The organism is Streptomyces rubellus (assembly GCF_036323805.1).
Taxonomy (GTDB): domain Bacteria; phylum Actinomycetota; class Actinomycetes; order Streptomycetales; family Streptomycetaceae; genus Streptomyces.
The window spans coordinates 55,767-109,719 of record NZ_JAZDCX010000021.1 but is presented as its reverse complement, the minus strand read 5'-3'; the positions used below and the strand labels follow the sequence as shown (position 1 = coordinate 109,719).

52 protein-coding genes (1 of these 52 running past the window's edge) are annotated in these 53,953 nt (G+C 73.8%); 27 read left to right on the top strand and 25 right to left on the bottom strand.

Annotation, left to right across the window (positions count from 1 at the left end; genetic code table 11):
- Positions 1–114: 114 nt before the first annotated feature.
- Together V1L54_RS22705 and V1L54_RS22700 are read left to right on the top strand one after the other, a co-directional pair.
- Complete coding sequence (locus tag V1L54_RS22705; protein WP_330119935.1) at positions 115–1,341, top strand: acetyl-CoA C-acetyltransferase; 1,227 nt, start codon at positions 115–117, stop codon at positions 1,339–1,341.
- 65 nt (positions 1,342–1,406) lie between these two features.
- Positions 1,407–3,590: a 3-hydroxyacyl-CoA dehydrogenase NAD-binding domain-containing protein gene (locus V1L54_RS22700; protein ID WP_330119934.1), complete on the top strand. Its 2,184-nt coding sequence runs from the start codon at positions 1,407–1,409 to the stop codon at positions 3,588–3,590.
- Between the two features lie 236 nt (positions 3,591–3,826).
- On the opposite strand, the gene V1L54_RS22695 is transcribed toward V1L54_RS22700, so the two are convergent.
- The 6 genes from V1L54_RS22695 to V1L54_RS22670 all read right to left on the bottom strand — a co-directional run bounded on the left by V1L54_RS22695 (position 3,827) and on the right by V1L54_RS22670 (position 11,197).
- Positions 3,827–4,534 (bottom strand): MerR family transcriptional regulator, encoded by a 708-nt coding sequence (locus tag V1L54_RS22695; RefSeq protein ID WP_330119933.1) that lies wholly within the window; start codon positions 4,532–4,534, stop codon positions 3,827–3,829.
- 86 nt (positions 4,535–4,620) lie between these two features.
- Positions 4,621–6,954 (bottom strand): alpha-xylosidase, encoded by a 2,334-nt coding sequence (gene yicI / locus V1L54_RS22690; protein WP_330119932.1) that lies wholly within the window; start codon positions 6,952–6,954, stop codon positions 4,621–4,623.
- A gap of 58 nt (positions 6,955–7,012) precedes the next feature.
- Positions 7,013–7,876, bottom strand: a complete 864-nt coding sequence (locus V1L54_RS22685) for a carbohydrate ABC transporter permease (protein WP_330119931.1) — start codon at positions 7,874–7,876, stop codon at positions 7,013–7,015.
- Positions 7,877–7,879: 3 nt separating this feature from the next.
- Positions 7,880–8,869, bottom strand: coding sequence for a carbohydrate ABC transporter permease (locus V1L54_RS22680; RefSeq protein WP_330119930.1), 990 nt, complete (start codon positions 8,867–8,869; stop codon positions 7,880–7,882).
- A gap of 85 nt (positions 8,870–8,954) precedes the next feature.
- Positions 8,955–10,250, bottom strand: coding sequence for an ABC transporter substrate-binding protein (locus tag V1L54_RS22675; protein WP_330119929.1), 1,296 nt, complete (start codon positions 10,248–10,250; stop codon positions 8,955–8,957).
- 344 nt (positions 10,251–10,594) lie between these two features.
- Positions 10,595–11,197 carry a class I SAM-dependent methyltransferase gene (locus V1L54_RS22670; RefSeq protein ID WP_330119928.1) on the bottom strand — a complete coding sequence of 201 codons (603 nt, stop codon included), beginning with the start codon at positions 11,195–11,197 and terminating at the stop codon, positions 10,595–10,597.
- Positions 11,198–11,289: 92 nt separating this feature from the next.
- Here V1L54_RS22670 and V1L54_RS22665 point away from each other — a divergent pair, with 92 nt between their 5' ends.
- From V1L54_RS22665 to V1L54_RS22655, 3 genes are all read left to right on the top strand, one after another.
- Positions 11,290–11,940 (top strand): TetR/AcrR family transcriptional regulator, encoded by a 651-nt coding sequence (locus tag V1L54_RS22665; RefSeq protein WP_330119927.1) that lies wholly within the window; start codon positions 11,290–11,292, stop codon positions 11,938–11,940.
- Between the two features lie 101 nt (positions 11,941–12,041).
- Positions 12,042–12,890: an SAM-dependent methyltransferase gene (locus tag V1L54_RS22660; RefSeq protein ID WP_330119926.1), complete on the top strand. Its 849-nt coding sequence runs from the start codon at positions 12,042–12,044 to the stop codon at positions 12,888–12,890.
- A gap of 88 nt (positions 12,891–12,978) precedes the next feature.
- Positions 12,979–13,434, top strand: coding sequence for a hypothetical protein (locus V1L54_RS22655; RefSeq protein ID WP_330119925.1), 456 nt, complete (start codon positions 12,979–12,981; stop codon positions 13,432–13,434).
- Positions 13,435–13,467: 33 nt separating this feature from the next.
- On the opposite strand, the gene V1L54_RS22650 is transcribed toward V1L54_RS22655, so the two are convergent.
- Positions 13,468–15,099 (bottom strand): ABC-F family ATP-binding cassette domain-containing protein, encoded by a 1,632-nt coding sequence (locus tag V1L54_RS22650; protein WP_330119924.1) that lies wholly within the window; start codon positions 15,097–15,099, stop codon positions 13,468–13,470.
- Between the two features lie 375 nt (positions 15,100–15,474).
- Here V1L54_RS22650 and V1L54_RS22645 point away from each other — a divergent pair, with 375 nt between their 5' ends.
- Positions 15,475–16,125: a nucleoside/nucleotide kinase family protein gene (locus tag V1L54_RS22645; RefSeq protein WP_330119923.1), complete on the top strand. Its 651-nt coding sequence runs from the start codon at positions 15,475–15,477 to the stop codon at positions 16,123–16,125.
- A gap of 87 nt (positions 16,126–16,212) precedes the next feature.
- On the opposite strand, the gene V1L54_RS22640 is transcribed toward V1L54_RS22645, so the two are convergent.
- Positions 16,213–16,518, bottom strand: a complete 306-nt coding sequence (locus V1L54_RS22640; protein WP_330119922.1) for a poly-gamma-glutamate hydrolase family protein — start codon at positions 16,516–16,518, stop codon at positions 16,213–16,215.
- Positions 16,519–16,701: 183 nt separating this feature from the next.
- Between V1L54_RS22640 and V1L54_RS22635 the strand changes: the two genes are divergently transcribed.
- Positions 16,702–17,478 (top strand): YqjF family protein, encoded by a 777-nt coding sequence (locus tag V1L54_RS22635; protein WP_330119921.1) that lies wholly within the window; start codon positions 16,702–16,704, stop codon positions 17,476–17,478.
- A gap of 31 nt (positions 17,479–17,509) precedes the next feature.
- Here the strand turns inward: V1L54_RS22635 and V1L54_RS22630 are convergent, their stop codons facing one another.
- Positions 17,510–18,271, bottom strand: coding sequence for a DUF1206 domain-containing protein (locus V1L54_RS22630; RefSeq protein ID WP_330119920.1), 762 nt, complete (start codon positions 18,269–18,271; stop codon positions 17,510–17,512).
- A 180-nt stretch (positions 18,272–18,451) separates the two neighbouring features.
- Between V1L54_RS22630 and V1L54_RS22625 the strand changes: the two genes are divergently transcribed.
- The 3 genes from V1L54_RS22625 (at position 18,452) to V1L54_RS22615 (ending at position 21,303) form a co-directional block, all read left to right on the top strand.
- Positions 18,452–19,579 (top strand): ABC transporter ATP-binding protein, encoded by a 1,128-nt coding sequence (locus tag V1L54_RS22625; protein WP_330119919.1) that lies wholly within the window; start codon positions 18,452–18,454, stop codon positions 19,577–19,579.
- A complete protein-coding gene (locus V1L54_RS22620) occupies positions 19,576–20,418 on the top strand; it encodes an ABC transporter permease (protein WP_330119918.1) in 843 nt (280 codons plus the stop codon). The genes V1L54_RS22625 and V1L54_RS22620 overlap by 4 nt, the downstream gene beginning before the upstream one ends.
- 69 nt (positions 20,419–20,487) lie before the next feature.
- Complete coding sequence (locus V1L54_RS22615; protein WP_330119944.1) at positions 20,488–21,303, top strand: ABC transporter permease; 816 nt, start codon at positions 20,488–20,490, stop codon at positions 21,301–21,303.
- A gap of 55 nt (positions 21,304–21,358) precedes the next feature.
- On the opposite strand, the gene V1L54_RS22610 is transcribed toward V1L54_RS22615, so the two are convergent.
- Complete coding sequence (locus V1L54_RS22610) at positions 21,359–21,541, bottom strand: DUF397 domain-containing protein (RefSeq protein ID WP_330119917.1); 183 nt, start codon at positions 21,539–21,541, stop codon at positions 21,359–21,361.
- Entirely contained in the window at positions 21,538–22,401 is an 864-nt protein-coding gene (locus V1L54_RS22605; RefSeq protein WP_330119916.1) for a Scr1 family TA system antitoxin-like transcriptional regulator, read from the bottom strand. Before V1L54_RS22605 ends, V1L54_RS22610 begins: the two co-directional genes overlap by 4 nt.
- A gap of 258 nt (positions 22,402–22,659) precedes the next feature.
- Here V1L54_RS22605 and V1L54_RS22600 point away from each other — a divergent pair, with 258 nt between their 5' ends.
- Positions 22,660–23,025, top strand: a complete 366-nt coding sequence (locus tag V1L54_RS22600; protein WP_330119915.1) for a peptidase inhibitor family I36 protein — start codon at positions 22,660–22,662, stop codon at positions 23,023–23,025.
- Positions 23,026–23,169: 144 nt separating this feature from the next.
- On the top strand, positions 23,170–23,667 hold the full coding sequence (locus tag V1L54_RS22595; RefSeq protein WP_330119914.1) for an ATP-binding protein: 498 nt from the start codon (positions 23,170–23,172) through the stop codon (positions 23,665–23,667).
- 74 nt (positions 23,668–23,741) lie between these two features.
- Here V1L54_RS22595 and V1L54_RS22590 read toward each other — a convergent pair whose 3' ends face one another.
- Together V1L54_RS22590 and V1L54_RS22585 are read right to left on the bottom strand one after the other, a co-directional pair.
- A complete protein-coding gene (locus V1L54_RS22590; RefSeq protein WP_330119913.1) occupies positions 23,742–23,891 on the bottom strand; it encodes a hypothetical protein in 150 nt (49 codons plus the stop codon).
- A gap of 22 nt (positions 23,892–23,913) precedes the next feature.
- Complete coding sequence (locus V1L54_RS22585; protein WP_330119912.1) at positions 23,914–24,870, bottom strand: STM4015 family protein; 957 nt, start codon at positions 24,868–24,870, stop codon at positions 23,914–23,916.
- Positions 24,871–25,154: 284 nt separating this feature from the next.
- On the opposite strand from V1L54_RS22585, the gene V1L54_RS22580 reads away from it, so the two are divergent.
- Complete coding sequence (locus tag V1L54_RS22580; RefSeq protein ID WP_330119911.1) at positions 25,155–25,751, top strand: peptidase inhibitor family I36 protein; 597 nt, start codon at positions 25,155–25,157, stop codon at positions 25,749–25,751.
- Positions 25,752–25,852: 101 nt separating this feature from the next.
- Here V1L54_RS22580 and V1L54_RS22575 read toward each other — a convergent pair whose 3' ends face one another.
- The 6 genes from V1L54_RS22575 to V1L54_RS22550 all read right to left on the bottom strand — a co-directional run bounded on the left by V1L54_RS22575 (position 25,853) and on the right by V1L54_RS22550 (position 32,879).
- Positions 25,853–26,776, bottom strand: coding sequence for a glycoside hydrolase family 16 protein (locus V1L54_RS22575; protein WP_330119910.1), 924 nt, complete (start codon positions 26,774–26,776; stop codon positions 25,853–25,855).
- A 228-nt stretch (positions 26,777–27,004) separates the two neighbouring features.
- Positions 27,005–27,985 (bottom strand): acyl-ACP desaturase, encoded by a 981-nt coding sequence (locus tag V1L54_RS22570; protein ID WP_330119909.1) that lies wholly within the window; start codon positions 27,983–27,985, stop codon positions 27,005–27,007.
- 469 nt (positions 27,986–28,454) lie between these two features.
- The gene (locus V1L54_RS22565; RefSeq protein ID WP_330119943.1) at positions 28,455–30,884 is read right to left on the bottom strand and encodes a Tex family protein; all 2,430 of its coding nucleotides are present in this window, start codon (positions 30,882–30,884) and stop codon (positions 28,455–28,457) included.
- 99 nt (positions 30,885–30,983) lie between these two features.
- Entirely contained in the window at positions 30,984–31,109 is a 126-nt protein-coding gene (locus V1L54_RS22560) for an LPFR motif small protein (protein ID WP_269846161.1), read from the bottom strand.
- Positions 31,110–31,201: 92 nt separating this feature from the next.
- On the bottom strand, positions 31,202–32,071 hold the full coding sequence (locus V1L54_RS22555; RefSeq protein ID WP_330119908.1) for an SCO6745 family protein: 870 nt from the start codon (positions 32,069–32,071) through the stop codon (positions 31,202–31,204).
- A gap of 10 nt (positions 32,072–32,081) precedes the next feature.
- The gene (locus V1L54_RS22550) at positions 32,082–32,879 is read right to left on the bottom strand and encodes an enoyl-CoA hydratase/isomerase family protein (protein ID WP_330119907.1); all 798 of its coding nucleotides are present in this window, start codon (positions 32,877–32,879) and stop codon (positions 32,082–32,084) included.
- A 307-nt stretch (positions 32,880–33,186) separates the two neighbouring features.
- On the opposite strand from V1L54_RS22550, the gene V1L54_RS22545 reads away from it, so the two are divergent.
- The gene (locus tag V1L54_RS22545) at positions 33,187–33,732 is read left to right on the top strand and encodes an ATP-binding protein (protein WP_330119906.1); all 546 of its coding nucleotides are present in this window, start codon (positions 33,187–33,189) and stop codon (positions 33,730–33,732) included.
- Here V1L54_RS22545 and idi read toward each other — a convergent pair.
- From idi to galE, 3 genes are all read right to left on the bottom strand, one after another.
- A complete protein-coding gene (idi, locus tag V1L54_RS22540) occupies positions 33,718–34,278 on the bottom strand; it encodes an isopentenyl-diphosphate Delta-isomerase (protein WP_330119905.1) in 561 nt (186 codons plus the stop codon). The two genes, V1L54_RS22545 and idi, sit on opposite strands and share 15 nt — an antisense overlap.
- A 147-nt stretch (positions 34,279–34,425) precedes the next feature.
- Positions 34,426–35,346, bottom strand: a complete 921-nt coding sequence (locus tag V1L54_RS22535; protein WP_330119904.1) for a cation diffusion facilitator family transporter — start codon at positions 35,344–35,346, stop codon at positions 34,426–34,428.
- Between the two features lie 151 nt (positions 35,347–35,497).
- Positions 35,498–36,490 carry a UDP-glucose 4-epimerase GalE gene (gene galE, locus V1L54_RS22530; RefSeq protein WP_330119903.1) on the bottom strand — a complete coding sequence of 331 codons (993 nt, stop codon included), beginning with the start codon at positions 36,488–36,490 and terminating at the stop codon, positions 35,498–35,500.
- Positions 36,491–36,749: 259 nt separating this feature from the next.
- On the opposite strand from galE, the gene V1L54_RS22525 reads away from it, so the two are divergent.
- The 7 genes from V1L54_RS22525 (at position 36,750) to V1L54_RS22495 (ending at position 44,010) form a co-directional block, all read left to right on the top strand.
- Positions 36,750–38,618 (top strand): DUF5941 domain-containing protein, encoded by a 1,869-nt coding sequence (locus V1L54_RS22525; protein WP_330119902.1) that lies wholly within the window; start codon positions 36,750–36,752, stop codon positions 38,616–38,618.
- Positions 38,615–39,364, top strand: coding sequence for a phosphocholine cytidylyltransferase family protein (locus V1L54_RS22520; RefSeq protein ID WP_330119901.1), 750 nt, complete (start codon positions 38,615–38,617; stop codon positions 39,362–39,364). The genes V1L54_RS22525 and V1L54_RS22520 overlap by 4 nt, the downstream gene beginning before the upstream one ends.
- Complete coding sequence (locus tag V1L54_RS22515; protein ID WP_330119900.1) at positions 39,352–40,422, top strand: iron-containing alcohol dehydrogenase family protein; 1,071 nt, start codon at positions 39,352–39,354, stop codon at positions 40,420–40,422. Before V1L54_RS22520 ends, V1L54_RS22515 begins: the two co-directional genes overlap by 13 nt.
- Positions 40,391–41,182 (top strand): CDP-alcohol phosphatidyltransferase family protein, encoded by a 792-nt coding sequence (locus V1L54_RS22510; protein WP_330119899.1) that lies wholly within the window; start codon positions 40,391–40,393, stop codon positions 41,180–41,182. Before V1L54_RS22515 ends, V1L54_RS22510 begins: the two co-directional genes overlap by 32 nt.
- A 127-nt stretch (positions 41,183–41,309) precedes the next feature.
- A complete protein-coding gene (locus tag V1L54_RS22505; protein WP_330119942.1) occupies positions 41,310–42,155 on the top strand; it encodes a glycosyltransferase family 2 protein in 846 nt (281 codons plus the stop codon).
- Positions 42,156–42,251: 96 nt separating this feature from the next.
- Positions 42,252–43,193, top strand: a complete 942-nt coding sequence (locus tag V1L54_RS22500; protein WP_330119898.1) for an ABC transporter permease — start codon at positions 42,252–42,254, stop codon at positions 43,191–43,193.
- Complete coding sequence (locus V1L54_RS22495) at positions 43,180–44,010, top strand: ABC transporter ATP-binding protein (RefSeq protein ID WP_330119897.1); 831 nt, start codon at positions 43,180–43,182, stop codon at positions 44,008–44,010. Before V1L54_RS22500 ends, V1L54_RS22495 begins: the two co-directional genes overlap by 14 nt.
- 167 nt (positions 44,011–44,177) lie before the next feature.
- On the opposite strand, the gene V1L54_RS22490 is transcribed toward V1L54_RS22495, so the two are convergent.
- The gene (locus V1L54_RS22490; protein WP_330119896.1) at positions 44,178–46,433 is read right to left on the bottom strand and encodes an MMPL family transporter; all 2,256 of its coding nucleotides are present in this window, start codon (positions 46,431–46,433) and stop codon (positions 44,178–44,180) included.
- 100 nt (positions 46,434–46,533) lie between these two features.
- On the opposite strand from V1L54_RS22490, the gene V1L54_RS22485 reads away from it, so the two are divergent.
- From V1L54_RS22485 to V1L54_RS22465, 5 genes are all read left to right on the top strand, one after another.
- Positions 46,534–47,250 (top strand): TetR/AcrR family transcriptional regulator, encoded by a 717-nt coding sequence (locus tag V1L54_RS22485; protein WP_330119895.1) that lies wholly within the window; start codon positions 46,534–46,536, stop codon positions 47,248–47,250.
- Positions 47,251–47,599: 349 nt separating this feature from the next.
- A complete protein-coding gene (hpnC, locus tag V1L54_RS22480) occupies positions 47,600–48,550 on the top strand; it encodes a squalene synthase HpnC (protein WP_330119894.1) in 951 nt (316 codons plus the stop codon).
- Between the two features lie 8 nt (positions 48,551–48,558).
- A complete protein-coding gene (hpnD, locus tag V1L54_RS22475; RefSeq protein ID WP_330119893.1) occupies positions 48,559–49,518 on the top strand; it encodes a presqualene diphosphate synthase HpnD in 960 nt (319 codons plus the stop codon).
- Positions 49,515–51,047: a hydroxysqualene dehydroxylase HpnE gene (hpnE, locus tag V1L54_RS22470; RefSeq protein ID WP_330119892.1), complete on the top strand. Its 1,533-nt coding sequence runs from the start codon at positions 49,515–49,517 to the stop codon at positions 51,045–51,047. Before hpnD ends, hpnE begins: the two co-directional genes overlap by 4 nt.
- The gene (locus V1L54_RS22465; protein ID WP_330119891.1) at positions 51,019–52,161 is read left to right on the top strand and encodes a polyprenyl synthetase family protein; all 1,143 of its coding nucleotides are present in this window, start codon (positions 51,019–51,021) and stop codon (positions 52,159–52,161) included. Before hpnE ends, V1L54_RS22465 begins: the two co-directional genes overlap by 29 nt.
- A 50-nt stretch (positions 52,162–52,211) precedes the next feature.
- Here the strand turns inward: V1L54_RS22465 and V1L54_RS22460 are convergent, their stop codons facing one another.
- Positions 52,212–53,006 (bottom strand): tyrosine-protein phosphatase, encoded by a 795-nt coding sequence (locus V1L54_RS22460; protein WP_330119890.1) that lies wholly within the window; start codon positions 53,004–53,006, stop codon positions 52,212–52,214.
- Between the two features lie 234 nt (positions 53,007–53,240).
- On the opposite strand from V1L54_RS22460, the gene V1L54_RS22455 reads away from it, so the two are divergent.
- Positions 53,241–53,906 (top strand): alpha-ketoglutarate-dependent dioxygenase AlkB family protein, encoded by a 666-nt coding sequence (locus V1L54_RS22455; protein WP_330119889.1) that lies wholly within the window; start codon positions 53,241–53,243, stop codon positions 53,904–53,906.
- 29 nt (positions 53,907–53,935) lie between these two features.
- Here the strand turns inward: V1L54_RS22455 and V1L54_RS22450 are convergent, their stop codons facing one another.
- Positions 53,936–53,953 carry the end of an enoyl-CoA hydratase/isomerase family protein gene (locus V1L54_RS22450; protein ID WP_330119888.1) on the bottom strand. 792 nt of this gene lie beyond the right edge of the window, so only the last 18 of its 810 coding nucleotides appear in the window; its start codon lies beyond the right edge, outside the window; the stop codon is at positions 53,936–53,938.

Sequence of the window (53,953 nt, the reverse complement as noted above, 5' to 3'; positions counted from 1 at the left end):
CCCCCCCCCCCCCCCCCCCCCCCCCCCGCCCCCCCCCCGCCCGGCCCCCCCCCCCCCCCCCCGACCAGCCGCCCCGTCCCACCCTCCCGAAGGCTTCCGAAAGGCTCCGATACCGTGACCCGTGACGCGAGCAACGACGCGTACCTCTACGACGCCATCCGCACCCCGCGCGGACGCGGCAAGGCCGGCGGCGCCCTGTACGGGACCAAGCCGATCGACCTGGTCGTCGGCCTGATCCACGAGCTGCGCCGCCGCTTCCCCGGACTGGACCCGGCCGCGATCGACGACATCGTGCTGGGCGTCGTCACCCCGGTCGGCGACCAGGGCGCCGACATCGCCCGCACCGCCGCCACCGCCGCCGGACTGCCGGAGTCGGTGGCGGGCGTCCAGGAGAACCGCTTCTGCGCCTCCGGCCTGGAGGCCGTCAACCTGGCCGCCGCCAAGATCCGCTCCGGCTGGGAGGACCTCGTCCTGGCGGGCGGGGTGGAGTCGATGTCCCGGGTGCCGATGGGCTCCGACGGCGGTGCCTGGGCCATGGACCCGATGACCGCCTACGAGACCTCCTTCGTCCCGCAGGGCATCGGCGCCGACCTGATCGCCACCATCGAGGGCTTCTCCCGCCGCGACGTGGACGAGTACGCCGCGCTGTCCCAGGAGCGCGCCGCGCAGGCGTGGAAGGAGGGCCGCTTCGACCGATCGGTCGTCCCCGTCACCGACCGCGCCGGCCTGACCGTCCTCGACCGCGACGAGCACCCGCGCCCCGGCACCACCGCCGAATCCCTGGCCGCCCTCAAGCCGTCCTTCGCCGCGATCGGCGAGGCGGGCGGCTTCGACGCGGTGGCGCTGCAGAAGTACCACTGGGTGGAGAAGATCGACCACGTCCACCACGCGGGCAACTCCTCCGGCATCGTGGACGGCGCCGCGCTGGTGGCGATCGGCAGCCGCGAGGTGGGGGAGCGGTACGGGCTCACCCCGCGGGCCCGGATCGTCTCCGCCGCCGTCTCCGGCTCCGAGCCGACCATCATGCTCACCGGACCGGCCCCCGCCTCCCGCAAGGCACTCGCCAGGGCGGGCCTGACGATCGACGACATCGACCTGGTGGAGATCAACGAGGCGTTCGCGGCCGTCGTGCTGCGCTTCGTCAAGGACATGGGCCTGCCGCTGGACAAGGTCAACGTCAACGGCGGCGCCATCGCCCTGGGGCACCCGCTGGGCGCCACCGGCGCGATGATCCTGGGCACCCTCGTCGACGAACTCGAGCGCCAGGACAAGCGCTACGGCCTGGCCACCCTGTGCGTCGGCGGCGGCATGGGCATCGCCACCGTCGTCGAGCGGCTGTGAGCCACGGCGGCCCCACCCCCCGGACACAGCGACCCGCGACACGCAACGGAGACCGAGTAACCGCCATGGCAGCCCCCGCCCCGTCCACCATCCGCTGGGAGCAGGACGACACCGGTGTCGTCACCCTCACCCTGGACGACCCGGACCAGTCCGCCAACACCATGAACGCCGCGTTCGCCGCCTCGCTGGCGGCCGTCGCCGACCGGCTGGAGAAGGAGAGGGACACCGTCCGCGGTGTGATCGTCACCTCCGCCAAGAAGACCTTCTTCGCCGGCGGCGACCTGCACGACCTGCTCGCCGTCCGCCCCGAGCAGGCGCAGGAGCTGTTCGAGCGCGGCATGGCCGTCAAGCGGAACCTGCGCCGCGTCGAGACCCTGGGCGTCCCCGTCGTCGCCGCGCTCAACGGCGCCGCGCTCGGCGGCGGCCTGGAGATCGCCCTGGCCTGCCACCACCGCGTCGCGCTCGACGCCCCCGGCTCCCGCATCGGTCTGCCCGAGGCCACCCTCGGCCTGCTGCCCGGCGGCGGGGGAGTGGTGCGCACCGTGCGGCTGCTGGGCATCGCCGACGCCCTGCTGAACGTACTGCTCTCCGGGCAGCGGTACGCCCCCCGCGCCGCGCTGGACAAGGGACTGGTCCACGAGGTCGTGGACACCCCCGAGGAGATGCACGCGGCGGCGCGGGCGTTCGTCGACGCCCATCCGGAGTCCGTCCAGCCCTGGGACGTGAAGGGGTACGAGATCCCCGGCGGCACCCCCGCGCACCCGAGGTTCGCCGCGGACCTCCCGGCGTTCCCCGCCAGCCTGGCCAAGCAGCTCGGCGGCGCCCCCTACCCGGCCCAGCGCGACATCCTGGCCGCCGCCGTCGAGGGCGCCCAGGTCGACTTCGACACCGCCCAGGTGATCGAGTCCCGCTACTTCACCTCGCTGGCCACCGGCCAGACGGCCAAGAACATGATCCAGGCGTTCTTCTTCGATCTCCAGGCGGTCAACTCCGGACGCAGCCGTCCCGAGGGGATCGAACCGCGGAAGGTGTCGAAGGTTGCGGTGCTCGGCGCGGGCATGATGGGCGCGGGCATCGCGTACGCCTGCGCCGAGGCCGGGATCGAGGTCGTCCTGAAGGACGTGACGGCGGAGGCCGCCGAGAAGGGCAAGGCGCACTCCGCCGCCCTGCTGGAGGCGGCGCTCGCCAAGGGCCGCACCACGCCCGAGAAGCGCGACGCGCTGCTGGCCCGCATCACCCCCACCGCCGGGACGGCCGCGCTCGCCGGCTGCGACGCGGTGATCGAGGCGGTCTTCGAGGACACCGCCCTCAAGCACAAGGTCCTCGCCGAGACCGAGAACGCCGTGGCGCCCGACGCCCTGCTGTGCTCCAACACCTCCACCATCCCCATCACCACCCTGGCCGAGGGCGTGCGCAGGCAGCGGGACTTCATCGGACTGCACTTCTTCTCGCCGGTCGAGAAGATGCCGCTGGTGGAGATCGTCCGGGGCGGGAAGACCGGCGACGAGGCGGTGGCCCGCGCCTTCGACCTGGTGCGGCAGCTCGGCAAGACCCCGATCGTGGTGCGCGACTCCCGGGGCTTCTTCACCTCCCGGGTGATCGGCAGGTTCATCAACGAGGGCATGGCGCTGGTCGCCGAGGGTGTCGAGCCCGCCTCGGTGGAACAGGCCGCCGCCCAGGCCGGCTACCCGGCGAAGGTGCTGGCCCTGGTGGACGAACTGACCCTCACCCTGCCGCGCCGGATCCGCGAGGAGACCCGGCGCGCGGTCGAGGCCGCGGGCGGCACCTGGGAGCCGCACCCGGCCGACACCGTCCTCGACCGGATGATCGACGAGTTCGGCCGCACCGGCCGCGGCGGCGGCGCGGGCTTCTACGACTACGGCCCGGACGGGAAGCGCGCGGGCCTGTGGCCCGGGCTGCGGGAGCACTTCACCCGGCCCGGCACCGACATCCCCTTCGAGGACATGAAGGAGCGGATGCTCTTCGCCGAGGCACTGGACTCCGTCCGCTGTCTGGAGGAGGGCGTGCTGACCTCGGTCGCCGACGCCAACATCGGCTCGGTCCTGGGCATCGGCTTCCCCGGCTGGACCGGCGGCGTCCTGCAGTACGTCAACGGCTATCCGGGGGGCCTGCCCGGCTTCGTCGCCCGGGCCCGCGAGCTCGCCGAGCGCTACGGCGACCGGTTCGCGCCGCCGGAGCCGCTGCTGGAGAAGGCGGCCAGGGGCGAGACCTTCACCGATTCCAGGTGACCCGGTGAACGGCCGGGCCGTCACGGGTGCCGGGCGGCCGCGCCCGGCACCCCGGGCGAGCCGGCCCGGTGAACGGCCCGCCCGCCCCGGGCGGCGAGGCGGGGACGCCCGACACGCCTGACACGTCCGGTGCGCCGGACGGCCGGAGGGCGGACGTCCCCGCCGTCCGGCCTCCGGCCTCCGGCGCCGGGAGCCGCGGGCCCCGTCCCCGGGCGGCCCGGGCCGTCCTCCCGGCCTCACCCCTCGTCGGGGAAGGCGGCCCGCAGCTCCTCGCGCATCGACCGCTGGAAGGCGGTCACCAGCGGCTGCATGTGGGCCGACAGCTCCCGCACGGTCTCCACCCGTTCCGGGTCCTCCTCCTGCCGCCGGTAGGGATCCCACACCTCCTCCTTGAACAGCCTGCTCAGCTCGCGGGCCGCGGCCCGGCCGTGCGCCAGGACGACCGAGCGCGCCGCGCGGAGCGTCTCCAGCGGGACGGGCAGCTCCAGCAGCCGCACCCCCAGCTCCAGGGTGCCGGGATCGACCCGGAAGACGTCCGGGTCCCCGGTACGGGTGAGGACCCCCGTCACCGCCAGCCGGTCGATGTCGTCCTCGGTCAGCTCCCGCCCGGCCCGACGCTCCAGCGCCTCCCGGGTGGTCTCCCGTTCGGTGTCCGGCGCCCAGGAGGCCACCCGGGCCCGGTGGGCGGCCAGCTCCTCCGGGCCGATGCCGGGCGGCAGCCGCCGCAGATGGCGTTCGACGGCCGCCAGCGTCATCCCCTGCCGCCGCAGCTCCGCTATCAGCGCCAGCCGGGCCAGATGGCCGGGGCCGTAGCGCCCCACCCGGCGGGGCCCGATCTCGGGCGGCGGCAGCAGCCCCCGGGTGGAGTAGAAGCGGACCGTGCGGACGGTCACCCCGGCGCGGGCGGCCAGCTCGTCGACGGTCAGGGAGGCAGCCGTGTCCATGCCGGACAGTATCGCCGTCCCACCGGTGTCGCCGGATCCATCGCCCGTCGCCCGCCGGTCCCCTCCGGGCCGGCGGGCCCGCCCCCTCACCCCAGGACGGCGGTCAGCCGCCGGGCTCCGGCCCGGCTCCGCAGGAGCATCCCCTGCTCGTGCCGCTCCGCGGTGCAGCCCTCGGCGCCGGAGACCGCGTCGACGCCCACGAGCAGCACCTGCCAGTCGGCGGGAGGAGAGGCGGATCGCACCTCGGCCCGCAGGACCTCCCCCTCGCGGGAGACGGTGAAAACGGCCGTGGCCCGGCCGTCCGGACCGGTGGCGACCTCGGTGGTGACCTCGGCCCCGTCCGGCAGCTCGTACACCCGCAGGGTGACCCCGTCGGCGTGGTCGTAGTCCGGCCGGTCGTCCACCGCGCCCACCGGGACCACCGCGCCGGGCCGCACCAGCAGCGGGACGCTGTCGAAGCCGTGCCGCTCCCGCACCCAGCGCGGCCCCGTCACCCGCCCACCGGTCAGGAAGTGCGTCCAGGTCCCCTGGGGGACGTAGAAGGAGACGTCCCCCTCCTCGGAGAAGACCGGGGCGACCAGCAGGTCACCGCCGAGCATGTACTGCCGCTCCAGATGGGCACAGGCGGGGTCGCCGGGGAACTCGACGGCCATGGCGCGCATCACCGGCACACCGTCGCTGTGCGCCTCACGCGCCACCGCGTGGAGGTACGGCATGAGCCGCAGCTTGAGCCGGGTGAAAAGCCGCAGGACGGTGACGGACTCCTCGTCGAACAGCCACGGCACCCGGTAGGAGGAGCTGCCGTGCAGGCGGCTGTGCGAGGACAGCAGCCCGAAGGCGATCCAGCGCTTGAAGACCGAGGGGTCCGGCTTTCCCTCGAAACCGCCGATGTCGTGGCTCCAGAACCCGAATCCGGACATCCCCAGCGACAGGCCGCCCCGCAGGCTCTCGGCCATCGCGGTGTACGTCGACTCGCAGTCCCCGCCCCAGTGGACGGGGAACCGCTGGCCGCCCGCCGTGGCCGACCGGGCGAACAGGACGGCGTTCCCCTCGCCGTGCTGTTTGTCCAGCACCTCGAAGACGGTCCTGTTGTACAGCTGGGTGTAGTAGTTGTGCATGCGCTCCGGATCGGAGCCGTCGAAGTAGACGACGTCGGTGGGGATCCGCTCGCCGAAGTCGGTCTTGAAGCTGTCCACACCCATCTCCACCAGTGCCTGGAGCTTCGCGGCGAACCACTCGCGTGCCGCGGGGTTGGTGAAGTCCACCAGGGCCATGCCCGGCTGCCACAGGTCCCACTGCCACACGTCGCCGCTCGGCCTGCGCAGCAGGTATCCGGCCGCCCGGCCCTCCTCGAACAGCGGGGAGCGCTGGGCGATGTAGGGATTGATCCACACACAGGTGCGCAGTCCCCGCTCCCGCAGGCGGCGCAGCATGCCCTCCGGGTCCGGGAAGACCCGCGGGTCCCACTGGAAGTCGCACCAGTGGTGCTCGCGCATCCAGAAGCAGTCGAAGTGGAAGGCCGACAGCGGCAGACCGCGTTCGGCCATGCCCTCGACGAAGCCGGTGACGGTCGCCTCGTCGTACGAGGTGGTGAACGACGTGGTGAGCCACAGGCCGAAGGACCACGGGGGCGGCAGGGCGGGGCGCCCGGTGAGCGCCGTGTACTTGCGCAGGATCTCCTTGGGAGTGGGGCCGTAGATGACGAAGTACTCCAGCGACTGGTCCGCCACGCTGAACTGCACCCGCGACACCGCCTCCGACCCCACCTCGAAGGAGACCGCGCCCGGGTGGTTGACGAAGACCCCGTAGCCCGCGTCGGTCAGGAAGAACGGGACGTTCTTGTAAGCCTGTTCGCTGGAGGTGCCGCCGTCGGCGTTCCAGATGTCCACCGTCTGGCCGTTGCGCACCAGCGGACCGAACCGCTCGCCGAGCCCGTAGACATGGGCTCCCACGGGAAGGTCCAGCTGTTCGCGCAGGTAGTGGCGGCCGTCGGCGGTCTCCATGATCGCCATGGCCTTGGACCCGCTGCCGGTGAGCACGCGCCCGGCCGCGGCGAATTCGACCCGCCAGCCGTCCGTGCGGGAGAACCGGACGGAGAGCTCGCCGGAGGTCAGGGTGGCCTCCCGCGCGTCGCACGAGACCCGGGCGCTCCGCGAACCGTCCCGTTCGACGTCGAACTCGGGGCTCTTCGGGACACCGCCCCGGAAGTGGGTGATCCGTACCCCGACGACGTCGGGCCGCGGAGCGGTGCAGGTGATCGTCAGTGAGGGACCTTTGAGCAGGTCGCCGCGGTGTCTGATCGGGTGGGCCGGCGCGTGGATCTCCAGGAGGTCCGGGCCGGCCACCGCGTCGAGCACCTCGGCGGGGTAGGCGGCCCGGACGCCTTCGCGCAGCATCCAGTAGCCGTCGGTGAACTTCATGTCGTCTCGGGATTCCGTTCCGCTGTGGTACCGGGGGAGGGGAGTGGGGACGCGGGGGTCACTTGACGGCGCCGGCCGCGATGCCGCGGGTCAGGGTGCGCTGGAAGAGCAGGAAGAAGACCACGGCGGGCAGGACGCCCAGCAGCGCCGAGGCGTTGGTCATGGTCGCGTCCATCATCCGCTGGCCCTGGAGCACGCCGAGCGCGACCGACACCGTCTGGTTGTCGTTCGAGATCAGCATCACCAGGGGGAGGAAGAACTCGTTCCAGGTCCAGATGAAGAAGAAGACCATCAGCACGCCCAGCGTCGGTCTGCTCATCGGGACGACCACCCGCCACAGCACCTGCCACTTGTTCGCGCCGTCCACCTTCGCCGCCTCGACGACCTCCCTGGGGAAGGAGGCGAGCACCGAGGAGAGCAGGTAGGTGCCGAAGGCGCTCTGGATCACCGAGAACACGATGATCACGCTGAGCCGGGTGTCGTACAGGCCCACCTGCTTGGACAGGTGGAACAGCGGGTACACCAGGGCCTCCTGCGGCAGCGTGTTCGCCATCAGGAACACCACCAGGAGGGTGACGCGGCCCCGGACCCTGCCGATGCCCAGCGCGTAGGCGTTGAACAGTGACAGGAGCACCGCGATCACGGCCACGGAGCCGCTGATGAGGGCGCTGTTGAACAGCTTCTGGCCGAAGTCGACCCGCTCCCAGAAGGTGACGAGGCCGTCGAGGTGGAATCCCTGCGGCAGGGCGAGCGGGCCGCCCGCCGAGTACTCGGCGGGAGTCTTGAGCGCGTTCATGGTGACGATGCCGAAGGGGAGCAGCATCATCACGGCCAGCAGGCCGAGCGCGACCAGCAGGGCGTACCGGCCCGGGTCCCGGCGGCGCAGTGGCACCCGGCGCGTCTCGGTGGTGATGGTGGCCATGGATCAGCCCCGCCCCTCGGTGTCGTTCGCGGTCTGGACGCGCAGGAAGACGACGGTCAGCAGCAGGATGATGACGGTGAGCACGGTGGCGATCGCCGCTCCGTAGCCGACCTGCGTCTTCTCGAAGAAGTTCTGGTAGGAGAAGTACGACGGGACGTTGGTGGACCCTCCCGGGCCGCCCCGGGTGAGGACGTAGATGGGCCCGAAGACCTTCAGCGCCGCGATGGTGCACCACAGCAGTACGACGGAGATCTCGGCCCGGATCTGCGGGATCGTCACGTGCCAGAACCGCTGCCACCACGAGGCCCCGTCCAGCTCCGCCGCCTCGTACAGCGAGGGGTCGACGCGCTGCAGACCGGCCATGAAGACGACGAGCGGGAACCCGATCTGCACCCAGACCATGATCCCCATCACGCTGTACAGCGCGAACTGCGGGTCGCCCAGCCAGTCCTGCCGGAGCGAACCCAGCCCGGCCGACTCCAGGAGGGCGTTCAGCGCCCCCTCCTCGGGGGCCAGGATCCAGCTCCAGACGATGCCCGCGACGACGATGGGCAGCACCTGCGGCAGGTAGAAGCAGGCGCGCAGCACACTGGAGACGCGCGGCCCGAACCTCTTGGCCACCACGTCGAACAGGACGGCGGAGAGCACCAGCCCGATGAGGAGTGGGACGACCGCCATCGCGACGATCAGTGCCACGTTGTGCCGGAAGGAGTCCCAGAACACGGTGTCGGACAGGAGGGTGCGGTAGTTCTCCAGGCCGGCCCACTCGGGGGTGCCCACCCCCTGCCACCGGGTGAGGCTGATGCCGATGTTCATCAGGAACGGGACGGCGACGACGGCGAGGAAGCCCAGGGCGCTGGGGACGAGGAAGAGCGCGTACGGGACGCCGTCACCGCGGCGACGGCGTCCCGTACGCCCGAGCGGCGGCCGGTCCGGCGGCCGGCGCTTTCCGGGCACCGCCGGGACCGGTGCCGTGTCGGTCGGGGATGTCATGCTGGAGCCTTTCCGGCGGCCCGCGGGACGGTGGGCGTCCGCGCCCACCGTCCCGCGGGCCGTTCGAGGGGGCGGGAAGGGAGGGTCACTGGGCCGGGACGCCGCTGTCGTACGCCTTCTGCAGGTTGTCGAGGACCTTGTCGGGGGAGGCGCTTCCGTTGAGCAGCTTCTGGGTCTCCGAGACCAGCGTGTCGTAGAAGCCCGGCACCGGCCAGTCCGGGTAGAACGCCAGTCCGTCCCGGTCGGCGACGGTGTTGAAGTTCTCGATGAGCTGCTGGGACTTCTCGTCCTCGATCGCCGCGGGGTCGGCCGCGACGGGGACGCCGCCGTTGTTGCCGAGCGTGTTCTGGGCGGCCTTGCGCATGGTGATGTCGATGAAGTCGTAGGCCAGTTCCTTGTTCTTCGAGCCGCTCGGGACGACCCAGAGGTTCCCTCCGGCCCCGAGGGTCAGCTCGCTGCCCGGCCACAGGAAGGTGTCCCACTCGAACGTGGCCTCGCTGGTGAAGCGGCCGAACCACCAGCTGCCGGAGAACAGCATCGGGTACTTGCCCTGGATGAACCCGACACCGGCGTCCTCGGCCTTGGCGCCGGTCGACGTCTTGCCGATGTACCCCTTGTCCGCCCAGTCCGCCAGGGTCCCGGCGGCGTGGGTCCAGGCGTCGTCGTGGAAGTCGACCTTCCCGTCGTAGCGCTGGTATGCGTCGACCCAGTCGCGGTCCGCCCTGCTGAGGGCGAGCTGGTAGAGGTACTGCTGGGCGGGGTACTCGGCGCCGGCGTTGGCCAGCGGGGTGACGCCCGCGGCGACGAAGGCGTCCATCGCCTCGGTGAACTCGTCGTAGCTGGTGGGCACCTCGACGCCGTGCTTCTCGAAGAGCTCCTTGTTGTAGTACACCATCGTGTACTCGGCGTAGTTGGGGACCCCGAACCACTTGCCGGACCCCATGTGGCCGTTCTCGTCGTACCTGCTCGTGGTCTGGACGCTCGGGCCGAGGAGCTTGTCCCAGCCGCGCTCGGTGACCTCCGGTGACAGGTCGGTCAGCAGACCCTGCTTGGCCAGCAGACCCGCCGTCGCGTTGCCCTTGTTGTACTCCATGATGTCGGGTGCGTCGGAGGAGTTGAGGACCATGGGGGCGGTCTTCTGTATCTGTTCGAAGCCTTTCTCCTCGAACTCGACCTCGACGCCGGGATGGGTCTTCTCGAACTCCTCGATGGCCTCGTTCCACGCCTTTCCCATGGCGCTGTCAGGGCCTTCGTAGTGCCAGAGTCTGAGCACCTTGCCGTCGGAGGAGGCGGAGTCCGATCCGCCGCCGCATGCGGTCAGTGCGATGGAGAACGCGGCGGCGATGGCCACCAGGGCGGCTCGCCTTCGTGTCTGGAACATCGGGATCCTTCGGGAAGTGCCGGTTTCGAAGCGCTTCGACGATCGATCTGTTGAAGCGCTTCGATTTAACGCCGAAAGCTATGGGTGCCCAGGTCGGGTGTCAATGCTCGTGCACGAAGTGATCCGAGCGGTTCTTCGGGGAGTTCGGTGCTGGGAGGGTGTGTGAGGCAGGTTCCGCCGACAACTCGCCATGGTGTCCCGAGGGTTGGCGCGCTTGGGCGACTCCAGTCGAAGCGCTTCGATTGAGGTACGAAAAAACGCCCATCCCGCAGGTGTGCCCGGGGAGGGGTGTCGCCGCCGCGGCCGGTCCCGGCAGCCGGTGCTTTCCGGGTGCCGCCGGGACCTCACTCCGCGGTGGGGCTCCCGGGGCGGACGGCGGTGATCCAGTGGGCCAGGGGGCGCACCCGGCCCCGGGCCAGGTCCGTGAAGCCCGCCGCGGCGATCATCTCCTCGTAGTGCCCGGCGTGGGCACGGAAGTCGGCCACCAGCAGTCGCCCCCCGGGGCGCAGCACGCGGAACATCTCGGCGAAGGCGCGCTCGCGCGCGTCCTCGCGGACGTGGTGGACGGCGAAGCTGGTGACGACGGCGTCGAACGCGCCGTCCGCCGCGTCGACCTCCTGGGCCGCGCCCACGGTGAACTCGCTGTTCTCGCCCCGGCGCGCCGCGCGGCGGCGGGCGTACTCCACCATCTGCGGTGCGGGGTCCAGCCCCAGCACGCCGCCGCCGGGCGCGACGGTCGCGGCGACCGCGCGGGTCAGCGCGCCCGTGCCGCAGCCGATGTCCAGCACCCGGTCGCCGGGCCTCGTCCCGGCCCGTTCGGCGAGCCGGGCGAACAGCCGGCGGCGCACCAGCGGCAGGGCGAGCGAGCTGAACAGCTCGTAGCGCCGGGGACGGGTGATGAGGATGCCGGGGCTGTCGCCTCCGGTGTGGTTCCCGGTGTGGGCCATGGTGTTCCCCCAGCAACTTAGTGACGACTAAGAACGTTGCTGAGCTTAGTAGCCACTAAGTTGCCGGGCGAGGCGGCGACTACGATGGGGCGGTGCACCAGCAGGAACCCTCCGCCGCCCCCCGCCGCACCCGGCTGAACGCGGCCGACCGCCGGGCGTCGATCCTGGACGCCGCCACCGCCGTCTTCGCCGACACCGGCTACCGCCGCGGCCGGACGGCCGAGGTCGCCGCCCGGGTCGGGGTGAGCGAACCGGTGGTCTTCCAGAACTTCGGTTCCAAGGCGGCGCTGTACGCCGCCGTGCTCGACCAGGTCGCCGAACGGCTCGGCGCGACCGTGCGCGAGGAGCTGGTGACCTGCTGCCAGGGCTCGGCGGCCACCCTCCTGGAGCACCTCCTGGCCCCCGGCCACTTCGACCGGATGCACGAGCGCGGCACCCTGGGAGCACTGCTGGCCGACGCCGCCGCGCTCACCGATGAGCCCCGCATCGCCGAGGCGTACCGGCGCGGCACCCGGCGCATCGCGGAGGAGCTGGCGGCCGTCCTGGCCGAGGGGCAGCGAGCCGGGGAGATCGCCCCGGACGTCGATCCGGCCACCGGCGCCTGGTGGCTGCTGTCCCTGCTCGCCTCGCACCGCTTCCGCCGCACGGCCGTCCCCGAGGAGGACCGGGCGCGGACGGAGGACCGGCTCGGAGAGCTGACCCGACGGCTGCTCACGGTGCCCGAAAGGACCGAACACCCCTGAAGAGGCCCGCCCGGAGCGACCGGAGGCATAAGCTTCTGCCGCACCCCTGACGGGCCGTCGGCTCCGTCCTCCGAGTCCATCCGACCCGACAAGGAGACCCCGTGGCGGGCACCCCGACCTCCGCATCCCCCGGATCCCCCGGATCCTCCCCGGGCGCCGCGCGCTCCCGGATCGACACGACCGTCGCGCACTCGGCCCGGATATGGGACTACTGGCTGGGCGGCAAGAACCACTACGCGGTCGACCAGGCCGCCGGCGACCACATCCGCACCATCCACCCCGGCATCACCGAGTACGCCCGCGCGGACCGGGCGTTCCTGGGCCGCGCGGTGACCCATCTGACCGGCGAGGTCGGCATCCGGCAGTTCCTCGACATCGGCACCGGACTGCCGACCACCGACAACACCCACGAGGTCGCCCAGCGCATCGCCCCGGAATCCCGCATCGTCTACACCGACAACGACCCCATCGTGCTGGCCCACGCCCGCGCCCTGCTCACCTCCACCCCCGAGGGTGCCACCGACTACCTCGACGCAGACCTGCACGACCCCGACACCATCCTGCGCGAGGCGGCCAGGACGCTGGACCTCACCCGGCCCACCGCGGTCATGCTGCTGGGCATCGCGATGTTCGTCCACGACGGCGACCGGGCCCGCGCGATCGTGCGGCAGCTCATGGACGCGGTGCCCTCCGGCAGCTACCTGGTGCTGTCGCACACCGTCACCGCGCCCGGCATGGAGCACATCGACGCGGCGGTCGAGTACTGGAACAGTGTCGGCACGCCGAAGCTGCTCCAGCGCACCCCCGAGGAGATCGCGCGGTTCTTCGACGGGCTGGAGGTGCTGGAGCCGGGCGTCGTGTCCTGCTCGCGGTGGCGGCCGGAGCCCACCCCGACGGGGGAGCCGCCCGAGGAGGTCGCCCTCTACTGCGGCGTGGGCCGCAAGCCGTAGCCCGGCCGCCCGCCGTACCGCCGACGGGCCCGGAGCGGGCCCCGGTGCGGCATGGCGGGAACCGCCGGTGCCCCGCTACCGTGGCGGCATGGACGTCGAGACGGCACTCGCCCTCGCCACCGCCGCCACCTCCGCCGCGGTCGGGGGAGCCGCCACCGAGGCGGGGCGGCGCGCCTGGGAGTCCCTGGCCGCCCTGGTGCGGCGGGCCACGGGGCGCGGCGCCGCCGACGGTGCCGGTGCCGGTGCCGGTGCCGGTGACGATGCGGCCGACGCCGCCGCCGGGAGCGCCCCCGACGACGCCGTCCTCCCCGCCGACCCCGAGGCCCTCACCGGCCGGATCATCCGTCTCGCCCGCACCGACGAGGAGTTCGCCGCCCGGCTGTGCCGCTGGGCCGCCACCCACGGGGACGGTGTCCGGGCGGACGTGCGGCTGACCGGCACCGACCGGTCCCGCACCGTCCACAACACCGTCTCCGGCGGCGCCACGGTCGTCGGCCCGGTCGTCCAGGCCGACGAGATCCACGGCGGCGTCACCTTCAACTGACCCTTCACCCGGGTGAGTCCACAACGGGTCCGTTCACAGCGGATCGACCTCCCGCAGCTCCCCGTCCGCCAGCCGCAGCCAGCGCGTGATCCCGATGTCCCGCAGGAACGGGATGTCGTGGCCGGCCACGATCAGCGCGCCCTCGTAACCCGCCAGCGCGCCGGTGAGCTGCCGGACACTGGCCAGATCCAGGTTGTTCGTCGGCTCGTCCAGCATCAGCAGCTGCGGCGCCGGCTCGGCCAGCAGCAGTGCCGCCAGCGCCGCCCGGAAGAGCTCGCCGCCCGAGAGCGTCCCGGCCCGCTGCTCCGCCCGCGCCCCCCGGAACAGGAAGCGCGCCAGCCGCGCCCGGATGTGGTTGTCGGTCGCCCGGGGGGCGAACCGGGCGACGTTCTGCGCGATGGTCAGGTCGTCGTCCAGCACGTCCAGCCGCTGCGGCAGATACCGCACCGGGACATGGGCCACCGCCTCGCCCGCCACCGGCGCCAGCTCCCCGGCGACCGTGCGCAGCAGCGTGGTCTTGCCCGCCCCGTTCGGCCCGACCAGGGCGACGCGCTCCGGCCCGTGCAGGTCCAGCCCGGCGCGGGCCCCGCAGCGCAGCTCCACCCCGCGCAGGGTCAGCACGGTACGGCCGCGCGGCACGGCGGTGCGCGGCAGGTCGATCCGGATCTCGTCGTCGTCCCGCACCGCCTCGGCGGCCTCGTCCAGCCGTTCCCTGGCCTCCTTCAGCCGCTCCTCGTGCAGGATGCGGTGCTTGCCCGCCGACACCTGCGCCGCGCGCTTGCGCGCGCCCATCACGATCTTCGGCTCGCGCTTGGTGGCGGACATCTTGCTGCCGTAGCGCACCCGTTTGGCCAGCTTCTCGTGCGCCTCGGCCAGCTCGCGCTTCTGCCGCCGCAGATCCGCCCCGGCCGCGCGGACCGTCCGCTCGGCCGCCTCCCGTTCCACCTCCAGCGCCTCCTCGTAGTCGTCGATGTTCCCGCCGTACCAGCGGACCTCGCCGTCGCGCAGCTCGGCGATCCGGTCGACCCGCCGCAGCAGCTCGCGGTCGTGGCTGACCGCGATCAGCACCCCGGGCCAGGCGTCGACGGCGGCGTACAGCCGGTGGCGCGCGGCCAGGTCGAGGTTGTTGGTCGGCTCGTCCAGCAGCAGGATCTCCGGCCGGGCCAGCAGCAGCGCGGCCAGCCGCAGCAGGACGGCCTCCCCGCCGGAGACCTCGCCGAGGGCGCGGTCCAGCCCGATGTGCTCCAGGCCGAGCTGGTCCAGGACGGCCCGGGAGCGTTCCTCGACGTCCCAGTCGTCACCGACCGCGGCGAAGTTCTCCTCGCTCGCGTCGCCGTTCTCGATGGCGTGCAGCGCGGCCCGGGCCTCGGCGACACCCAGGACCTGCTCCACCCGCAGCCCGGCGGAGTGCTGGACGTTCTGCGGCAGATAGCCGATCTCGCCGGTGGTGCGCACCGACCCCCGCGCCGGGGTCAGTTCGCCCGCGATCAGCTTCAGCAGCGTGGACTTCCCGGCGCCGTTGAGGCCCACCAGACCGGTGCGGCCGGGCGCGACGGACAGCTGGAAGTCCTCCAGGACGCGGGTGCCGTCGGGCCAGGTGAAGTGCAGTCCGGCACAGACGACGGACGCGGCGGACGGCGTGGGGGAGGGGGAGGAAAGTGGCATGCGGGTCTCCGGTTGCTCTCGAAGGGAGGGAAGGGGCAACACGTGGAGACACCGGGGCGCCGTGCGGCGACCGGAACCCGTGGGCGGGGTGCCGGGCGCGGGGCCCGGCGGAAACGGAGAAGCCCTGAACCGGACGCGTCCGGTCCGGAGGGCGGCTCACAGCCCGAGGTCGTCGCACAGGCGGACAGCGCGCGGAGCATGGTCTCCCGCGGTCCGGTGCCTCATGACCTCAGACGAGCAACGGCCTTCTCCGATCGACGACGACAGGGCCGATGACGACACTAGGAGCCCCCGCGGGCCCCCGCAAACGGTTTTCCGGCCGTTCCGCCCCCCGCCTTCCTCGCCGTCCTCCGCGGGATGTGCTGTGCTGCCCCCATGACCGACCGCGCCCGCCCCGGCTTCCGCCCCGTCACCTGGCCCCGGCTGACCGACGCCCTCGCCGACCGCGTCACGGCCACCGCCACGCACGACGGCTCGCCCTGGCCGCGGGTGGCACTCGACGGCGCCCCGGCCGCCCGGCCCGGCGAGCGGGCGGACGCCCTCGCCGAGGCGCTGCGGCTGCGCGGCCGCCCGGTGCACCGGGTGAGCGCGCACGGCTTCCTGCGGCCCGCCTCGCTGCGCCTGGAGTACGGCCGGCGGGACCCGGACGCGTACCACGACCTGTGGCTGGACGACGGTGCCCTGTGGCGGGAGGTGTTCGGGCCGCTCGGCCCGGCCGGCACCGGGCGGGTGCTGCCCGACCTGTGGGACCCGGCCACCGACCGCGCCACCCGCAGCCCGTACACCACCCTGCCGCCCGGCGGCGTCCTGCTGCTCGACGGGCCGCTGCTGCTGGGCCGCGGCTTCCCGCTGGACCTGACCGTCCACCTGCGGCTCACCCCCGCCGCCCTGGCCCGCCGCACCCCGGAGGCGGAGCGGTGGACGCTGCCCGCGTTCGCCCGCTACGAGGACGAGGTGCGGCCCGGGGAGACGGCCGACGTGGTGGTCCGCACCGACGACCCCCGGCATCCGGCCTGGAACGGGTAGGCGGGGCGGGCGGTCGGCCCCCGTGGGGTGCGCGCCCGGTCCGCGGTGGCGGCCCCGGTGAGCCGTGGGGGTGCCCGGTTCGGTGCGCTACGCGGCCTGGGCCGCCTCCAGCAGCGCGATGCTCTGCCGTACCGCCCCGGCGAAGCCCCAGAACACCGCCGTGGTGCCGGACTTGCGTCCGGCCCGGGTGTTGGTGCCGAACATCGCGTTCCGCAGCTCCGTGGTGAGTTCCAGCTGCCCGCCCCCGGCCGGCAGGGTGCGGTTGGCGATGTTGTCCGGCTGCGTGCCGGCCAGCGCGGGGGCGTCGTCGCCGTCGACGACCTGGAAGCCCGCCGCCGTCAGCCGGCCGGCCAGAAGGGCCTTGAAGCCGTCGTTCGCCCCGCCGACCACCACCGCCGCCGGATCGGCGCCCGGCCCCGAGCCCCCGCCGAGGAGGCGGTGACGCGGTCCTGCGTCGCTTCACGATCATGCCCGAGGGCGGGTGGCACAGGAAAAGAAGGGCCTGCCCGGAGTGCGGTGACGGGGCACGGCACGGCGGTGGCCACTGGAGGCCGCCCGGCCTGCGATGCTGGTGCCGTGTCCTCCGCACCGCACGGCCCGCGACCGACGCCGGAACCGATCTCGGCCGATCCGGCCGGCTCCGTCGTCCGTCCGCTGCTCACCCAGTCCTGGCTCGACCTGGCCTTTCTGCACTGGGCCGCGGACCCGGCGGACGTGGCGCCGCTGCTGCCGCCCGGCACCGCGCCCGACACCCTCGACGGGACCACCTACGTCGGCCTCGTCGCCTTCCGCATGCACAAGGTCGGCTGGTTCCGGCTCCCCGGCATCCCGTATCTGGGCAGCTTCCCGGAGACCAACGTCCGCCTGTACTCGGTGGACGACCGAGGCCGCCGCGGCGTGGTCTTCCGCTCGCTGGACGCCTCCCGGCTGATCCCGGTGGTGGCCGGACGGTTCCTCTTCGGACTGCCGTACGTGTGGTCCCGGATGAGCGTGCGGCGCGAGGGCGACACCGTCACCTACACCGGCACCAGACGCTGGCCGGGGCCGCGCGGCGCGCACAGCGCGATCACCGTCCGGGTGGGCGAGGCGATCCGCGAACCCACGGAGCTGGAGCACTTCCTGACCGCCCGCTGGGGCCTGCACACCACCTTCTTCGGGCGCGGGACGTACCTGCCGAACGTCCATCCGCGCTGGCCCCTGCACCGGGCCCGGCTGGTGAGGTGCGAGGAGGACCTGATCGCCGCCGCGGGACTGCCCGCGCCGGAGGGCGACCCGGTGAGCGTGCTGTACTCGCCCGGCGTCCCCGTGCGGTTCGGCCGTCCGGCCCGCCCCGCGGGCCTCCCCACGCCCTGAGGGCCGGAAACCTCCCGGGTCAGCGCCGGGGTCAGCCCCGGTGCCAGCGGGCCAGGGCGAACATCAGCAGCCCGTACAGCGCCAGCCCCACGGCGACCGCCGCCAGCAGCCACGGGCCGGCCGGGGTCCCGGCGAGGGTGCGCAGGGAGTCGTCCAGGCCCTTCACCTCGTCCGTGTCGTACCGCACCGCCGCCAGCACCACGAAGCCGCCCGCCACGGCGAAGACGACCCCGCGCGCGATGCCGCCCGCCACGCCCAGCACGTCCACGGCGCGCCGCATGCGGGCCGGTACCGGCCCCAGCTCCTTGCGGTACTCCCGGCGCAGCGCCCGCACCCCGCTCCACACCCCGACCACGACGACCGCCAGACCCACCGCGCCGACCAGCCAGCGGCCGGCCGGGAGGTCGAACACCCGGGCGGTGAGGTCCTCGGACCGCCGGTCGGACGAGCCGCCGCCACCGCTGCCCGCGGCGAAGGCGAGCGCGGACGCGGACAGCACGGCAAGCACCAGGAACCGCCCGGTGGACCGCAGCCGCTCCTCGGTCTTGTGACCACCGGGGCGCGCCGCGCCCAGCACGGCCTCCGACAGCCGCCACAGCGCCAGCGCGGCCAGCCCGACGCCGACCGCCCACACCAGGAAGTTCCCGAACGGCTGCTGGGCCAGCTCCCGCAGCGCGCCGCCGCTGTCCGCCTGGCTCTCCGGGGCGCCGAGGGCGATCCGCAGCGCTATCAGGCCGACCAGAAGATAGATCACGCCGTAGGCGACCAGCCCGCCGCGGGCGGCGGCCGTCATCGCGGAGCTGTTCGCGGCCCGTCGCGCGCCGCCGCGCACGGAGGCCGAAGCCGGTGTTCTCGCAGTCCTCATACCGCCCGTCTGCCCGGTGCGGACGCGGTGACGCACCACCGGAAATCGTTTGCCGTCCCCTGCCCCGGTCGGGCAGCCTCGTGCGGGCCACGACGGACGGAGACGCTGTTGACAACGCCGCCAGGCAACCCGGACACGACCGGCGGGATAATCGCCCGGGGACTGACCAAGACCTTCCGGACCACCGTCCGGCGGCCGGGACTCACCGGCGCCCTGCGGTCCCTGGTCGATCCGCTGCGGGAGGAGAAGACCGCCGTACGGGACGTCTCCTTCGAGGTGGGACGCGGCCAACTGCTCGCCCTGCTCGGGCCGAACGGCGCCGGCAAGTCCACCACCATCAAGATGCTCACCGGCATCCTCACCCCCACCTCCGGCGAGGCGCGGGTCGCGGGCGTGGTCCCGTACCGGGAGCGGGAGCGCAACGCCCGCAACATCGGCGCCGTCTTCGGCCAGCGCACCCAGCTGTGGTGGGACCTGCCCGCCCGCGAGTCGTTCGCGATCCTGCGGGACATCTACGGCGTGCCGGAGGGCGAACACCGCGTCCGGCTCGCCGAGTTCGACTCCCTGCTGGAGCTGTCGGAGTTCTGGGACACCCGGGTGCGGCACCTCTCGCTCGGCCAGCGGGTGCGCTGCGACCTGGCCGCCGCGCTGCTGCACGACCCGCCGGTGGTCTTCCTGGACGAGCCGACCATCGGCATGGACGTGGTGGTCAAGGAACAGGTCCGCACCTTCCTGCGGCACCAGGTGGAGCGGCGCGGCCGCACCGTCCTGCTCACCACCCACGACACGACCGAGGTGGCCCGGCTCGCGGAACGGGTGGTGCTGATCAACCACGGCCGCATCGTGCTGGACGGGACGCTGGCGGAGATCCGCCGCCGCTTCGGCGGCACCTGGCAGGTGCACGCGACGCTGGACCCGGTGGAGGCGGAGGCCGCGGGGTCCGCGGAGGCCGCGCTGCCGCCCGGCGTCCGGCTGGTGCGCCGGGAGGGGCCGCGCGTGGTGTTCGGCCCCGACGACCCCGGTGGCTCCGGCGGCGCCGCGCCGCCCACCGTCCACCAGGCGCTGCGGGCGATCGTCGAGCGCTACCGGGTGACGGACCTGGCGCTGGAGGAGAACGATCTGGAGGACGTGATGCGCGCCGCCTACCTGCGGCAGGACGGGCAGGACGCACACCGGGACGGCGGTCCGGCCGCCGAGGACGCCGCCGCCCGGCCCGCCGCGAGGAGCGCCCGGTGACGGCCCTGGCCCCGGACCCGCCCCCGGCCCCCGTCCCCTCCCGCCGGGCCTGGCGGGCGGCCCGCATCACCCCGCTGGGCGAACTGAACTCCCCGCCCCGGCTCACCGCCACCGCCGTCCGGCTGGTCGTCCAGGTGTTCCTGGTGGTCTTCCTGTGGCGGGGGCTGTACGCGCAGACCGACGGCTCCGTCGCCGGACTCGACCGCGAACAGGCCGTGGCCTACGCGGTCCTGGCCGTGCTCGCCACCCGGGTGAGGGACCTGAACCGGCACCTCGGACGGGACACCGTCCAGCAGCACCTGCACTTCGGCACCATCGCCTACTGGTTCCTGCGCCCCCTGCCGCCGCACCGCTACCACGCGCTGCGCGCGCTGGGCGACCAGCTCTACGGCTTCGCCTGGGTGATCGCCGGCTATCTGGTCTGCCGCGCCGCCGGTGTCCTGCCCCCGCCCGCCTCCGCCGCGGCGGCGGCCGCCTTCGCAGCCGGAGTGCTGCTGGGTCAGACCGTCCTGTACTTCGTCATGACGCTCACCGACCTGCTGTGCTTCTGGACACTGCGCGACGACGCCGCCCTCCAGATCGTGCAGTTCGCGCAGAACCTGCTCTCCGGCTCCTTCGCGCCGCTGTGGTTCTTCCCCGGCTGGTTCCGCACGATGAGCGATCTCCTGCCGTTCCAGGCGACGCTGAACACCCCGCTCTCCCTCTACATCGGCCGCATCCCGCCGGCCGAGGCACCGCGGGCGCTGCTGGTGCAGGTGATGTGGGTGGTCGTCCTGGCCGCGCTCACCCGGTGGCTGTGGCACCGGGCCGCCCTCCGCGTCGTCTCCCAGGGAGGGTGACCGGCCGTGTCCCTCACCACCGGACCCAGCACCGCCGAGCCCGTACCCGCCGGGCCCGCCCCCGCCGCCTTGCCGCGCCGCTGGGCCCGCGCCTGGTACCTCGTGTGGCGGATCACCCTGCTCAACCTCCGTGCGCAACTGGAGTACCGCGCCGAGTTCCTGATGTCGATCGGCTTCGGCATCGCCTGGCAGTCGTCCGTCATCGTCTTCGCGACGGTGCTGCTCCAGCGGTTCCCCGGCATGGGCGGCTGGAGCAGCGAGGACGTGCTGCTGATCGTCGGCACGCGGATGCTGGCCCACGCCCTGTACGTGCTGTTCTTCGGCCGGACCCACCAACTGCCGTTCCTGGTGCAGGAGGGGCTGATCGACGCCTGCCTGCTGCGGCCGATGCCCGTCTTCCGGCAGGTCCAGCTCGCCGTCTTCCCCACCCACGGCCTCGGCGACCTGCTGGTGGGCGCCACCATGTTCGCCTTCGCCGTCCAGCAGGCGGCCGAACCGTGGACGGCCGGGCGGACGGCGTTCCTGGCCGCCGCCGTGGTGGGCGGGATGCTGGTGGAGTCGGCGGTGTTCATCGCCCTCTCCTGCGCCGCGCTGCGCTTTCCGGCCACCTTCTACTGGTCCACCTGGGTGGACGAGCTGATGGCCACCTTCGGCAGCTATCCGCTGTCCATCCTGCCCCGGGCGGTGGGCGCGGTGTTCACCTTCGTCCTGCCGCTGGCGTTCATCGCCTACTTCCCGGCCGGGGTGCTGACCGGCCACGGCTCCTCGCTCGGTGTCCCGCTGTGGCTGGCGGCGGCCTCCCCGCTGGTCGGCCTGGCGGCCTTCGTGGCGGCGCGGCTGCTGTGGAACCGGAGCCTGCGGCACTACACGGGGGTCAACGGCTGACGGACCGGGCCGGGCCGGGGGGTCCCGGTCCGGCCCGCGTACGGCCCGTGCCCGCTCAGCCTCCGGCGGTGAGGGTGAGGAAGTCGGCCCACTCGCGGTGGGTGAAGGTGAGCTGGGGGCCCTGGAGGTTCTTGGAGTCGCGGACGCGGATTCCGTCGTCGGCGGCGGCTATCTCCACGCAGTTGCCGCCCGCGTTGTCGCTGTGGCTGCTCTTGATCCAGGTCAGGTCGGTGTTCACATCTCTCCCAGAAGCTGCTCGACGAGTTCCACGGACTCACGCGGGGTGAGAGCCTGCGCGCGGATCGTCCCATACTGGGCCTCGAACACGCGCACATCCGCCCGCTCCGTGAACCATGCACTACGTTCCTGGGCTTCTGTATAGGCGACTTTGGGACGGTCCGGTGTCTCCAGCAGGGCCAGCGAGCCGACCAGCCCGGCATGTTCCTCCACCTCCAGCGGCATCACCTGGAGGTCCACATGGTGCAGCCGTCCGACACCGAGCAGGTGCCGGAGCTGCCCGCGCAGCACCTCCCGGCCGCCCAGCGGGCGGCGCAGCGCCGTCTCCTCCACGACGAAGCTCATCAGCGGCGCGGGACGCCTCTCGAAGACCGCGCGCCGCGCCAGCCGCGCGGCGACATGGCCCTCGACGGTCTCCTCGTCCAGGCCCGGACGGCGCATCAGGTACAGCGCGCGGGCGTAGTCCTCGGTCTGCAGCGGACCGGGCACGACCATGGGGTCGTACATGTGGATCTCGACCGCCTCGCGCTCCAGCTTCGCGAACTCCCGGAAGCGCGCCGGGTACCGCGTCTCCTCGATGTCCTCCCGGACGGCGTGGAAGATCCCGCGACCGTCCAGCTCCCGCTCCGCGCCCTCGATGAACTGCTCCTTGGGCGGACGCCTGCCGCGCTCCACCGACGAGACCTGGTCGACGCCGTAACCGATGCGCCTGCCGAACTCCGGCTGCGTCAGCCCCATCCGCTCCCGCAGCACCTTGATCTGCTTGCCGATGACCTTCAGGACGGGGTCGACCTTGTCCGTCTCCCGGTCCGCCCCCTCGCCGTCGACCGCCGTCTGCCACTGCCGTTCCGCATCGTTCATGCCGGTCCCCTCCCGGTCCGCTCCCGTACTCACCGGGACCAACGCCCGTCCGTGGCAGGGCGTAACTGCCGGTGTGCCGGACGGCGGGCCGGCCGTTCCGGACAGGGGCGCGCCGTACGGGTCGAGGGCCCTCCCGGTGCCGTGGCACGGGGAGGGAATCAGGACAGTTCCCGGGAAGTGCGTGTGGGGTGTTGTGCCGGGTGCGTCGACGAGCGGACTCTGGGGGGACGTGTGCCGTGGCCCGCCGGAGGGAGACCGATGTTCCGTTCAACCCGCGCCCGCCTGACCGGGTCGGCCGCGATCGCTCTCGCCGCGGTCGGCGTCCCGGCCGTACCGGCCACGGCCGGTACGGCCGAGACGGCTCCGGCGGACTGCCCGGGTTCGTATGTGTGCTTCTACTCCGAGCCCGGTTACCGGGGCAGTGTGCAGAGCAGGCACAGTCTTGTGCTCCTGAACGGCAGAGTGGACTTCGACTCGGTCGGCTCGGTGTACAACAACAGTGCTTGGACGGTCGTCCACGGCGAGCGGATGATCCTCCTGGGGTGCAGCGAGGAAGGGACCGTCGAGCCGTACTCGGGTGTCACCGACATGCGGTCGGTCGGCGAGGTCTGCTTCCGTATCTGACCCGGGCCGGGCGGTGAGCACACCGGCGGTGCGGGCGCGTTGCCCGGAGGCGGTCGTACGTCGCCCCCGGGGCCTTCGCACAGCGCCCGGGCGTACCGGGGGCGGATCTGGCCGGAAAGCGACCGCCCGGCCACTCTCGGTGAGGTGACATCACATATCGCACCCACCGAACTCCCCGCCCCCACCCACACCTTCACGCAGCTCTTCGGGGCGACGCCGCGCGGGGCGCGGGTCGCGCGGCTGATGACGGTACGGCAGCTCGCCCTGTGGGGCTGGCCGCACGGGCACGAGGTGTCGGAGGCCGTGACCGCGATCGTGGCCGAGCTGACCGCGAACGCGGCGACCCACGGCCGGGCCGGCGGGCACGCCTTCCAGCTCCGGCTGGTCGTCGGGCCGGGGCTGCTCCAGCCCGCGACGCTCCGTGTCGAGGTCGCCGACGCGTGCGGCGGCGCACGGCCCGATCCGTCCGTGCCCGCGAGGGTGCCGGGGCCGGAGGAGGAGTCCGGGCGGGGGCTGCTGCTGGTGGATGCTTTCGCCACTCGGTGGGGGGTGGCCGACCGGCTGTACTGCGGCAAGACCGTCTGGGCCGAACTGGACCTGACCGTGAGCCCCGCGGACCCCGCGCGACCGGCCGGGAGGTGACGGAGTGTGGTTCCGCTTCTCCGGGGAGCGGCAGAGCCCGTGCCCGCCCGGTGACCGCAGGGCGGGCACGGCGCTCATCCCCGGGCGGTGCCGTGCGGCAGGTCGTGGCCGGGCATGTCCGCCGGCCGGGCGGCACCGGCCGCCTGCCGTACGGCCGCCGTGAACAGGGCCGTGCGGCGGTTGCCGGGGTTGCCGACGAGGGCGGACCGCGGTGCCGGGGGCACCGGGCCGTTCCGGGGGCGGGGACTACTCGGAGACCGCGACATAGCGCCAGGTCTCGCCGTTGTGCTCCTCGGGCTTCTCCTGGTCGGAGAGGTCCACGTCCACCCCGGTGCCCTCCAGTTCCTCGCGGATCCGTTCCATCATGGCGTCGCTGAGGAAGTGGTGGCTCAGGTCGAGCTTCGTCAGGTGGGTCAGGGGCTGGCCGCTGAGCAGTGCCTCGGCGCCGGTGTCGGTGAGGGTGCCCATGGACAGGTCCAGGGTGTGCAGCCGCGCCACCACCGGGGCGCTCGCGACCGCGGCGGCGATCTCGTCCTGGATCTCGCTGTCCGTCAGGCCCAGGCCGCGCAGCGCGGGCAGGCGGTCGCCGGCCAGGATCGGCGCCAGGTCCGCCACCGTGGCGTCGCCGCCGTAGTCGGTGACGCCCAGCCACATCTCCAGTTCCTCCAGCGCGGGCAGTTCGCTGGCGGCGACCCCGCGCACCACGCCACCGGGCAGGCCGCCCGTCTCGAACCTCAGGGTGCGCAGCTGCTCGTGGCGCACGGGGCGGAACACCAGGCCGGAACCGCCGCGCACCCCGAACTCGCGCAGTCCCGGGTAGGCCTCCAGCACGGGGGTGACGTCGGACTGCTCGATCCAGGAGATCTCCGCCTCCTCGAACGTCACGTCCCCGATGAAGACGGCCTCCAGGGCGGGGAAGCGCTCGGTGTTCGAGGTGAGCTTCTCGACGACGGAACTGGAGTCCTCCCCTTCACCGACCTCGCCCCACTGGCCGATGACCAGTCCGCGGACCGCCGCGGTGTCCACGGTCTCCAGGAAACTCCGCCAGAGGCCCTCGAAGCCGCCCTCCGGGCCGTCGTCGACGTAGGGGTTGTAGGACAGGCGCCAGGCCACGGAGCCGGCCGCGGGCAGCTCACCGGCAGGGGTGTCCGGCACGAAGTCGTGGACGGGCAACCCGTGCAGCTCACCCAGATGACTGACCATGGCGCTCTCTCCTGATCTCGGGGGATGGTGCGAACGTTCTATCAACCCCCACTGACACCGCTTCCGCCGGGCCGCCCGACCGCTCCGTGACGCGCTGTCACACGCCACGCCACGGGTCCTTTCGGGGACGGTGGTCACGCCTTTCACCCCTTCGGGTGCTTCTTGTGTGCTTGTGAAGAGGAATGCCGGAACTCTCGTGAAGATGGCGATGACCACTTCACCGAAACCTGTCACCGAGCCGGGCCGCCGCCCGCGGCGGCCCGGTGACGGAAGGGGGAACAACCATGCGCAAGCGTGCAGCACGACTCCTCGGTGCCGCGATCGCCGTGGCGGGACTGCTCGCGGCAGCCCCGTCCACCGGCGCCGCCGAACTCTCGTCGGCCGCCGGTCCGACAGCCGCCGCAAAGTCCGCTCCGGCCGGGGCGGTGGCCCGGTACGAGGGGCGGAAGATCAATCTGGCGGAGGGCTGGCAGGGAGCCCACACCTGCGTCGTCCACACCCGGCAGGACATCCGCTGCCACTCCGACGCCGCCGGGGCCGACGCCGCCCTCGGCTACCGGCGGGCCGCCGATCCCCTCGTCCGCCGCGCCGCCTCCCCGCGTGCCGCGGCGGCCGTCCCGGCCTGCGCCGGGGGCTGGCTGTGCCTCTACGAGCACGCCAACGGGCAGGGGCGCCGGCTGATCTTCAACGACGAGTACTGGCACAACCTCTACGACTACGGCTTCCAGAACAAGACCAGCTCCTGGCGGAACACCCAGTCCCGGGGCGACTCCGGCGGACTGCGCATGTCGGACACCCAGCAGCAGATCTGGCTGGGCGCCCCCGGGTACGTCTCCTACATCGGTATCTACAACGACAAGGCCTACATGGTCCACGGCTGACGGGCGGCGGTGATTCCGTACGTCCGGAAGGGCCGGGCCCGGTGAGCTGAAACCGGACCCGGCCCTTCCCTTGTCGCGGGGGAGTCCCCTGCCGCGGGGAGTCAGCGCGGGAGCGTGGTGGAGTCGATGTACGCGCTGGTCTCGACCTGCGGCTGCTGAGTGGCCGGGCCGTCCAGCGGGTCCCACGAGTTGGTGTGCCAGACGTTCTGCATGAACGCGCCCGGCTTGTCGGGGATGCGGGAGGCCGGGCCCCGGTAGTCCCACAGGACCTTCTTGTCGCCGTCGTCGTCGTAGGTCCAGAAGACCACCGAGTCCGGCTGCCAGTCGAACATGTAGGTGTGGAACTGGGCGGACGAGTCGAAGTCCGGGTCGGGCTCGATGCTCGCGGGCACGTTCTCGCCCGGCTGCTCCTTCACGCACTCGCCGCCGAGCTGCTCGTTGTAGCAGTTGTAGAGGACCTTGCCGGTGCGCATGTCGATCGCGCGGGCGATCTTGCGGACGGCGTTGCTGGACTCCTCGTAGTCGGTCCAGAGGGTCAGCCAGACGACGTGCGGCTGGGCGCAGAGCACCTCGACGTCGATCTCGTCGTTGTCCGGCAGCCCGTTGCCGTTGTCGTCGCCGTGGTCGCCGGAGTAGGTGAAGGTGCCGGTGATGACGCCGACGCGGCCCTGTCCGCTGCAGTCCGCCGTCTTGATGCGGGTGCCGTAGGTGCCGTACTGGTACGTGCGGTCGTCACTGCTGATCTCCACGCCCTGCCACGGGCCGACGCCGGGCCTGGCGTTCAGGGTGAGTCGCAGGGCGCTGCCGTCCTCGGCGCCGTCGGCGGAGACGACCTCGGTGGTGCCGCCGGAGGCCCCGGTCTTGGAGAAGTGGGGGGAGTCGCCGGTCCAGTTCTCGGTCACGGGAGCGGCCGTGGCCGTGGTGGCGAGGAGGGCGCCGGCCGTGACAGCCGCCGCGCCCGCCGTGAGCCAGCGCAGGCTCCGGACGCCGCGGCGCTTCCTGGAGTGCTGGGGGGGTTGGGGCACGTTCTCTCCCTTACGGGGTGGTACGGGTTCGTGGGGGAAAATGCCCGGCGCGGCGGGTGTGTTGCCCGGAGCGCCGGACGAAGTCGTGAGAGCGCTCTCACGATCCTCCGTGGCGGGAGAGTACCAATGTCCTGACCGGATGGGGGTGTTGGAGGACTCCGGAGAAGGCGAACGGCCCGGAGGCGCCCGAGGGCACCTCCGGGCCGTGGCGTACGCCCGGCGGCCGGGTCAGGAACCGGCCGCCTCCTTGCGGGCCTCGATACGGGCGCGGCGGGCGGCCAGGCGCTCGTCGAGCTTGCGGGCCTCGCCGTCCAGGCCGTCCATGTACAGGCCCAGTTCCTCCTGGGCCTTCAGTCCGTCGGGGCCGAGACCGCTGATCTCCATGACCTTCAGGAAGCGCAGCACCGGCTGGAGCACGTCGTCGTGGTGGATGCGCAGGTTGTAGATCCCCCCGATGGCCATCTGCGCGGCGGCCCGCTCGAAGCCGGGCATGCCGTGGCCGGGCATCCGGAAGTCGACCACCACGTCGCGGACCGCCTGCATGGTCTGGTCCGGGGCGATCTCGAAGGCCGCCCGCAGCAGGTTGCGGTAGAAGACCATGTGCAGGTTCTCGTCGGTGGCGATCCGGGCCAGCATCCGGTCGCAGACCGGATCGCCGGACTGGTGGCCGGTGTTGCGGTGCGAGATGCGGGTGGCCAGCTCCTGGAAGGAGACGTAGGCGACCGAGTGGAGCATCGACTGCCAGCCGTCGGACTCGTACCCCTCCGACATGTGCGTCATCCGGAGCCGCTCCAGCCGCACCGGGTCCACGGCGCGGGAGGTCAGCAGGTAGTCGCGCATCACGATGCCGTGCCGCCCCTCCTCGGCGGTCCAGCGGTGCACCCAGGTGCCCCAGGCGCCGTCGCGGCCGAAGCGGGTGGCGATCTCGCGGTGGTAGCTGGGGAGGTTGTCCTCGGTCAGGAGGTTGACCACCAGGGCGATGCGGCCGATGTCCGTGACCTTGGACTGCTCGGGTGCCCAGGGGTCGCCGTCCAGCGGGCCGTCGAAGTTCCGGCCGTCGCTCCATGGCACGTACTCGTGCGGCATCCACTCCTGGGCGGCCTTCAGGTGCCGGTTGAGCTCCTTCTCGACCACCTCCTCCAGGGCGTACAGCAGGCGGGCGTCCGTCCACTGTCCGGAACCGGGAACGGGAGGGGGGGCAAGGGTCATCAATGCTCCAAGGGCGGGACGTGCACAGGATCTACCTACGGCGCCGTAGGTTACGAAACCGTAAGTTATAGGACTCCCAAAAGGCAAGGCCGCCGCTGTGAACAGGGCATATGTCGGGTGTTTCGATTCGCCCGAAAGGGTGCGGCAGGCCGGTGGCCGGCGCGCGGCGGGATCCGGACGCGGCGGGGAACACCCGGTGGACGGCGCCCGTGTGACGCGCGGTGGGGGAAAGCGGAACGCCTCGGAGGCGGGCTTCCGGGCGCCGGTGAGCAGCCGGGGGCCCGCGCGCCGGGGCCGGGACCGGCCCGGTGCCGTCCCGCCCGCGTCCGTCTCACCGGTGACCCGTGGAACGCCCGGTACGGCGGCCGCCGTACCGGGCGCGGGGGCCGGCGCGAACGGGGCCGGGGGGCGAGGCGTGCGCCGCCCCCCGGCCCCGGCTCCGTACGCCGGAGGACGTCAGGGGAGGGCGTCAGGCCAGGCCCGCGCGGCGCAGCGCCTCCGCCATCTCGCTGTTGGCCGGGGCCGTGCCGCGATTGTCACGGCGCTGTCCACCGCCGCGGCGGTCGCCCTGTCCGCCCTGTCGCTCGCCCTGGCGCTGGCGCGGAGCGCCGGACCGCTGCCCGCCCTGTCCGCCGCGCTGCCCGCGCCCGGCGCGGCCGCCGTCGCGCCCGCCCCCGCCGCCCGGGGCCGCCTCGTCGTCCAGCCGCATCGTCAGCGAGATCCGCTTGCGCGGCACGTCCACGTCCAGGACCTTGACCTTCACGATGTCGCCCGGCTTGGCCACCTCGCGCGGGTCCTTCACGAAGGACCGCGACATCGCCGAGACATGGACCAGCCCGTCCTGGTGGACACCGACGTCCACGAAGGCGCCGAACGCGGCGACGTTGGTCACCACGCCCTCCAGGACCATCCCCGGGGCGAGATCGCCGATCTTCTCCACGCCCTCCCTGAAGGTGGCGGTGCGGAAGGCCGGGCGCGGGTCGCGGCCGGGCTTCTCCAGTTCCTTCAGGATGTCGGTGACCGTCGGCAGGCCGAAGGTGTCGTCCACGAACTCCTGGGGCCGCAGGCTGCGCAGCACCTTCGTGTTGCCGATGAGGGCGGCCACGTCCTCGCCGGTGGCCTTCACCATCCGGCGCACCACCGGGTACGCCTCGGGGTGGACGGACGAGGCGTCCAGCGGGTCGTCGCCGCCGCGGATGCGCAGGAAGCCCGCGCACTGCTCGTACGCCTTGGGGCCCAGCCGGGGGACGTCCTTGAGGGCCTTGCGGCTGCGGAAGGGGCCGTTGGCGTCGCGGTGGGCGACGATGTTCTCCGCGAGGCCCGCGCCGATGCCCGACACCCTCGACAGCAGCGGCGCCGAGGCGGTGTTGACGTCCACGCCGACGCCGTTGACGCAGTCCTCGACGACCGCGTCCAGCGAGCGGGACAGCTTCACCTCGGACACGTCGTGCTGGTACTGGCCGACCCCGATCGACTTGGGGTCGATCTTGACCAGTTCGGCCAGCGGGTCCTGCAGGCGCCGGGCGATGGAGACCGCGCCGCGCAGCGAGACGTCCAGCTCCGGCAGTTCACGGGAGGCGAAGGCCGAGGCGGAGTACACCGAGGCGCCCGCCTCGGAGACCAGCACCTTGGTCAGCTTCAGCTCCGGGTGCGCGTCGCACAGTTCGGCCGCCAGCTTGTCCGTCTCCCGGGAGGCGGTGCCGTTGCCGATGGCGATCAGCTCGACGCGGTGCTCCTTCGCCAGCCGCGCCAGCGTCGCCAGCGCCTCCTTCCAGCGGTTCTGCGGGACGTGCGGGTAGATCGTGTCGGTGGCGGCGACCTTGCCGGTGGCGTCGACGACGGCGACCTTCACGCCGGTGCGGTAGCCCGGGTCCAGGCCCATGGTGGCGCGGGTGCCGGCCGGGGCGGCCAACAGCAGGTCGCGCAGGTTGGCGGCGAACACCGCGACCGCGTCGTCCTCGGCGGCGGTGCGCAGCCGCAGCCGCAGGTCGATGCCGAGGTGGACCAGGATGCGGGTGCGCCAGGCCCAGCGCACGGTGTCGGCCAGCCACCTGTCGGCGGGACGGCCCCGGTCCCGGACGCCGAACCGGTGGGCGACGGCGCGCTCGTACTCGGACGGGCCGGCGGGCGCGCCGTCCGCGGCGTCCTCCGGCTCCGGGTCCAGGGTGAGGTCGAGGACCTCCTCCTTCTCGCCCCGCAGCAGTGCCAGCACCCGGTGCGAGGGAAGCCGCTCGAAGGGCTCGGCGAAGTCGAAGTAGTCGGCGAACTTGGCGCCCTGCTCCTCCTTGCCCTCCCGCACCCTCGACACCAGCCGGCCGCGCCGCCACATCCGCTCGCGCAGCTCGCCGATGAGGTCGGCGTCCTCGCCGAAGCGCTCGGTGAGGACGGCCCGCGCGCCCTCCAGCGCGGCGGCGGTGTCCGCCACGCCCTTGCCGGGGTCGACGAACGCGGCCGCGGCGGCGGACGGCTCCACGGTGGGGTCGCTCAGCAGCCCGTCGGCCAGCGGCTCCAGACCCGCCTCGCGGGCGATCTGCGCCTTGGTGCGCCGCTTGGGCTTGTAGGGCAGGTAGATGTCCTCCAGCCGCGCCTTGGAGTCGGCGGCGCGGATACGGGCCGCCAGCTCGTCGTCGAGCTTCCCCTGGGCACGCACGGACTCCAGGATCGCGGCGCGCCGCTCCTCCAGCTCCCGCAGATAGCGCAGCCGCTCCTCGAGGGTGCGCAGCTGCGCGTCGTCGAGGCCGCCGGTGGCCTCCTTGCGGTAGCGCGCGACGAACGGCACGGTGGAGCCGCCGTCGAGCAGGTCGACGGCGGCTCTGATCTGCCGTTCCGGTACGCCGAGTTCCTCGGCGATCCTGCCCTCGACGGACGCCGCGGGCGGCGCCGCGTTCTCGACGGGCATCTCTCCGATGGACTGTGTCACGATCCGTTCCGCCTTCTCGGTGCTGGGTGCTCCCCCTGGTAGCCCGCATTGTGGCAGGCGGCACCGACGGGCGGACGGTCAGACGCGGCGACCGGCGTGGGACGCTCCGCCGAAGAGGCGGGCGAGGAGTCGGAAGGGCAGGGTCACCACGGTCGCGATGGCGCCGCCCACGGTACGGAGTGCGTCTGCTATTGCTCGGAACATGTCATAACGGATGGCCGCTGCCGCTCCGGGCAAACCTCCCCGGCGTCGCGGCGGTCGGTGCCGGACGCTCCGGGAGGCGGCCCGGGGGCGGGTCAGCCCCTGCCGAACGCGTCCGGGGGGAAGGCGCCCGCGCCGACGGCCGCCGTGGTGAAGGCGCCGCACAGTTCGGTCAGCCGCGCGGTGCCCGACGCGCCGAGGTGCTCGTACGGCGCGGCGTCGAGCCGGTCGGTCTCCGCCTCCAGTTCCTTGCGCAGGGCGGTGCCGGCCTCGGTCGGCTCGCCCGCGGCGTCCAGCAGCCCGCGCCCGCGCAGCCGTTCCCGGGCCGCGTCCCAGTCGCGGCGGTGCCAGCCGCGGGTGGCCAGCACCCACTTCGGGCTCATGCCGTGGCCGCTGGCGGTGTGGCTGACCAGGGCCTCCAGCGGGTCCAGCCCGGCGTGCTGGAGGACGGCCAGATGACCGTCGCCGCGGTGCTCGCGCAGCAGCGTGGCCGCGTGCCACAGCGCCAGGTGCGGCGCGTCGGGCACCGGGAGGTCGGCGTGCGCGGCGTACAGCGGACGGCCCGGCCGTACGCACCCCTCGGCGGCGCGCAGCGCCAGCCGGGCCGCCTCGGTCATCTCCCCGGACTCCACGGCCTTGTCGCCCAGCAGCCGCCGCAGCATCGAGTCGGCGGCGCGCAGCCGCGCGGCGACCACGGTCCCGGGGGACGCCAGCTCCCAGACGGCCGGCAGATGGCGGGCGACGAGGTCGTGGTGGAAGCTGTGGAAGACCGCGGTGACCACGCCCGGCCCGACCCGGCCCAGCGGCGCGGCCCGGCCGGCCAGATAGACCGCGGTGGGGTCCTCGATGCCGTACGGGGCCAGTTCCCGGGCCAGGTCGGGGGCGAAGTAGAGCGCCGAGTGCAGGGGGTTGAGGACGGCGTGGCAGCGCCGTCCGGCACGCGCGGGGAGCGACGAGGTGGTCATGCCCGGAACGCTACCGGCTGGTAATGCGCCAGGTGAAGACCGGGTCCCGCCGCTGGAGGAAGGCGGCGACCCCTTCGGCCGCCTCGCCGCTCTCCCGTGCCCGGCGCTCCCAGTACGCGACCCGCTCCGGGGCCGGCGCGCCGTCCGCGGCGCCGTCGGCGAACTCCTTGGCCGCGGCCTGGGTCAGCAGCGACCGGGAGGCCAGCAGCCGGGCGAACCGGCGCACCCGGGCGTCCAGCTCGCCGGCCGGGTGCACCTCGTCGACCAGCCCGGTGCGCAGGGCGCGCCCGGCGTCGATCAGCTCGCCGGAGAACAGCAGGTACTTGGCGGTGGCCGGGCCCACCAGGGAGACCAGCCGCCGGGTGGAGGAGGCCGCGTAGACGATGCCCAGCTTCGCCGGGGTGACGCCGAAGAGGGCACCCTCGGCGGCGAAGCGCAGATCGCAGGCGGCGGCGAGCTGGCAGCCGCCGCCCACGCAGTGCCCGCGCACCGCGGCCAGGGTGGGCAGGGGGAAGGCGGCCAGCGCCTCCTCGGCGGTCACCGCCAGCCCGCGCGCCTCCTCGCCGCCGTCGCGCAGGGCACCGATGTCGGCACCCGCGCAGAAGGTCTCGCCCCAGCCGGTGAGGACGAGCACCCGCACCGCGGGATCGGCGGCGAGCCGCTCCAGGGCGGCGGGCACCTCGCGCCACATCTGCGGAGTCATGGCGTTGCGCTTGGCCGGGTTGTGGACGGTGAGGGTGGCGACCCCGTCGGTGACGTCGGTGAGCAGGGCCGGCCGGTAGACCGGCGGCTGGGTGTGCCGGGACATGTACCGGATGGTAACCGCCGGGGCGGCCGATGCCGGCGGCGGGCGCGGGCGGGCGGGCGGACGGGAGACCGGCGTCCCCGGCCGGCCGCGCAGGAACAGTCGCACATGCGAGCGGCGTGTAAAAGCATCTGTCATTTGCCATCGATAAGTGCCGACTTGCGGTCACCCTCCCGGAAGCCCCCTTCCACCGGCGAACACTCGACGGAAGCAGCGGCCCGGCACCGGGCCGCCCGGGTACGGCGGGAGAGCGCCGATGCGCAGCCGGGAACACGAGCGAGGCGACACGGCCGGGAGCGGGGTACGGCAAATGAGGACATGCGGGGACACCTCCGCCGAGGTGAGCGCGAGTACGGGTACGGGCGCGGCGGATACGGCCGTGCCGGGGAGCGGGACCGTACGGCCGCGGCCGTACGAGGGCACCTGGCGGTTCACCGCCCCGGTCCGGGACTCCTCCGTCCCCCGGGCGCGGCGCACGGTGCGGGACGTCATCGGCCGCGCGGGCGTCCCGGTCCCCGGGGAGCTGATGCACGCCCTGCTGCTGGTCCTGACCGAACTGGTCACCAACGCCGTGCGGCACGCGGCGCTGCTCTCCCCGGAGGTCGGCGTGGAGATCCGCGTCGGCGCGGACCAGGTGCGCGTCGGGGTCGAGGACGGCCATCCCTACCGGCCCGCGGCACTGGCCGCCGACCCGGCGCACGAGCACACCGGGGGGCGCGGACTGCTGCTGGTCAGGGCCGTCACCGCCGAGGCGGGCGGGAGCTGCGGGGTCGAGCGGACCGCGTCCGGCGGCAAGGTGGTGTGGGCCGTCCTGCCGCTGCCGCCGCTGCCGTCCGGGCCGTCACCAGCCCGCTGACACCCCGGCCACCTCGCGGATGCCGGGGCGCGCCGCGTCCAGCACCGTCATGAACCAGGCCGAGAACGGCTCCACCGCGTGCCGCTTGAGCAGCTCCTCGGGCGTCACGAAGGCCGTCTCGGCGATCTCGTCCGGATCCGGCCGCAACGACTCGCTCACCAGCCCCGCGAAGAGGTGGTTGTACTCCTGCTCCACCAGCCCGGAGGCCGGGTCCGGATGGTTGTAGCGCACCGTGCCCGCCTCCCGCAGCAGCGCGGGCGCCACCCCCAGCTCCTCGCCCACCCGGCGCACGGCGGCGGCGAAGGGCGCCTCGCCGGGGTAGGGGTGGCCGCAGCAGGTGTTGGACCACACGCCGGGGGAGTGGTACTTCCCCAGCGCCCTGCGCTGGAGCAGCAGCCGGCCCGTCTCGTCGAAGAGGAAGACGGAGAACGCCCGGTGCAGCCGGCCGGGGGCCAGATGGGCGGACAGCTTCTCCGCGGTACCGACGGTCGTGCCCTCCTCGTCGACCAGTTCGAGCATGATCGGGGCAGCTGTGCTGTGCGGCATGTCCGCCTTTCGTCAGGATGTGCCGGAACGGTGGTTCGTCCGATGGTCCGACCGCCCGTACCAGTGTGCCGCACACCACCCGGTGCCGCGCGCCGGACATACGCGGGAACGCCCGGAACGCCGGGGACGCCGTGCCGCGTGCCGGGCTCAGTGGCACACCCGCCCCTCGTGCTCCGCGTGCCCGTGCGGTTCGAGCTGGAAGGTGCAGTGCTCGACGTCGAAGTGCCGGCCCAGGCAGTTCCGCAGGTCGTGCAGGACCCTGTCGTGGCCCCCGGACTCCAGCGTCCCCCGGTCGACCACCACGTGCGCGGAGAGCACCGGCAGGCCGGAGGTGATCGTCCACACGTGCAGGTCGTGCAGGCTCTCCACGCCCGGCACGGCCAGGATGTGCGCCCGCACCCGGGCCACGTCCACGTGCCGGGGCGCCGCCTCCAGCAGCACCTCCAGCGCCTCGCGTGCCAGCTTCACCGTGCGCGGCACGATGAGCACCGCGATCAGCAGCGAGGCCAGCGGGTCGGCCCGCTGCCAGCCGGTCACCATGATCACCAGCGCGGCGGCGATCACGGCGAGGGAACCGAGGGCGTCCGCCGCCACCTCCAGGAAGGCGCCGCGCACATTGAGGCTCTCGCGCTGCCCGCGCATCAGCAGCGCCAGGGACACCCCGTTGAGGGCCAGGCCGATCACACCGAACAGGACCGTCGCCCCGCCGGGCACCTCCGCGGGGTGCCGCAGCCGCTCGACGGCCTCCACCAGGATGTAGCCGCCGACCCCGAGCAGCAGCAGGCAGTTGAGCAGCGCGGCGAGGATCTCGGCCCGTGCGAGGCCGAAGGTGCGGCGCTCGCTGCCGGGCCGGTTGGCGATCCGGACCGCCAGCAGCGCCATCCCGATGCCGACCGCGTCGGTCGCGACATGGCCCGCGTCCGCCAGCAGCGCCAGCGAACCGGTCAGCGCCGCGCCCACCAGCTCGGCGACCAGCAGGACGACCGCGATGCCCAGCGCGGCGCGCAGCCGCCCCCGGTGCGCGGCGCCCGCCGTCACCGGCCCGCCGTGGTGGTGCCCTGCGCCCATGAGTGGTGCCTCCGCGAAGTTGCGCCGATCGGTCGGACGGCCTCAGTGAACTACGGGAGGGGGGTATGGGGCAACGCGGCACTGAACACCGTTGTCATCCCCGTGACCTGGGCTTTCTTCCGAGAGCCCACGGGGTGTGGGCCGCCGGGCGTCAGTTCGGGGCGGCCCGCCGCGTACTCCAGCCCTCCCAGGCCGAGGCCACCATCTCGCGTACCCCGTGGCGGGGGGACCAGCCCAGCTCCCGGCCGATCCGCTCGGCCGAGGCGACCACCCGGGCCGGATCACCCGGCCGGCGGGACACCACCAGCGGGGCGGGCTCGCGGATGCCGGTGACCTCGGCGACCAGGTCGGCCAGCTCCCGCACCGACACGCCCAGGCCGGTGCCGACGTTGACGGTCAGGTCCGTTCCGGCCGGTCCTTCCGCGGAGCGCTCCGCCAGCCGGCGGGCGGCGGCCAGATGCGCCTCGGCCAGATCCCCCACATGGATGTAGTCCCGCACACAGGTGCCGTCGGGCGTGGGGTAGTCGTCACCGAAGATCCGCGGGGCCGTCCCGCGGGTGAGGGCGTCGAAGAACATCGGGACGACGTTGGACACCCCGGTGTCGGCCAGCTCCGGACGTACCGCCCCCGCCACGTTGAAGTAGCGCAGACAGGCCGTGGACAGCCCGTGCGCCCGTCCCGCGGCGCGCACCAGCCACTCGCCCGCGAGCTTGGTCTCGCCGTACGGGTTCAGCGGCGCGCACGGGGTGTCCTCCGTGACCAGGTCCACCTCCGGCATGCCGTAGACGGCGGCCGAGGAGGAGAACAGGAAGCGCCGCACACCCGCCCCGACCACCGCCTCCAGCAGCACCCGCAGGCCCGTCACGTTCTCCCGGTAGTACAGCAGCGGCTCCGCCACGGACTCGTCCACCCGCTTGCGGGCCGCCAGGTGCACCACACCGGTGATGCCGTGGCCGGCGATCACCCGGTCCAGCAGCGCGCGGTCCGCGACCGTGCCGCGCTCCAGGGGCGTCCCGGGCGGCAGCCGCTCCGGCAGCCCGGTGGAGAGGTCGTCGAGCACGACGACCCGCTCCCCGGCCGCCAGCAGGGCCCGCACCACATGTGCGCCGATGTACCCCGCTCCTCCTGTGACCAGCCATGTCATGACGGCAGCCTAGGGCCCTCCGGGCGGACGGAGTCCGCCGCCCCCGGGAGCGCCGTCCCGGGCCGTACCGGGGCGCGCGGGACGGCCGTCCCCGCTCCCGGGTGAACGCGTGGTGAACGGTCCCTCCCGCCGATCCGATAACCTCTGGCCACGTGCCGCCCGCCCGATCGGGTGAGGTCGCACGGTGACCGCTGCCCGGATGCCGCCCCTGTGGACCGCGCGCCGCGGACAGCACGGCTTCCGAGGAGTGAGTTCGTTCTTGTCGACCGCCATTCTCACCGGCCCGCCGGTCGCGGGGGCTCCCCTGGAGAGCGATCTGCGGTCGCTGGGCTTCGACGTACGGGTGGCGGCCGACGCCGCCGAGGCGGGCGAGGTGCTGGCCGCCGTTCCCGCCGGGGAGCGCGTCGCCCTCGTCGACCCCCGCTTCGTCGGCCATCTCCACAGCCTGCGGCTGGCCCTGACCGACCCGCGCTTCCCCGCCGCCGCCGTCCCCGGCGCCCTGGCCGCCGCGCCCGCCGCCCGTGCCGCGCTGGTCCGGGCGGTGACGGCCGCGGCCGACGCGGTCAGTGGCGCCGCGGTGACCGCCGGACGGGGCGGTACGGACCCCGGGGACGGCCCGGCCGCCCCCTCCGGCCTGCCCGACCGGGTGGCCGCCGCGCTGGCGGAGGACCCGGACGCGCCGGCGGTGCACCGGCCCGAGCTGGGCGTGCTGGTGGCCGCCGTGCCCGCCGGCGAGGCGGCCCGTGCCGCGGCGCTGCGCGCCGTGGCGGAGACCGACGACGAGGACGTGCGGCTGCGCTCGGCCGTGAAGTCCCGGGACGGCTTCTTCACCACCTTCTTCATCAGCCCCTACTCCCGCCATCTGGCCCGCTGGTGCGCGCGGCGCGGCCTGACCCCCAACCAGGTGACCACCGCCTCGCTGCTGACCGCGCTGGTCGCGGCGGCCTGTGCGGCCACCGGCACCCGGGGCGGTTTCGTCGCCGCCGGGATGCTGCTGATCGCCTCGTTCGTCCTGGACTGCGCCGACGGCCAGCTCGCCCGCTACTCCCTCCAGTACTCCACGCTCGGTGCCTGGCTGGACGCCACTTTCGACCGGGCCAAGGAGTACGCGTACTACGCCGGGCTGGCGCTCGGCGCGGCCCGCGGCGGTGACGACGTATGGGCGCTGGCGCTGGGCGCGATGGTGCTCCAGACCTGCCGGCACGTGGTGGACTTCGCCTTCAACGAGGCCAGTCACCACGAAGGGGGAGGGGCGGCGGCCAACACCAGCCCCACCGCCGCGCTGTCCGGACGGCTGGACAGCGTCGGCTGGACGGTGTGGGCCCGCCGCATGATCGTGCTGCCGATCGGTGAGCGCTGGGCGCTGATCGCCGTCCTCACCGCGCTCACCACCCCCCGCACCACCCTCACCGTGCTGCTGGTCGGCTGCGCGTTCGCCGCCTGCTACACCACCGCCGGACGGGTGCTGCGCTCGCTCACCCGGAAGGCGGAACGCACCGACCGCGCCGCGGCGGCACTGGCCGACCTCGCCGACTCCGGCCCGCTCGCCGAGGCGGTGGCCACCGCCTTCCGGGGGACACGGCTGCCGCGCCTGGCCGCCCCGGCGCTCGCCCTGCTCGGCTCGGCCGCCCTGGTGGCCGCCGCGCTGTGGACACAGCCCGGCTCCCCCTGGCCCCCGGCCGCCGCGCTCGGGTACGCCGCGCTGTCCGGCATCGCCGTCGCCCGGCCGCTGAAGGGCGCGCTGGACTGGCTGGTGCCGCCCTTCCTGCGGACCGCGGAGTACACCACCGTCCTGGTCCTGGCCGCCCGCGCGGAGTCGCCCGCCGCCCTGCCTGTCGCGTTCGGGCTGGTGGCGGCGGTCGCCTACCATCACTACGACACGGTGTACCGCATCCGCGGCGGCACCGGCGCCCCTCCGCGCTGGCTGGTGCGGGCGACCGGCGGACACGAGGGGCGCGTGCTGGTGGTCACGGCCGCCGCCGCCCTGTGGGCCGGAGGCCGCGGCTTCCCGGTCGCCCTCGCTGTCCTGGCCGGCGTCCTGGCGCTCACGGTGCTGGCCGAGAGCATCCGCTTCTGGATGTCCTCGCGGGCACCGGCCGTACACGACGAAACAGGAGAACCCGCATGATCGGCCTTGTGCTGGCGGCCGGCGCCGGACGGCGTCTGCGCCCCTACACCGACACCCTGCCCAAGGCCCTGGTGCCGGTGGATCCCGCGGGCGAGGGCACCACGACCGTGCTCGACCTGACCCTGGCCAACTTCCGCGAGGTCGGGCTGACCGAGGCCGCCGTGGTCGTGGGGTACCGCAAGGAGGCCGTGTACGAGCGGAAGGCCGCCCTGGAGCGCGCGTACGGCCTCACCCTCCACCTGGTGGAGAACGACAAGGCGGAGGAGTGGAACAACGCCTACTCCCTGTGGTGCGCCCGGGACGTGATCCGGGAGGGCGTGATCCTGGCCAACGGCGACACCGTGCACCCGGTCTCGGTCGAGGAGACCCTGCTGGAGGCCCGCGGCCGGGGGCAGCGGATCATCCTCGCCCTGGACACCGCCAAGAAGCTCGCCGACGAGGAGATGAAGGTCGTCGCCGAGCCCGGCCGGGGCGTGCGCAGGATCACCAAGCTGATGGACCCGGCCGAGGCCACCGGCGAGTACATCGGGGTGACCCTCATCGAGGGCGACGCCGCCCACGACCTGGCCGACGCGTTGCGGACCACCTACGAGCGCGACCCGCAGCTGTACTACGAGGACGGCTACCAGGAGCTCGTGGACCGCGGCCACACCGTCGACGTCGCCCCGATCGGCGAGGTGAACTGGGTCGAGATCGACGACCACGAGGACCTGGAGAAGGCCCGGGAGATCGTGTGCCGGTACTGACCCGCCTCATCCCCTCGCCGGTCGTCGTCGACATCCGGCCCGGCGCGCTGGACGGCCTGGCGGGCCTCCTGGCCGACCAGCGGATCTCCTCCTCCGGCAAGCTGGCCATCGCCATCAGCGCCGGCTCCGGCGCCGGCCTGCGCGAGCGGCTGGCCCCCGCGCTGCCCGGCGCCGACTGGTACGAGGTCGGCGGCGGCACCCTCGACGACGCGATCAGGCTCGCCGACGCCATGAAGTCCGGCCACTACGACGCGGTCGTCGGCATGGGCGGCGGCAAGATCATCGACTGTGCCAAGTTCGCCGCCGCCCGCATCGGGCTGCCGATAGTGGCCGTCGCCACCAACCTCAGCCACGACGGCCTGTGCTCCCCGGTCGCCACCCTCGACAACGACGCCGGCCGCGGCTCGTACGGGGTGCCGAACCCCATCGCGATCGTCATCGACCTCGACGTCATCCGCGAGGCACCGATCCGCTTCGTCCGCTCCGGCGTCGGGGACGTCATCTCCAACATCTCCGCCGTCGCCGACTGGGAGCTGTCCCACCGGGTGACCGGCGAGCAGCTCGACGGCCTGGCCGCCGCCATGGCCCGCCAGTCCGGCGAGGCCGTGCTGCGCCACCCGGGCGGCTGCGGTGACGACGAGTTCCTCACCGTGCTGGCCGAGGGGCTGGTGCTGACCGGCATCTCCATGTCCGTGGCCGGCGACAGCCGTCCGGCCTCGGGCGCCTGCCACGAGATCAACCACGCCTTCGACCTGCTCTACCCCAAGCGCGCCGCCGCCCACGGCGAGCAGTGCGGGCTCGGGGCCGCCTTCGCCATGCACCTGCGCGGGGCGGAGGAGCAGTCCGCCCTGATGACCGAGGCGCTGCGGCGGCACGGACTGCCCGTGCTGCCCGGCGAGATCGGCTTCAGCGACGAGGAGTTCGTGAAGGTGGTGGAGTACGCGCCGCAGACCCGGCCCGGGCGCTACACGATCATCGAGCACCTGGACCTGTCCACCGACCAGATCAGGGACGCGTACGCCGACTATGTCAAATCTGTCAAAGCCGTCTGTGGCTGAACTCCGACCGGTCGTCCATCCGGCGGGGGTGAAGGACCGGCGCAGTGGCGAGCACTGGGCCGGGCGCCTGTACATGCGGGAGATCTCGCTGCGCTGGACCCGGCACCTGGTGAACACCTCCATAACCCCCAACCAGCTCACCCACCTCATGGTGGTCGCCGGGCTGGCCGCCGGGGCCGTGCTGCTGGTGCCGGGCCTGACCGGGGCGCTGCTCGCCGCCCTCCTCATCCAGCTCTACCTGCTGCTGGACTGCGTGGACGGCGAGGTCGCCCGCTGGCGGAAGCAGACCTCCATCACCGGCGTCTACCTCGACCGGGTGGGCCACTACCTGGCCGAGGCCGCCCTGCTGGTCGGCTTCGGCGTCCGGGCGGCGGACGTGTTCCGCACCGAGGGCGCCACGAACTGGCTGTGGGCCTTCCTGGGAACCGTGGCGGCGCTGGGCGCCATCCTGATCAAGGCCGAGACCGACCTGGTGGACGTGGCGCGGGCCCGCAGCGGGCTGCCCGCGGTCAAGGACGAGGCCGCGGTGCCCCGCTCCTCGGGGCTGGCACTGGCCCGCCGGGCCGCGGCGGCGCTGAAGTTCCACCGGCTGGTCGGCGGCGTCGAGGCGTCCCTGTTCATCCTGCTGGTGGCGGTGGCCGACACGGTGCGCGGCGACCTGTTCTTCACCCGGCTCGGCGTCGTGGTGCTGGCGGGCATCGCGGTGCTGCAGACCCTGCTGCACCTGGTGTCCATCCTGGCGTCGAGCAGGCTGCGGTGACCCGGCGGCCGGTGGGGGAGCGAGGACGGTGAGCGACATGAAGGAGCCCGGGAGCCCGCAGAGCCCCGGCGGCGTCGGGAGCGCGTCCGGAAGCGGACACCTGACCCTGGGCGCGGTCATCCTGACCATGGGCAACCGCCCCGAGGAACTGCGCGCCCTGCTCGACTCGGTCGCCAAGCAGGACGGCGACCCGGTGCGGGTGGTGGTCGTCGGCAACGGCGCCCCGCTGCCCGAGCTGCCCGACGGGGTGCGGACGGTGGAACTGCCGGAGAACCTCGGCATCCCCGGCGGCCGCAACGTCGGCATCGAGGCGTTCGGGCCGGGCGGCAGCGAGGTGGACGTCCTGCTCTTCCTCGACGACGACGGGCTGCTGCCGAACAACGACACCGCCGAGCTGGTCCGGCAGGCGTTCGCAGCCGACCCCCGGCTGGGCATCGTCAGCTTCCGCATCGCCGACCCGGACACCGGCGTCACCCAGCGCCGCCACGTACCGCGGCTGCGGGCCTCGGACCCGATGCGCTCCTCGCGCGTGACGACCTTCCTGGGCGGTGCCAACGCGGTGCGCACCAAGGTCTTCCAGGAGGTCGGCGGGCTGCCGGAGGAGTTCTTCTACGCCCACGAGGAGACCGACCTGGCCTGGCGGGCGCTGGACGCGGGGTGGATGATCGACTACCGCGCCGACTTGGTGCTCCACCACCCCACCACCCTCCCCAGCCGGCACGCGGTCTACCACCGGATGGTGGCCCGCAACCGCGTCTGGCTGGCCCGGCGGAACCTCCCGCTGCCGCTGATCCCGCTCTACCTGGGGGTCTGGCTGCTGCTGACGCTGGCCCGGCGCCCCTCCCGGCCGGCGCTCCGCGCCTGGCTGGGCGGCTTCCGCGAGGGCTGGACCACCCCGTGCGGCCCCCGCAGGCCCATGAAGTGGCGTACGGTGTGGCGCCTGACCCGGCTGGGTCGGCCGCCTGTCGTCTGACAAGCTCTGTCTGAGAGCATCGGATCCGGCGGCACCCGACGCCGGGGTCCCCGCCTGTCCCATCCCGGCTGTGCATGTGAGGACGAAAGTTTCAACGTGAGCGAGACAACGCACGACGGTGCGATCGCGACGAGCGGACCCCCGCGCCATCCCGACGACGGTCTGTCCCCGGCCGAGCTCGCCGCCAAGTACGGCCTGTCGGTCAGCGGGGCGCGGCCCTCCCTGGTGCAGTACGTCCGGCAGCTCTGGGCGCGGCGGCACTTCATCCTCTCCTTCTCCCGCGCCAAGCTGCACGCCCAGTACGGCCAGGCCAGGCTCGGCCAGCTCTGGCAGGTCCTCACCCCCCTGCTGAACGCGGCCGTCTACTACTTCATCTTCGGCCTGCTGCTCGGCGGGCGCGGCGGGATGGAGAACGACGAGTACATCCCGTTCCTGGTGACCGGGGTGTTCATCTTCATGTTCACGCAGACCTCGGTGATGTCCGGGGTCCGCGCCATCTCCTCGAACCTGGGGCTGGTGCGGGCCCTGCACTTCCCCCGGGCCTCGCTGCCGATCTCCTTCTCCCTGCAGCAGCTCCAGCAGCTGCTGTACTCGATGGTCGTCCTGGTCGTCATCCTGATCGCGCTCGGACACTACCCCGGGCCGCTGTGGCTGCTGGTGGCCCCCGTCCTGGTGCTCCAGTTCGTCTTCAACACCGGACTGGCGATGATCATGGCCCGGCTGGGCAGCAAGACCCCGGACCTGGCCCAGCTCATGCCGTTCGTGCTGCGCACCTGGATGTACGCCTCCGGCGTGATGTTCCCGCTGGCCTACATGGTGGAGAGGTCGAAGGAGCTGCCGGACTGGGTGGCCACCGTGCTGGAGGCCAACCCGGCGGCCGTCTACATGGAGCTGGTGCGCTACGCGCTGATCGACGGACCGCACCACCAGAGCCTGCCCGGGCACGTCTGGCTGCTGGGCGCCGGCTGGGCCCTGGTGGTCGGAATCGGCGGGTTCGTTTACTTCTGGAAGGCTGAGGAACGATATGGCCGTGGCTGAGAAGAGCGCTGCCGCCGAGCCGGGACAGGACAGCGCCGGTACGGCGGCCCCCGCCGAGCGGCGGCCGACCGTCATCGCCGACGACGTGCACGTGGTCTACCGCGTCTACGGGGGCGGCCCCCGGGGCAGGGGCAGCGCCACCGCCGCCCTCAGCCGGATCGTCCGCCGCAAGCCGAGCGGGCGGGTGCGCGAGGTGCACGCCGTCAGGGGCGTGAGCTTCATCGCCTACCGCGGCGAGGCCATCGGGCTGATCGGCTCCAACGGCTCGGGCAAGTCGACGCTGCTGCGGACCATCGCGGGCCTGCTGCCCGTGGAGAGCGGCCGGGTCTACACCGACGGCCAGCCCTCGCTGCTGGGCGTCAACGCGGCCCTGATGAACGACCTGACCGGGGAGCGCAACGTCATGCTGGGCGGGCTGGCGATGGGCATGTCGGTGGCCCAGATCCGCGAGCGCTACCAGGACATCGTCGACTTCTCCGGCATCAACGAGAAGGGCGACTTCATCAGCCTGCCGATGCGCACCTACTCCTCGGGCATGGCGGCCCGGCTGCGGTTCTCCATCGCCGCCGCCAAGGACCACGACGTGCTGATGATCGACGAGGCGCTGGCCACGGGCGACGGGAAGTTCCGCAAGCGCTCCGAGGCGCGCATCCGCGAGCTGCGCAAGGAGGCCGGGACGGTCTTCCTGGTCAGCCACAGCAACAAGTCGATCCGGGACACCTGCAACCGGGTGCTGTGGCTGGAGCGCGGCGAACTGCGCATGGACGGCCCGACCGAAGAGGTGCTCAAGGAGTACGAGGAGTTCACCGGCAAGTAGGGCGGGCGGGCCGCCGCTCCGGCGGTGTCCCGCACGCGGCGGTACGGTCCGGCCCCCGCACCCGTCACGGGTGCGGGGGCCGGACCGTCTTCCGGATCCGGACCCGCGGCGGATCCGGACCCCCGTACCGGGGACGGGCGCGGGCCGGCTCCCCGGAGCGGCCGGGGTCAGACCCCGGCGGGCTCGCGCTCCGGCCCGGCCGGGGGCGGTGTATCCGGCAGGCCGGGGGTGCCCGGCCGGACGGCGGCCGGTTCCTCGGTCAGCCCCACCCGGCGGTGCAGCCGCCGCAGTGCCCCCGGCGCGTACCAGGCGCCGCGGCCCAGCAGCCGCATCGCGGCCGGGACCAGCACCCCGCGCACCGCCACCGCGTCGATCAGGACGGCCAGTCCGCTGCCGAGGCCGAACATCTGGATGAAGCTGACCTCGCTGGTGGTGAAGGCGAAGAAGCTCACCGCCAGCAGCCCCGCGGCCATGGTGACGATCCGCCCGGTCCGCGACAGCCCGCGGGTGACGGCGGTGGCGGTGTCCTCGCCCGCGTCGTGGAGTTCCTTGATCCGGCTGGTGACGAAGACCTCGTAGTCCATCGACAGCCCGAAGACGACGCAGAACAGCAGCACGGTCATGGAGGTGTTCATGGGCATCGGGGTGAAGCCCAGCACTGAGGACAGGTGCCCGTCCTGGAAGATCCAGACCATCGCGCCGATCGCCGCCGCCAGGCTGACGGCGTTGAGCAGCAGCGCGCGCAGCGGCTGGACGACGCTTCCGGTGAACAGGAACAGCAGGACGAAGGTGGTCACGGCGACCCAGGCGATCGCGGCCGGCAGCCGGTCCCCGATGGCGGCCCTGGTGTCCACCAGCTGCGCGTCCGGGCCGCCGACCAGGGCCTCCACGCCGTCCGGTGCGGGCACCGCGCGAACGGCGCCCACCAGGTCCTGGGCGGCCCGCGAACCGGACTCCGGCTCGGTGGTGACGGTGAGCCGCTGGGCGTCGGCACGGCCGAGTGCCGCGTTCACCGGGCCGGGCGGGGCGGCCTCGCCCGCGCGGTAGGTGCCGGAGGCGGCCTGGACGCGAGTGACGCCGTCGAGCCGGGAGAGGGCGGTGGCGTACGCGCCGAGCCCGGCGGTGTCCACCGGCCCGGTGGTGACGATCTGGACGGCGGAGGCGTCGTCGCCCTCGAAGTGCTCGTCGACGGCGGCGGCCACCTGGCGGCTGTCCGCGTCCCGCGGCAGCACCCGCTCGTCCGGGTTGCCGAAGGAGGCGCCCAGCAGCGGGCTCGCGGCGAGCAGCAGCACGGCGAGGACCGGCAGCGCGGTGAGGGCCGGGCGGCGCATCACGAGCGCGGCCAGGCGGCCCCACACCGGTGCGTCGGGACGGCGTACGGCCTTCGCCCAGGGCAGCCGGCCGTTGTTGACGCGGTGGCCCAGCAGGGCCAGCAGGGCGGGGACGACCACCAGCGCGGCGACCGCGGCGATCGCCACCACGCCGATCCCGGCGTAGGCGAAGGAGCGCAGGAAGAAGGGCGGGAAGAGCAGCAGGGCGGCGAGCGCGGCGATGACGACGGCGGCGGAGAAGGCGATGGTGCGGCCCGCGGTGGTCACGGTGGCGCGCAGCGCCTCGGGGACCGGATCGCCTTCGGTCAGGCGTTCGCGGAACCGGCTGACCAGCAGCAGTCCGTAGTCGATGCCCAGTCCGAGGCCGAGGGCGGTGGTGAGGTTGACCGAGAAGACCGACACGTCGGTGAGGCTGCCGAGCACGAAGAGCTCGGCGAAGGTGCCCATGACCGCGATCAGCCCGATGGCCAGCGGCAGCAGGGCGGCGAGGACGCTGCCGAAGGCGATCACCAGCAGGACGAGGGTGACGGGCACGGCGATCGCCTCGGCGAGGGCGAGGTCCGCGGAGACCTGGGAGGTGATGTCGTGGCCGACGGCCGCCTGGCCGCCGGCGCGCACCGTGACGGCACCCCGGTCGCCGGCCCACTCCCCGGCCTTCTCGGCGACCTCGCCGGCGCGATCGGTGCGCTCGGTGCTGTTCCCCCCGACATGGGCGAGGATCAGCGCCCGGCCGCCGTCGCGCGAGGTGAGCGCGGAGCCGGCGGCGTCCCAGTGGGAGAGGACGCCGGACACGTCCGGATCGGCCTTCAGCCCCGCGGTGATCTCCCGTCCGGCCCGCTCGACGGCGGGGGAGTCCAGCCGGGCCCCCTCCCGGGGCTCCACCAGCAGCACGAGGTTGGTCTCACCGCCGAACCGCTCCTCGATCAGGGCGGCGGCCCGGCTGGAGGGCGCGTCGGGGTCCTCGAATCCGCCGCTCTGGAGTTTGCCGAACGCCCCGAGGCCGACGGCGGCCATGGCGAGCACGGCGACGAGTGAGGCCAGCAGTACCGCGCGGGTGTGACGCAGTACCAGGCCGGCGATCCACGACAGCATGGTTCTCCCCCTCCGGGTGTGCGCCGCAAGATGTTTACGGCGTTAACATGCACTGTGGCAGAGGGATGTTAATGCCGTCAACATCAGGCAGTATCGAATGATGCGAACCGACGGGACCGGCAAGAGCGGCTACCACCACGGCGATCTGCGCAACGCGCTCATCGAGGCGGCGACCGAGCTCGCCCGCGCCGGCGGCCCCGAGGCCGTCGTGCTGCGGGCCGCCGCCCGCCGGGTGGGGGTCTCCCCGACCGCCGCCTACCGCCACTTCACCGGCCAGGGCGATCTGCTGCGCGCGGTCAAGGCGCGGGGCCAGCGGTGGCTGGCGGACACCATGGAGGAGGTCGCCGGGGAGCTGGCCCGCGACGCGGGGGGCGCCGGAGCCGCGGCGGAGGAGCGCATCCGCGCCATGGGGCTGGGCTACCTCCGCTTCGCCCTCGCCGAACCGGGCCTGTTCCGTGCGGCCTTCTGCCGCCTTCCGCTGCCGGAGGAGGAAGAGGGGCGGGAGGGGGAGGCAAGGGGGGAGGTGGCCGGAGGGGGGGCCGGTGGCGCCGGGGGGTTCGGCCCGGACGGGCCCCGGGACGCCCGGGCCGCGAGCGCCTACGGGCTGCTCGGCGAGGCGCTGGACGCCCTCGCCGCCACCGGCCGGATGCCCGCCGGACGGCGCCCCGGCGCGGAGTTCGCGGCCTGGAGCGCGGTGCACGGCCTGGCCGTGCTCATCCTGGACGGCCCGCTCTCCCGCCTTCCCGGGGAGCAGCGGGACGCCGTCGTCGAGGGGGTCCTGGCCTCGGTGCTGCGCGGGCTGACCGCTCCGGCCTGACCTCCCGCCGGGGGTGGCGGCCCGCCGGACCCGTGCCGCGGAACGGGCCGGAGCACGACGTAAGCTGAGCCGGGTGCCGGTGGACGGCATGCCGGGTGGTCCCGTCCCCGGTCGGCGGATCGGCCGCGTGGTACGCCCGAAACCGCTGAAATAGGATGTTCCGGGCGATGGGGCCGGGGGAGGGGTGCCACCGGCACCCCGGACACCGCCGGTGCTCCGAACTTCTGCGGTGGCCCGGCCGTTCCAGGGGAACAAGGTGTCGGTCGCGATGGGCGCGCGGGCGCGGTGAGCTGAGGAGGCGGAAGAGGATGACGGCGATGGCCGGGACCGGCTGGACGAGCGTTCCGTGGTGACCTGGCGGGACGCGGGGGCGCCCGCCGTACACGCCGTCCTGGACAAGGCCGCGCACGAGAACTTCCCCGTCGCCCCCCGCTTCCTCCCGCGTGCCTGGCGGGAGGACCTGACCGCCGTCTACGGCTGCGTCCGGCTGGTGGACGACATCGGCGACGGCGAGCTGGCCCCCGGCGGCCGGGACGCCGCGGCGCTGGGAGTGGAGCCCGGCCGGGCCGCCGACCGTGCCGCGCTGCTCGACGCCTTCGAGGCCGACCTGCGGCGCGCCTTCCGCGCCGCCGGGGCCGCCGGGACCGGGCGCGCGAGCGCGGACCGGGACTTCCCGGAGGGCCCGCGCCACCCCCTGCTGCGCGCCCTGGTGCCGACCGTGCGCCGCCGCGGGCTGACCCCGGACCCGTTCCTCGCCCTGGTCGAGGCCAACCGGCGGGACCAGCGGGTCCACCGGTACGGGACCTGGGAGGAACTGCTCGGCTACTGCGCGCTGTCCGCCAACCCCGTCGGCCGGATCGTCCTGGCCGTCACCGGCACCACCACCCCCGAACGGGTCCGCCGCTCCGACGCCGTCTGCACCGCCCTGCAGGTGATCGAGCACCTCCAGGACGTCGCCGAGGACCTGGCCCGCCAGGACCGGATCTACCTGCCCGCCGAGGACCTGGAGCGCTTCCGGGTCACCGAGTCCGATCTCGCCGCCCCCACCGCGAACGCCTCGGTGCGTGCGCTGGTCGCCTACCAGGCGCGGCGTGCCCAAGAACTGCTGAACGAAGGAGTCCCACTGGTGGCGAGTCTTCCCGGAGTGCCGAAACTCCTCGTCGCCGGGTTCACCGGCGGCGGGCGGGCGGCCCTGCGCGCCGTCCGGTCCGCCCGGTACGACGTCCTGGCCGGCACCCCGCGCCCCACCCGCGCCGGTGTGCTGCGCGAGACCGCGACGGTCCTGGGACAGGCCAGGTGAGCGGGGCCGTGGCACGTACGGCCCGGGCGGCGCAGCCCCCGCAGGTCTTCGCGGCCTACCGCTACTGCGAGGCCGTCACCGCCCACCAGGCCCGCAACTTCGCCTACGGCATCCGGCTGCTGCCCCCGGACCGGCGGCAGGCGATGTCCGCCCTGTACGCCTTCTCCCGGCGCGTCGACGACATCGGCGACGGCACCCTGGACCCGGCGGTCAAGAAGGACCGGCTGGAGGAGACCCGCCGGCTGCTCGGCCTGGTGAAGGACGGGAAGCTCCCCGAGGACGCCACCGACCCGGTCGCCGTCGCCCTGGCCGACGCCGCCCGCCGCTTCCCGATCCCGCTGGGCGGGCTCGACGAGCTGATCGACGGCGTCCTGATGGACGTGACCGGCCGGACGTACGAGACCTGGGAGGAACTGCGGGAGTACTGCCGCTGTGTCGCCGGTGCCATCGGACGGCTCTCCCTGGGCATCTTCGGCACCGTGCCGGGCGCGCCCGGCGCCGAGCGCGCCCCCCACTACGCCGACACCCTCGGCCTGGCCCTCCAGCTGACCAACATCCTCCGCGATGTGCGCGAGGACGCCGTGGAGGGCCGCACCTACCTGCCCCGCGAGGACCTCGAGGCCTTCGGCTGCGCCACCGCGCCGCTCTGCCAGGCCCTGCCGCCCGGCGCCGACTTCACCGGGCTGGTCCGCTTCGAGGTGCGGCGCGCCCGCGGCCTGTTCGCCGAGGGGCTGAGGCTGCTGCCGCTGCTCGACCGCCGCTCCGCCGCCTGCGTGTCGGCGATGGCCGGGATCTACCACCGCCTGCTCACCCGTATCGCCCGCGACCCCCATGCCGTGCTGCGCGGCCGGATCTCCCTGCCGGCCCGGGAGAAGGCGTACGTCGCCGTGCGCGGGCTGGCCGGGCTCGACGCCCGCCGGGTGGCCCGCCGTACCGCGCACCGCGCCGCCCCGGGGGAGACCCGGTGACCGCTCCGGAGGCGGCTCCGCCGACGGTTCCGGAGCCGGTCGGCTCCCGGGCGGTGGTCGTCGGCGGCGGGCTGGCGGGCATCACCGCGGCGCTGCGCCTGGCCGAGGCCGGGATCGGCACCACCCTGGTGGAGGCCCGGCCCCGGCTGGGCGGCCTCGCCTTCTCCTTCCGGCGCACCGGCGCCGCCGGTGAGCTGACCGTGGACAACGGCCACCACGTCCACCTGCGGTGCTGCACCGCCTACCGCTGGTTCCTGGAGCGGATCGGGGCGAGCGCGCTCGCCCCGGTCCAGCGGCGTCTGGACATTCCCGTGCTGGACGCCGCCCGCGGCAGAGTGGGGCGGCTGCGCCGCACCGCCCTGCCCGCTCCGCTGCACCTGGCGGCCGGGCTCGCCCGCTATCCGCATCTCTCCCCGGCCGAGCGGCTGCGGGCCGGGCGGGCCGCGCTCGCACTGAAGCGCCTGGGGACGGTCGATCCGGCCGATCCCGCCCTGGACGGCACGGACTTCGCGAGCTGGCTGCACCGCCACGGCCAGTCGCCGCGCGCGATACGGGCGCTGTGGGACCTCGTCGGCGTCGCCACCCTCAACGCCCGAGCCCCGCAGGTCTCGCTCGGGCTGGCCGCGATGGTCTTCAGGACCGGACTGCTCACCGAACCCGGCGCGGCGGACCTCGGCTGGTCCCGGGTCCCGCTGGGGCGGCTGCACGACACCCTGGCCGGCGAGGCGCTGGAGCGGGCGGGCGTCCGCGTGGTCCGGCGGGCCCGGGTCCGGGAGCTCACCCCGGAGCCGGACGGCACCTGGCGGATCACGGTGGGCGCCGGCGGGAGCGGAGACGCGGACGGCGGGGGCGGAACGCTCACCGCCGGCACGGTCGTCCTGGCCGTCCCCCAGCGCGACGCGCACCGGCTGCTGCCGCCCGGCGCGCTGCCGGAGCCGGACCGGCTGCTGCGCATCGGCACCGCGCCGATCCTGAACGTCCACGTGGTCTACGACCGCCGGGTGCTGCACCGCCCCTTCCTGGCCGCGCTGGGCACCCCCGTGCAGTGGATCTTCGACCGTACCGAGGCGTCCGGGCTGCGCGCCCCGGGCGGCACGGACGGAGGCACGGGAGGCACCGCGGACGGGAGCGCGGGGGCCGGCCCCCAGTACCTGGCGTTGTCCCAGTCCGCCGCCGGCGACGAGATCGACCTGCCCGTCGCCGTCCTGCGCGAACGCTATCTGGCCGAACTGGCCCGGCTGCTGCCCGCCGCCCGCACCGCGCGGGTGCGGGACTTCTTCGTCACCCGGGAGCGGACCGCCACCTTCGCCCCCGCACCCGGCGTCGGACGGCTGCGGCCCGCGGCCCGCACCGACACGCCGGGAGTATGGCTGGCGGGGTCATGGACCGCCACCGGCTGGCCCGCGACGATGGAGGGCGCCGTGCGCAGTGGACTGACCGCCGCCCGGGAGGCGCTGGCCGCCCTGGGCCGCCCGTACGAGGACCCGTACGGCGGGCCGCATGACGGCGTCTTTTCGGAGGCGGCGTGAGCACGACACCCACGACAGAGGAGACCCTGTGACCCCGGCGACCACCAGGACCCAGACGGGCACGGCCGACGACACCGCGAGCGTCGTCGCGCTGCTGGAGCGCGGCCGTACGCTCGCCGCGCCGCTGCTGCGCTCCGCCGTGGCGCGGCTCGCCTCGCCCATGGACACCGTTGCCGCGTACCACTTCGGCTGGATCGACGCCCAGGGCCGGCCGGCCGACGGCGACGGGGGCAAGGCGGTGCGTCCCGCCCTCGCCCTGCTGTCGGCCGAGGCCGCGGGCGCCGCGCCCGAGACCGGGGTGCCCGGCGCGGTCGCCGTCGAACTGGTCCACAACTTCTCCCTGCTCCACGACGACCTGATGGACGGCGACGAGCAGCGGCGCCACCGCGACACCGTCTGGAAGGTGCACGGCCCCGCGCAGGCCGTCCTGGTGGGCGACGCCCTGTTCGCGCTGGCGGGCGAGGTGCTGCTGGAGCTGGACACGGCCGAGGCGGCCAGGGCCACCCGGCGGCTGACCCTGGCCACCCGCAGACTCATCGACGGCCAGGCGCAGGACATCTCCTACGAGCACCGCGAGAAGGTCACCGTCGCCGAGTGCCTGGAGATGGAGGGCAACAAGACCGGCGCGCTGCTGGCCTGCGCCAGCTCCGTCGGCGCGGTCCTCGGCGGCGCGGACGACGCCACCGCGGACGCCCTGGAGGCCTACGGCCACCATCTGGGGCTGGCCTTCCAGGCCGTCGACGACCTGCTGGGCATCTGGGGCGACCCGGCGGTGACCGGCAAGCGGACCTGGAGTGATCTGCGGCAGCGCAAGAAGTCCCTGCCGGTCGTCGCGGCCCTGGCGGGCGGCGGCCCGGCCGCGGGGCGGCTCGGAGAACTGCTGGCCGCGGACGCCACCAAGGACCCGGCGGAGTTCGAGGACTTCAGCGAGGCGGAGTTCGCGGCGCGGGCGGAGCTGATCGAGGAGGCCGGCGGCCGTGAGTGGACCGCGGAGGAGGCCCGCCGCCAGCACGCCGCCGCCCTCGCCGCCCTGGACGGCGTCACCGGGATGCCGCCCGGGGTCCGCGACCAGTTCGCGGCCCTCGCGGACTTCGTCGTGGTCCGCGAGGGCTGAGCCGGAAGCGGGTGGGACGCGGGCGCGCGCGGCGCGGCGGCCGTCCGGGGTCAGTCCTCCAGCAGGCGCGCCCGCAGCCGCTCGCGGAGGGCGGGGGTGAGGCCGAGCCCTTCGGCGAGGTACGCCTCCACTCCGCCCCAGTGGTCCTCGATGGTGTCGAACGCCGTGTGCAGATAGGCCGGGCGGGCGTCGAAGAGCGGGGCGAGCAGCTCCATCACCTCCGGGGACATCCCCTCGGCCGCCTCCGGGGAGCGGTACACCCGGTAGCGGCGGTGCGGGGAGTTGGACTCAAGGTAGTCCGCCTCGATGGCCTCCCGCTCCACGCCCAGGGCCAGCAGCGTCACGGCGACCGACAGTCCGGCCCGGTCCTTGCCGGCCGCGCAGTGCATCAGGGCCGGGACGCTGTCCTCGGCCAGCGCCCGCAGCACCCGGCCGTGCTCGGCGGTGCGGTCCCTGATGATCGCCCGGTAGGACTCGGCCATCCGGGCCGCCGCCCGCCCGCCGGAGAGCGCGGCCCGCAGCTGGGCCAGATCGCCCTCGCGCACCATCGTCCAGAACTCGGCGCCGTCGGCGGGGTCCGACAGCGGGATGTTCACGTTCCGCACCCCGGGCAGCGCCACGTCGGGGCCCTCCAGGGCCTGGTCGGCGGCGTTGCGGAAGTCGAAGACGGTGTGGAGCCCGAGCCGGGCGAGGAAGGCGGTGTCCTCCTCGGTGGCGTGGGCCAGATGCCCGCTGCGGTAGAGCACGCCCGGCCGCACCCGCCGCCCGTCGGCGGTCGGCAGCCCGCCGACGTCCCGGAAGTTGCGCACGCCGGTCAGTACGGGTTCCACGGTCTCGAACGTCACGGCCACTCCTCGTCCTCGGGCCCTTCCGGGCCGTCTCCGGTGCTCCCGGAGCTCTGCGCGTCCTTCTCCCCGGGGCGGTGCCCCGGTGCGCCGCTCCCCGTGCACGGACCCGCGGCGACCACTGCGACCATACGGCATGGCCCCGCGGCCGGGCCGGTGCGCCGACGGACCGGCGGCACCCGAGGCGGGGGCGACGCCGGGGACCGGGAGGAACGGGAGGGCAGGCGGTAGGACATGGACGACGGACTGTTCCGGCTGCCGCCCGTGGCGGTGGCCCCGGGCGCGGTGCACCTGCCCGGCCATCTGGACCCGGCCGCGCAGCGGGAGCTGCTGGCCGCCTGCCGGCGGTGGGCACGGCCGCCCGCCGGGCTGCGAACCGTACGGATGCCCGGTGGCGGCGAGATGTCGGCACGGCAGGTCGGTCTCGGCTGGCACTGGTATCCCTACGGTTACTCCCGGACCGCGGTGGACGGCGACGGCTCGCCGGTCAAACCGTTCCCCGACTGGCTGGGGAAGTGGGCCCGGCGGGTACTGGAGGAGGCGTACGGGCGGGCTCCGAGCGGTGCCCACGGTGCCACCCCGTACGACCTCCCGTACGACCTCGCGCTGGTGAACTTCTACGACGACCGGGCGCGGATGGGGATGCACCGTGACCGCGACGAGGAGTCGGACGCCCCCGTGGTCTCCTTCAGCCTCGGCGACACCTGCGTCTTCCGCTTCGGCAATGCGGGCGGCCGCGGTCGCCCGTGGACCGACGTCGAACTGCGCAGCGGGGACGCCTTCGTGTTCGGCGGCCCCGCGCGGTGGGCCTACCACGGTGTCCCGCGGACCCGGTCCGGTACGGCACCGCCCGCGCTCGGACTGCGGGGACGGGTCAGCGTCACGGTCCGGCAGCGGTGACCGCCCCGGCCGTTGCCGACGGAGCGGGCTCACTCCCGCCGGGAGAC

Bases quoted from the DNA above. Each gene is read 5' to 3' on its own strand.
- V1L54_RS22700 (WP_330119934.1), top strand. From the start codon at position 1,407: ATGGCAGCCCCCGCCCCGTCCACCATCCGCTGGGAGCAGGACGACACC.
- V1L54_RS22585 (WP_330119912.1), bottom strand. From the start codon at position 24,870: ATGGTCAGTCATCTGGGTGAGCTGCACGGGTTGCCCGTCCACGACTTC.
- V1L54_RS22535 (WP_330119904.1), bottom strand. From the start codon at position 35,346: ATGGGCGCAGGGCACCACCACGGCGGGCCGGTGACGGCGGGCGCCGCG.
- V1L54_RS22455 (WP_330119889.1), top strand. From the start codon at position 53,241: ATGGACGACGGACTGTTCCGGCTGCCGCCCGTGGCGGTGGCCCCGGGC.
- V1L54_RS22465 (WP_330119891.1), top strand. From the start codon at position 51,019: ATGACGGCGTCTTTTCGGAGGCGGCGTGAGCACGACACCCACGACAGA.
- V1L54_RS22560 (WP_269846161.1), bottom strand. From the start codon at position 31,109: ATGTTCCGAGCAATAGCAGACGCACTCCGTACCGTGGGCGGCGCCATC.
- V1L54_RS22580 (WP_330119911.1), top strand. From the start codon at position 25,155: ATGCGCAAGCGTGCAGCACGACTCCTCGGTGCCGCGATCGCCGTGGCG.
- V1L54_RS22675 (WP_330119929.1), bottom strand. From the start codon at position 10,250: ATGTTCCAGACACGAAGGCGAGCCGCCCTGGTGGCCATCGCCGCCGCG.
- V1L54_RS22565 (WP_330119943.1), bottom strand. From the start codon at position 30,884: ATGCCCGTCGAGAACGCGGCGCCGCCCGCGGCGTCCGTCGAGGGCAGG.
- V1L54_RS22685 (WP_330119931.1), bottom strand. From the start codon at position 7,876: ATGGCCACCATCACCACCGAGACGCGCCGGGTGCCACTGCGCCGCCGG.
- V1L54_RS22570 (WP_330119909.1), bottom strand. From the start codon at position 27,985: ATGACCCTTGCCCCCCCTCCCGTTCCCGGTTCCGGACAGTGGACGGAC.
- V1L54_RS22680 (WP_330119930.1), bottom strand. From the start codon at position 8,869: ATGACATCCCCGACCGACACGGCACCGGTCCCGGCGGTGCCCGGAAAG.
- galE (WP_330119903.1), bottom strand. From the start codon at position 36,490: ATGACATGGCTGGTCACAGGAGGAGCGGGGTACATCGGCGCACATGTG.
- V1L54_RS22510 (WP_330119899.1), top strand. From the start codon at position 40,391: ATGTCAAATCTGTCAAAGCCGTCTGTGGCTGAACTCCGACCGGTCGTC.
- V1L54_RS22645 (WP_330119923.1), top strand. From the start codon at position 15,475: ATGACCGACCGCGCCCGCCCCGGCTTCCGCCCCGTCACCTGGCCCCGG.
- V1L54_RS22655 (WP_330119925.1), top strand. From the start codon at position 12,979: ATGGACGTCGAGACGGCACTCGCCCTCGCCACCGCCGCCACCTCCGCC.
- V1L54_RS22505 (WP_330119942.1), top strand. From the start codon at position 41,310: ATGGGCAACCGCCCCGAGGAACTGCGCGCCCTGCTCGACTCGGTCGCC.
- V1L54_RS22605 (WP_330119916.1), bottom strand. From the start codon at position 22,401: ATGAACGATGCGGAACGGCAGTGGCAGACGGCGGTCGACGGCGAGGGG.
- V1L54_RS22600 (WP_330119915.1), top strand. From the start codon at position 22,660: ATGTTCCGTTCAACCCGCGCCCGCCTGACCGGGTCGGCCGCGATCGCT.
- V1L54_RS22545 (WP_330119906.1), top strand. From the start codon at position 33,187: ATGAGGACATGCGGGGACACCTCCGCCGAGGTGAGCGCGAGTACGGGT.
- yicI (WP_330119932.1), bottom strand. From the start codon at position 6,954: ATGAAGTTCACCGACGGCTACTGGATGCTGCGCGAAGGCGTCCGGGCC.
- V1L54_RS22485 (WP_330119895.1), top strand. From the start codon at position 46,534: ATGCGAACCGACGGGACCGGCAAGAGCGGCTACCACCACGGCGATCTG.
- V1L54_RS22490 (WP_330119896.1), bottom strand. From the start codon at position 46,433: ATGCTGTCGTGGATCGCCGGCCTGGTACTGCGTCACACCCGCGCGGTA.
- V1L54_RS22670 (WP_330119928.1), bottom strand. From the start codon at position 11,197: ATGGCCCACACCGGGAACCACACCGGAGGCGACAGCCCCGGCATCCTC.
- V1L54_RS22650 (WP_330119924.1), bottom strand. From the start codon at position 15,099: ATGCCACTTTCCTCCCCCTCCCCCACGCCGTCCGCCGCGTCCGTCGTC.
- V1L54_RS22495 (WP_330119897.1), top strand. From the start codon at position 43,180: ATGGCCGTGGCTGAGAAGAGCGCTGCCGCCGAGCCGGGACAGGACAGC.
- V1L54_RS22520 (WP_330119901.1), top strand. From the start codon at position 38,615: ATGATCGGCCTTGTGCTGGCGGCCGGCGCCGGACGGCGTCTGCGCCCC.
- idi (WP_330119905.1), bottom strand. From the start codon at position 34,278: ATGCCGCACAGCACAGCTGCCCCGATCATGCTCGAACTGGTCGACGAG.
- V1L54_RS22555 (WP_330119908.1), bottom strand. From the start codon at position 32,071: ATGACCACCTCGTCGCTCCCCGCGCGTGCCGGACGGCGCTGCCACGCC.
- V1L54_RS22550 (WP_330119907.1), bottom strand. From the start codon at position 32,879: ATGTCCCGGCACACCCAGCCGCCGGTCTACCGGCCGGCCCTGCTCACC.
- V1L54_RS22630 (WP_330119920.1), bottom strand. From the start codon at position 18,271: ATGACGGCCGCCGCCCGCGGCGGGCTGGTCGCCTACGGCGTGATCTAT.
- V1L54_RS22695 (WP_330119933.1), bottom strand. From the start codon at position 4,534: ATGGACACGGCTGCCTCCCTGACCGTCGACGAGCTGGCCGCCCGCGCC.